The sequence below is a fragment of the Dorea sp. YH-dor226 genome (assembly GCF_039832105.1).
Classification (GTDB): Bacteria; Bacillota; Clostridia; order Lachnospirales; family Lachnospiraceae; genus Dorea_A.
Genome location: NZ_JBDOHS010000018.1, coordinates 1 through 53,529 on the forward strand (window position 1 = coordinate 1; position 53,529 = coordinate 53,529).

Genomic DNA, 53,529 nt, shown 5'->3' on the forward strand with positions numbered 1-53,529 from the left:
CGCCCCATATCTGATGATTTATGTCAATTCAGAAACCATTCTGAATAATGACCGTTTTTTCTCTCCTTATATGAGGAGAGTTATCCACATCATAGAAAAAAATCATTTAACAATTACCTAATTCCCTTCTGATTATCGATCTCTGCCGTTCACATTCTTTCGGATATATGGCAATTCAAGACAAAAGCAGGTCAGATGACCATCCCATACCAGATACGGTTCCAACCTGCTTTTATTCATGCATATTCAATTCTTTTCTTTACGAATTAAGCCTGGTCATCCTCGCTGAAGAAATCGTCGTCGAAATCATCATCAAAATCATCTTCGAAGTCTTCCAGATAATCCGGTGTAAAGAAACAATATACGGCATAAGCAATACCTGCAACTGCTGCAATCGCACCTACAATAGCGAGAATCCAGAGAACGGTCTTTCCGTGCTTATCCTCTTCCTCTCTTTTGCTCATTAATTCACTCAGCTTTGATGCTGCAATAATATCCTCTACCTTACTCATGCTTCCACATCCTTTCTAATGCTCTCCGGCAATTCAATTATTGGTCTTATTATACCATCAACCCGGTCGGATTACTACAATTTTAATCAAAAAAACTATCCTTTTATTCCACTTTTATATCTTCTGCAGTCTGGCAAATGCTGCAAACATCTTCTTGGTTCCGGGGCCGTCAAAGTCAACCGTCACCTCATAATCTCTGCCGCCTTCCACAACTGCCAGGACCGTTCCTTCCCCAAACTTGATATGGCGCACACGGTCTCCCACGCCGTAGTCCAGTTTTCCTCCCTTCGGTGTTCCAAAACTCTGTGTCGGCTTCACTGCTGTAAATGCTTTTGCACGGAAAGCTTCTCTTGCCTGCACATAAGCTGCCTTTTTCACTTCTTCCTCTTTTTCTTTCTGAAATACAGCACCTGTTGACAGAAGTTCCATCGGAACTTCTTTTAAGAAGCGGGACATCTTGTTATACTGTGTCTCTCCGCGCACCATTCTCCGCCTTGCGCAGGTCATTGTCAGTTCTTTTTCAGCTCTTGTGATTCCCACATAACATAAGCGCCGCTCTTCTTCCAGTTCTTCCGGATCATCTGCCGTGATCGTCATATAACTCGGAAACAGTCCGTCTTCCATACCCGCCAGATACACATGCGGAAATTCGAGTCCCTTTGCACTGTGAAGCGTCATCAGCACCACATAATCCGAATCTTCATCCAGACTGTCAATGTCAGCCACAAGCGCCACTTCCTCCAGGAAACCGCTTAAGGTTGCCGGTTCATTCTGATCCTCACACATCTCCTCATAGGCCGCGATCTTACTTCGAAGCTCATCGATGTTCTCAATCCGGCTCTGTGATTCTTCCGGGTCTCCTTCTCCCAGCAGAGACTCTACATATCCGGTCTCTTCGATGATCTCCTGCATCAGATCCGAGATACTAAGATCCTTTGCATCTGCCTTAAAATGCTCGATCAAAGCCACAAACGACTCAAGTTTTGAGACACCTCTTCCGATATTCGGAATCAGATCTGCCCCTTGCAGAGCTTCATAAAATCCCAGTTCCCTGGAAGCTGCATATTCCTGCACCCGGTTGATACTGGTCAGTCCGATTCCACGCTTCGGAACATTGATAATTCTCCGGACAGCCAGATCATCCTTGCCGTTATCCACCGTTTTCAGATAGGACAGCAGATCCTTGATCTCCCGTCTGGCATAGAAGTTGATTCCTCCTACAATCTTATATGGAATGTTGGCCGTCACAAACTTTTCTTCAAACATACGGGACTGCGCATTGGTGCGATACAAAATAGCATGGTCATGATAAGATCCGTCTCCCTGATCCACATGATCCCGGATATCCTCCGCTATGTACTCCGCCTCATCATACGCCGTGTCAAACTGACGAAACTGTATCTTATCCCCTTCCCCGTTATCGGTCCAGAGTGTCTTATCTTTTCTCCCCCGGTTATTACGGATCACTGCATTGGCAGCGTTCAAAATATTGCCGGTGGATCGGTAGTTCTGTTCCAGTTTGATCACCTTTGCATCTTCAAATTCCTGCTCAAAATTGAGAATATTTTTGATATTGGCTCCCCGGAATTTATAGATCGACTGGTCATCATCACCAACCACACACAGGTTCCGGTATCTGGAAGCCAGCAGCTGAATCAGGCGGAACTGTACCGTATTAGTATCCTGATACTCATCTACCATGATATATCGAAAGCGTTCCTGATAATACTCCAGAACATCCTTCTGTGTCTGGAATAACTGAACCGTTTTCACCAGAAGATCATCAAAGTCCAGAGCATTATTGGCCTTCAGCTGTTTTTCGTATTCTTCATACACTTCTGCGATCTTTCGCCTGCTGTAATCCCCTTCCGCCTGCAGGCGAAACTCCTCCGACGTAATCAGCTCTTCTTTGGCATGAGAAATGGCCGCCATCAGAGCCCGTTCTTTATAGATCTTCGTATCTACCTGAAGAAGCTTACATACATCTTTCATCAATATCTTCTGATCGTCTGTATCATAGATCGTAAAATTCGTATCGTACCCAAGAAGGCCGATATGTCTTCTCAGAATCCTCACACACATGGAGTGAAATGTACTGACCCAGATACTTTCAGAACCATATCCTACCAGACGGTCCACTCGTTCCCTCATCTCTCCGGCAGCCTTGTTGGTAAATGTTATTGCAAGAATGTTCCACGGATTGATGCCTCTTTCTTCGATCAGATACGCGATACGGTGTGTCAGTACACGGGTTTTTCCTGATCCCGCTCCCGCAAGTATCAGAAGCGGTCCTTCCGTATGAAGCACCGCCTCTTTCTGCTGTTCATTTAATGTGTCATATATGCTCAATCTTTTTGTTTCCTTTCTGTATCTATACCTTTTCTATTCCTGTTCCCTGTTCTTTTCTGTCATATAACGGTGTTCCTTTGCAATCTCTTCCTGCAGCTCCAGAGATGTCCAGCTTCTGTTGTTCGGTGTGACCATGGCTTTCAGATCCACCTTCACTCCCTCTTTTCGCATCAGGAACAATGCTTTATCCAGCATTTCCTCCGTTGCCGCATTCATGACGAGCATCTCCGTATCAAATCCAGCGCCTTCATAATCAGCAGACACTTCTTTTTCTTCATCCATTCCAACCAATATTCCAATCGGCTTCAGGTACTCCTTCTTTTCCACATGGCGGACTCTATATCCCAGATATCCAAAGATCATAGTGACCTTTTTCCCTTTTTTGGTGCCCTTCAGGTTATAACATAATACTGTCGATTTCATCTCAGATATCCCCTTTTTTTTCGAATGTCTGTTTCCATTATAGTTGCTTTTCACCTGTCGCGCAATATAGATTTTCGGTTCCTGCAGTGAAAAAAGCAGGACTGTTGCAATATCTATGTATTACAACAGTCCCGCTTTTTTCATGCGCTAATCGCATTTCCTGTATACAGATGGTAGTATCTTCCCTTCTCCTCGATCAGTTGTTCATGTGTTCCCCGTTCAATGATTCTTCCCTGCTCCAAAACCATGATACAGTCAGAATTTCGTACAGTTGACAGGCGGTGCGCAATAACGAATGTGGTTCTTCCGTGCATCAGCTTATCCATACCTTCCTGCACGATACGTTCGGTTCTGGTGTCAATAGAACTTGTCGCTTCATCCAGAATCAGTACCGGAGGATCTGCAATTGCCGCACGCGCAATTGCCAGGAGCTGTCTCTGTCCCTGACTTAAGTTAGCCCCGTCTCCTGTCAGCATCGTATCATATCCATTAGGGAGCCTCCGGATAAATCCGTCCGCATTAGCCAGTTTTGCTGCTGCCTCCACCTCTTCATCGGTGGCATCCAGCTTGCCGAACCGGATATTCTCCTTCACGGTTCCGGTGAACAGATGTGTATCCTGCAGTACAATTCCAAGAGATCGTCTCAGATCTCCCTTCTTGATCTTATTGATATTGATTCCGTCATAACGGATCTTTCCATCCTGAATATCATAAAACCGATTGATCAGATTGGTAATCGTCGTCTTTCCGGCTCCGGTGGAACCAACAAAAGCAATCTTCTGTCCCGGCTCTGCATACAGTTTTACATCATGCAGTACGATCTTATCCGGATCGTATCCAAAGTCAACCCCGTTAAAGACTACATCCCCCTTCACTTCCACATAATCTACGCTTCCATCTGCCTGATGTCTGTGTTTCCACGCCCACCTTCCGGTTCTTTCAGGACACTCTGTCAGTTGCCCGTTCACTTCTTTTGCATTGACCAGAGTCACATACCCCTGATCCTCTTCCACTTCTTCATCCATCAGGCGGAAGATTCTGTCCGCACCGGCCATAGCCATGACGATCGAGTTCAGCTGCATGCTGACCTGATTGATCGGCATGCTGAAGCTCTTATTAAAGGTCAGAAAGCTTGCAAGTCCGCCGAGTGTAAAACCTCCGATATGATTCAGCGCAAGTGCCCCTCCGACAATCGCACACACAACATAGCTGATATTTCCGATCTGTGCATTGATCGGCCCCAGAATATTGGCATAAGTATTCGCTCTGTCCGCACTGATATACAACTGATCATTCAGTTCTTCAAAAGCCTTTTTATTCTCTTCTTCATGGCAGAATACTTTAACTACCTTCTGCCCATTCATCATTTCTTCAATGTATCCATTCACAGCTCCCAGATTCTTCTGCTGCTGCAGGAAATATTTTCCGCTTAATCCCGCCGCTTTTTTCGAACAGAACACCATGATACCCACCATACATAGCGTAACTATGGTCAGTGGAATATTCAGGATTAACATACTGACAAACACACTCACAATTGTAATCACACTGCTGATCAGCTGCGGGATACTCTGACTGATCATCTGCCGGATCGTATCAATATCATTCGTATAGACAGACATGATATCACCATGCGCATGTGTATCAAAGTAGCGGATCGGAAGCTTTTCCATATGGGCGAATAATTCATTTCGCAGATTCCGGAGCGTTCCCTGTGTCACATTTACCATAATCCGATTATATGAATAGGTTGCAAGCACACCGATTGCATAGAACGCTGCCACTTTTACAATTGCATGGGCAAGCGGCGAAAAATCCGGATGATCCGTAAGAAGAAATGGAGTAATATATTCATCGATCAGATTTTTGGTAAACATGGTTCCCTGTACATTGGCTATAACACTGAGAATAATCAGGAGCACAACAGATATACACCGGAATTTATAATACTGAAGTACATACTTCATCAAACGTACAAACAATTTCCCAGGATTTTTCACCTGCGATTTCACACCTCGGGGTGTACGATTCATCGGTCCTGCCATAATTACTCACCTTCCTTCTCATCAAAATCTCCACCGCCCCTGGTCTGTGATTCATAGACCTCACGGTAGATCTCATTGTGTTCCAGTAACTCCTCATGTGTTCCGAATCCATTGATTCTGCCTTCTTCCATTACAATAATGCGGTCTGCATACTGAACACTGGAGATTCTCTGCGCAATGATCAGCTTGGTCGTATCCGGGATCTCTTCCCTGAATGCTTTTCGAATCTTTGCATCCGTCGCCGTATCGACTGCACTGGTACTGTCATCCAGGATCAGGATCTTCGGTTTTTTCAAAAGTGCTCTCGCAATACAGAGTCTCTGCTTCTGTCCTCCGGAGACATTGGTTCCTCCCTGCTCGATATGTGTATCATATCCATCCGGGAACCTCCGGATAAATTCATCTGCACAGGCCAGCCTGCAGGCTCTCATACACTCTTCATCCGTTGCATCCTTATCACCCCAGCGAAGATTATCGAGAATACTTCCTGAGAACAGTACATTGTTCTGCAGGACAACGGACACCTGATTGCGAAGTGCTTCCATATCATATTCTCTGACATCTTTTCCTCCCACCAGGACCGCTCCTTTTGTCACATCATATAACCTGCTGATCAGATTCACCAGACTTGTCTTGGCACTTCCGGTTCCACCGATAATTCCGATCGTCTCACCGGAAGAAATTGACAGATTAACATTCTTCAGCACCGGCTCTTCACTGTCTTTTTGATATGCAAAATCCACATCCCTGAATTCAATACTGCCATCAGCAACTTCCATAACCGGATGTTCCGGATTGGTAAGATCGCAAGTCTCATTCAACACCTCTGAGATTCGACGTACGCTTGCAATACTCATGGTGATCATGACAAATACCATGGACATCATCATCAGACTCATCAGAATATTCATACAATATGTAAGCAGACTCATTAATTCTCCGGTCGTCAGTGTAGAAGCTGTGATCATCTTCGCTCCGATCCAGCTGATCAGAAGGATACAGCTGTACACGGTAAACTGCATCAGTGGTGCATTGTATACGAGATTCGTCTCTGCCTTCACAAAGATGCGATAGATATTCTCACTGGCCTTCTGAAACTTCGTAGTCTCCTGTTCTTCCCTGACATAGGCCTTTACCACACGAATGGCTGACACATTTTCCTGTACCGACGCGTTCAGATCATCATATTTTGGAAATGCCTGCTGAAAATACCTGGATGCATTCCACATAATCGTAAATAAGATGGTTCCCAGTACGATGACTGCAATCAGATAGATCATCGCCAGCCTTCTGTTGATCGTAAATGCCATGAACATGGCACAGATCAGACTTGCCGGCGCTCTGGTAAACATACGCAGGATCATCTGATATGCATTCTGGACATTCGTTACATCTGTCGTCAGACGTGTGACCAGACCTGCTGTACTGAATTTATCAATATTCGAAAATGAAAAGGTCTGGATGTGATTAAACATTGCCTCTCTTAGATTTTTTGCCAGACCTGCCGATGCTTTTGCACCGAACTTTCCTCCCATCGCTCCTGCAAATAATCCAACTGTGGCAGCTACGATCATAATCCCGCCGATCCTGTAAATATGACCAAGATCTCCTGCATTTACTCCATCGTCAATGATAGACGCCATAAGATAGGGAATAATCATCTCCATAATTACTTCCAGAATCATAAACATCGGTGTTACTACAGATGCCCTTTTATACTCTTTCACTTCATTTAAAATCGCTCTAATCATCAGGTTCCTCCTTCCCTTCGCCTTTCCCTGTATATTTCTCAACATTATCTGTAATTTTACGGATCACCTCATAAAATACCCGAAGCTCCTCCTCAGATATCCCATCAGTCAGTTCCTCTTCAATATGATCAATCATTTTTTCGATGGTTTCATGGCTTTCGATACCTTTTTCAGTCAGAAGCACCTTTTTCAGTCTTGCATCCGCTGCGACTGACTCACGCCTTACATATCCCTTTTTCTCCATCAGCTGAATCAGATTAGTCACCGTAGATCTTCTCACAGAGAACATCTTCTCTATATCCTTCTGATATACATCTTTCTCTCTGTTGTGATATAGATATCGTATGATCCATCCATGCATCATTGTAACCTCATCCAGTCCTGCCTCCTTTACACGCATCGTCAGATTTCTGGAAAGCTTACGGTCTAATCTGTGAATATCCGGTCCGATTCTTTTATCTTCCAGTTTCATATCTCATCCTCTTTTCTCATCTTTCATCTATTACTCTTCTCAAATTGTTAGTAATCGAATTGTTAGCTTCCAAACATATTCTATCATGATATTATTGTCTGTCAAGTAACATATGATAAAAACGTTCTCTCAATTACAGATCCAAGAAAAAAATCACTTGTCATATAGTTTTAAAAACTATATAATAGTATCATTGAGGTGATTCTATGACAATTGATACAAAAGACTTACTGAACAGCATATTATCCAGCATCTCCCGAATTGAATATGTGAAACCGAATGATATTCCAAATATAGAACTTTATATGGATCAGGTAACTACTTTTATGGAAAAAGAGCTCAGTTCTACCAAACGTTATGAGGAAGATAAGATTCTGACCAAGACCATGATCAACAATTATGCAAAAAATAATCTTCTTCCGCCTCCGGTAAAGAAAAAGTATTCGAAAGAACATGTTCTGGTCATGATATTTATCTATTATTTTAAGAATTTTCTTTCTATAAAAGATATCGAAACCATGCTGGATCCTATTACTAAAAAGTATTTTGATAACGAAAAGGATTTTTCTATCACATCTATCTATGAAGAGGTGTGTGAACTTGAGAAATCCAGAATTCCTGAATTTCAAAAAGAAATTATCCGTTCCTACAATTCTGCGCACAAATGTTTTGAAGATGCTCCGGAGGAAGAACGTGATGAACTTCAGCTCTTTGCATTTATCTGCAATCTGAGTTTTGATATCTATGTAAAAAAACAGATCGTGGAAAAGCTGCTGGACAGTCAGCTTGCATCCTCTGATACGGATAATAACGGCACAAAGAAAAAGAAATAAGGCGATGCCTTATTTCTTTTTTATTTATATACATATTCTATTGTTCATCTTCACTGTTCTTGTTGATTCGTGCGAATACCATGTCATATCCGTCATTTCCATAATTCAGAGAACGATTTACCCTGCTGATGGTTGCTGTCGAAGCACCGGTCTTCTCTGCAATTTCAAGATAAGTCTTATGCTCTCTTAACATCTTTGCTACTTCGAATCTCTGTGATAATGAGAGCAACTCATTAATTGTACAGATATCCTCAAAAAATGTATAACATTCTTCTTTATTTTCCAGACTAAGTATGGCACTAAAAAGATAATCTACTGCCTCAGTCCTGATTTTTTTACTCATACCACTATCTCCTTTTGTAACAAAATCATTACTGTTACATTTTAACACAGTAAATTTGCAAAGTCTATAGTTTTTTGCCATGTTTTACCGAGGCCTTTAATCTTTCCATGGTTACATTGGCAACCAGTTCTTCCGGAAACTCACATTCTTCCAGGGCTTTGTAACAATACTCATAACCGGCAACATCCACATCTACATGTGCATCACTTCCGAGAACGATCATTGCTCCCTGCGCCTTACATTCCCGAAGCATTTCCTGACAGTTTTCCCATGTGTTTTTTCGAAATCCATCCGGGCGAAGCGAAGAATTATTCACTTCCAGAAGTGTACCTGTTTCTTTTGCCTTTTTCACAAGCAGTTTCATATCCACGGGAAGTCTGCCGTCATCCGGATGGCCAATGATGTCAATATAATCAGCCTCCATTGCATTCAGATAAGCCTTCGTAATCTTTTCTTTTGTCTTTTCCCCGCTATAACAGGGCAGATGAATGCTGGCAATGATTAGATCCAGCTCTCCTGAAAGCCTTGCCGGAAGATCCACCTCTCCCTCTTCGTTCAGAATATTCAGCTCTGCTCCCATCAGAAGTTCTACTCCGTACCGCTGTCTCGGCACGATATGCAGATTCTGAAAATAATACAGATGGCAGCTTCCCGGCATACCAGGCGCATGCTCTGTGATCGCCAGCCCTTTCAGTCCTTTCTCAGCCGCTGTCCGCGCCATCTCACAGATCGTACTGTATGCATGACCGCTGACAAGTGTATGTGTATGTGTGTCAATCTCGATGTTCATATTCTGTCCTTCTTCCTATTCCTGCTCAGTTCTAAACCCACGGAAACATTATACAGTATAAATTCTGCTTTTTCTACACATTTTATTCCTGAACGGAGGTGATAAGATTGAAAAAAAAGAATTCCGACATCATTGAAGACTTTGATTATCTTTCCAACGCAGCTTCTTCCCAAGACTGTACCGGACTGATCCCTGCAAACCCGGTCTCTGATGCAGAACTCGAATCCTATGAAGATCTGTATCATTTTCTGCCACCGCGCGGACACGTTTCCACCGTCCATCCGGGAAACAAATACAGCCAGAAGGCAGATCCTTCAGACCTTTCGCACAAACACCGGTAATCACGATATTTTTCTTGACATCCACCCTTATCATGGATACTCTAAATATGGATTATAATTATTGATATGTATGAGAGGTGGAATCCATGAAAAAAATACTAATGATAGCGACCGGAGGCACCATCGCCTCCAAAGAAGGTTCTCTTGGGCTGACACCGGTTGTAACCGGGGAAGAACTGGCTGCCAGCGTACCGGGAATCAGGAATCTGTGCAGTCTGGAAGTTCTCCAGCTGATGAACATCGACAGTACCAATATGCGGCCAAGGCAATGGCTTCAGATCCGTGACTGTATTATGGAGCACTATGACGCATATGATGGATTTGTCATTCTCCATGGTACAGATACCATGGCATATACAGCTGCCGCACTCTCCTATCTGATTCAGGACAGTATAAAACCCATCGTACTGACAGGTTCTCAAAAGCCGATGGCCAATCCCTATACGGACGCCAAGATCAATCTGTACCAGAGCATTCTCTATGCGTCAGACGATGCATCCTGTAATGTCTGCATTGTATTCAACGGAAAAGCTGTGGCAGGAACCCGCGGCCGCAAGCAGCGCACCCACAGTTTTGATGCATTTGAAAGCATGAATTTTCCGGAACTTGCGGTCATCCGTGACAACCGGATTATCCGATATTACTCAGAGACTCTTCCGGCTCCGGAAGATCTTAAGACCTACAGTCAGCTCAATGACCGTGTCTTTGTATTGAAGCTGACGCCTGAAGTCAAGGCTGATATTTTTGAACTGCTGAGCAGTCACTATGATGCAATCATTCTGGAAACTTTTGGAATCGGCGGCATACCGGAATACGATGATTCATTCGAGAAAGCAATCTTTTCCTGGGTAGATTCCGGAAAGACCATTGCCGTCACTACCCAGGTTCCGGAAGAAGGATGCGACCTTGCAGTCTATCAGGTCGGCAAAAAATACAGCGACCATCCCGGCATCCTGCAGGCAGGCGATATGACAACCGAATCCATCGTTGCAAAGCTCATGTGGGTACTTGGACAGACCGATCAGCAGGATATTATCGAACAGCTTTTCTACAAAGAGATCAATCACGACCGGGTATAGTCTCCCTGTTCCACTGCCTGTTCAGCTTTTTCTTTTTATAAAAATAGTACGGGATCAAAAACAGCGCGGTAGCCGCCCATGCCAGTGGATAACTGATGATGATCGTTGAGATATCCTTATGGATCGGCGTCATAATAAGAATCCACGGCAGACGGACACCAATCACTCCGCCTGTAGTAATCAGCATCGGTACCATGACATCTCCGATTCCTCGAAGTGCACCGGTAAATATCTCTACAAATACATAGATAATATAACTTGGTGTAATGCGAATCAGAATGTATACGCCGATGTTGATTACATTTTCATCCGAAGTAAACATCACAAAAAGAGGTCTTGCAAATATAATCAGAATCAGCAGGATCCCTCCGCATATTCCCAGGCTCATTCCCAATGATACACGTACACTCTTATAGACTCTCTGAAGCTTTCCCGCTCCATAATTCTGTCCGGAAAATGTGGTGACCGCAATTCCAAACGCACCGCTTACCGCCCAGAAGATCAGATCCATCTTTCCAAATGCCGCCCAGGCAGCAGTCGTATCCGTTCCCAGTTCATTCACCGCGGTCTGAATGATAATATTCGTCAGTCCATACATACAGGAAAGCATTCCTCCGGGGAGCCCGATGCGAAGCTCCGACCCAAGGGTCGGGCCGTCCAGACGTATTGCGCGAAGTTCCAGCCGAAGCGCATCATAATCTCTCATCAGAGAACGAGTCACCAGACAGGCACTGACACTCTGCGACAGAACTGTTGCAAGCGCTGCTCCCGCAATTCCCATATGAAGCACAACCACAAGAAGAATATCCAGCAGAATGTTGAGCACACAACAGACGATCAGATAATAAAGTGGTTTTTTCGAATCTCCGATTGCCCGCATAATTCCAGACCCCATATTATAGATCAATGTAAATATGATCCCCAGAAAATAGATTCGAAGATACAGGATCGAATCATTCATGATCTCTGACGGTGTCTTCATCACAGTCAGAAGCCATGGAGTCGCAAACCATCCAAGAAATGCAAGAACAAGACTTACAATTATCGAAAATGCATATGCTGTATGCAGTGCCCTGTGAAGTTTTTCTGTATTATTCGAGCCAAAAAACTGCGAAATTACAACCGTTGCACCGGAAGCAAGACCCGAAAAGATCATCACTACCTGATATGTAAGAACAGCCGATGAACCACCGACACTTGCCAGCGCCTCCTTCCCGATGAATCTTCCGACAATGATTGCATCCGCCGTATTATACAGCTGCTGAAACAAAGTTCCCACAACGATCGGAAAGAAAAAGATCAGCAATTGCTTCCAGATGATTCCTTCCGTGATCGGATTATTCACATTTATATTTTTTTGTTCTTCTTTTTTTGCAGCAGTATTCCCCAACATACCACACACATCCCCCAATCTATAGACATCTTCTTTTTCCATTGTAACATAGGTCTTATTTCTTTTTCATCATATTCCTCGTATCTTTTTCACCATATTTCTTTCCGGGAATATAATATACCGTTAAGTGTAATACAGATCAAAGCTGTCACTCTGGTCTGTACAGAAACATATCAAGGAGGACCTTATGAAAAAGAAAATGCTGTCCATACTTCTGACGACCGCTCTGCTGCTGGGAATACTCACTGCCTGCACTTCCACCGATACAGCAAAAGAAACTTCCGGATCCGGTTCGGAAAAAAAGACTGCCTCTGATTTCTCACAGGAATTAAAAGAGGTGACTTTAAACGAAGTAGCACACTCCATCTTTTATGCCCCGATGTATGTAGCGATTGAAGAAGGGTACTTTGAAGAAGAAGGAATCGAATTAACACTCGTGACCGGCTTTGGTGCAGATAAGACAATGACTGCTGTACTTTCCGGAAGCGCAGATATTGGCTTCATGGGCTCCGAAGCGTCCATCTATACCTACAACGAAGGTGCCCGCGACTATGTCGTCAACTTTGCACAGTTGACACAGCGCGCCGGAAACTTCCTGGTCGCAAGAGAAGAAATGCCTGATTTTACATGGGAAGACCTGAAAGGAAAATATGTACTGGGAGGGCGGAAAGGCGGGATGCCTGAAATGGTATTTGAATATATCTTAAAACAGAATGATATTGATCCTTCCACAGATCTTGAGATTGACCAGAGTATTGATTTTGGCTCAACTGCCGCTGCATTTTCTGAAGGAAAAGCAGATTTTACCGTTGAATTTGAGCCTGGTGCAACCAACCTGGAAAAAGAAGGAAAAGGCTATGTCGTTGCCTCTCTTGGAACTGACAGCGGTTATGTTCCATATACCGCGTTTTCTGCCAAAAAAAGCTATATCGAAAATAATCCTGACATCATCCAGGGATTCACCAATGCAATTCAAAAAGGAATGGATTATGTCCAGACACATACGCCGGAAGAGATCGGAGCCGTCATTGCTCCCCAGTTCAAAGAGACAGATCTTGACACGATCACCACAATCATTACCCGATACTACGATCAGGATACCTGGAAAGAGAATCTGATCTTCCGGGAAGAGAGTTTTGATCTTCTGCAGGATATCCTGGAAGAGGCCGGAGAGCTTACCACACGTGCACCTTATGAAGATCTTGTAACTACAGAATATGCAGAAAAAGCAGCCAGATAATTCTCCAAAGAAGGGATTGTTGCAAAATACCTTTGTATCATTTTGATATTATGCAATTTTCACAAGAAAAGCTGAGGTAAGCGACTCAGCGTCGAAGCGTTCTTGTAAAAATTGCATATAACAGAATGAAAACAAAAGATTTGTAACAATCCCTTTTATGAATCCAACTGCCTGATAATATAATTTTTCACTTCATCTTTCGGTATATCCAGAGCTGTCGCCAGCTCGCCATACAGAAAACGTTCTGCCATACTCAGATATTTTTCATCAATATTAATTGACTTTTTCCCTGATGACAGTCTCTTTAGCTTTCGCTGGTATGATGTTTTTATGATTGCGACCCACTCTCTGCATTGATTTTTCATCAACGCCTCCCGGTACAGCTCTTCTCTTTTTTTCTCATTTTCAACCCACAAGGTATCAATACCGGGCATTTCATCGATCAGCTTCCGGGCTTCTTCACCTGTCAGCACTGCCCGAACCTGCCGTCTCACATTGTCTACCGGTGTATATAATGTTCCTCCCACATCATACAACGGTCGTAAAGTATAATACTCTTTTCCCTTATCTGAACAGCTCATATTAAGCGGTCCAATATTCATTACCTCACAGACACCTTCTTTATAATGCGCAACATAATCACCTATCTTGAACATATTTACCTCCTGTCTGTTCCTCGTTTTCCCAGTCAGTCAATCCGATCTCTTTTTTCAGAGATCAGACAACCTAACAACCTACATATTTCATTATATCACGCTGATTTTTTTGATGTAAGGAAAATTTATACCTATATATGAAATTTTTTATACATTTCTTCATGAAACTCTTTTTTTCTGAATATAATCAACCCAGTCAGAAATAAAAGGCTGCATCCCACACAGATAACGGCTGGCGTCCGAAAGGTAATGACCTGAAATGCCAGAAGTACAAAAGGAACCAATATAGAATATACCGATGCCATCACATAATATATCATGTACTCTCTCGGCGAATGTGAATAGATTCTGGATATGATGAGCATGGAGAACTGTATTAATATGCAGATACTCGGGACTGCAAAATCAACAGACCATCCCCTCCATCCGGTCGCCCTGTCCCAGAGGATACAGCCAACCGTGACGATCAAAAGCTGCCAGGTTGCATTTTTCAGAAGATTATAACGCTTCAGATATCCTACCGCCATCGTAATCCACATACTGAGACTTCCCGCTGCCACAAATCTTGACCAGTATCTTCCGGGTGACAGGATCACATTTGCCATAATACTGATGATGACTGCCGCGATACAGCAATAAGAAAATATCTGAAAAAACTTTCGGCCTTCATAATTCGGCCTCACTTTTTCCGGGAATTCCGGTTCAGTCATATGTACAGCAATTCCCAGATCTTCCAGAATCCGGTAGAAATTACGCTGTATGTTAGAACTGTCATAGCGCGAGGTAAAGCCAAACGACAGAACATCCCCGAACGAACATACACACAGTTCCGTGCGATTAGTACTGGTATACACTCCAAACCGTTCAATATACGGAGTATACGCATCAGGCATCTTCACCGCACCCATATTGGAAAGAACTGCTGTCACTTCTTTTTCTGCCATTTTGGCCCCGGCACGGATACACCGGTTTTTCAATTCCAGAGGAGCCCATTTCAGAATCTTATGTTTTTCATAGGCAATCAGCTCATTCATACGTCCAGCCATATTCTCTTTTGACAGATTCTCTTTAAAATATTCTCTGACCGTATTCAATACATCCTCAAATGAGTCCTGTTTTGTACCAAACTGATATCCCGGCTCGATATAACTGAAAAAATTCAGCATAGAATCTGATGGAAAGATTTTTCTCAGATTGACCGGAACCATCAATATGACCGGCCTTTTTTCCTGAATTCTGCTCATTTCTTCATGTATCGCACTGATAAACGCTGCCGTAAGAAGGACGGACACGGATACCCCTTTTTCCCGCGAAACATCAAGAAGTTCTTTTACCGACACATGGCTTTCCTTCACCTGCAGAGGCTCATACTCTCCCCTTCTCTTTCTTATCTGATATGCATGATTTTTCTTTTTCTTTCGTCTCTGGAGATCCGGATTATAATACCTGCTGAAGCTGTCATCTTCCTGATCTTTGACCGTCAGGTACGCATCTGTAAGTTCTGCCTTTTCCAGCCCCTCCTCTTTATGAATCAGATACAGATAATTTTTTACCAGTTCCCGCAGAAACTCTGTTGCACCGGTCCCATCCGTCAATGCGTGAAACACTTCAAAATTAATCCGCTTTTCATAATATGTCACTTCAAAAAGCAGGGTTTTCTTATCACGCACATACAGACAGCTGCACGGCTCCTTATATTCTTCCCGTACGACCGGTCTTAATTCACTTTTCTCCAGATAATGCCAGAACAGCCCTTTGCGCATTACAGACAAAAAAACCGGATACTTCTCAATCGTCTGATTCAGCGCCTCCTGAAGGACTTTTCCATCCACTTTCTCTTTTAGTACGCAATAAAATCGAAAAACACGTGTATCTTTTGGGCTGCTGGCTGCTGAAAACAGCTTTGCCGCATTATCCAGGCTTCGCCAGTACGCCCGTCTCTGTTGAAACAATGTTTTAGTCCTCCCCTAAAAACTGATTGATGATCTGAAAGCTTTCTTTTACATGATAATAACGGATTCCCAATGCAAAATATCCGTGAAGAGCGTCCGGAATCCGATGGATCTCCACATCATTTCCTGCTTCTTTCAGCCTTCTTCCGTATTCCTCCCCTTCGTCTCTGAGTGGATCATATTCTGCGGTCAGAATCAGTGTTCTCGGCTGGTTCCTGTAATCTGTCTCTAACAAAGGCGCAAAATATTTATTTTCTTTATCCCCTTCATCCGAAGCATAGAAATTGAGATAATCCCGCATTTTTCCAGCTGTAAGAAGATAATCACTCCCACACTTCTTTACCGACTCATACGGAGAATTCTCACTGTAATCGTTGTTTAGCGCAGGATAGATCAATATCTGACGCTGTGGGAAAAAATCTCCCTTATCCCTTGCCATCAATGATACCGCCGCCGCCAGATTCCCTCCGGCACTGTCTCCGATCAATGTAATCTTATCCGGATCCATATTCAGGAGAAAATGATTCCTGTAGATTTCTTTTGCCGCAACATAGCAATCATTCAGCCCCGTTGGAAATGGATGCTCCGGAGCCAGCCTGTAACCAACAGACACCACTATATGATTGGTTGCTGCTGCCATTCTCGCACAGATACGTTCATAATTATCTATGCTTTCCGTAACCCATCCGCCTCCGTGAAAGAACAACAGTACCGGAAGCTTTCCGGACACGGCTTCATCCGGGAGATAAAGGCGTACCGGCACCTCATAATCTCCATTGTATATCTTGTAATCGATCGTTTTATGAAAGATCTTCAGTGGGTCAATGGCCTTGAGATTCGCCAGGTGTCTGGATGCTTCCACTTCGATTCCGTCAAAAGAAAGCGCCTTCAATACCTTCCGCATTGATTTATTAATTGCCATATCACTCTCCTGCCATTTACCGAATATATCCTTCTTCATATGCCATTGCTTTGCTGTATGCATAGAGTTCCGCAAACGTTGCCTCCTTATAAGGAGCAACATAGAATATTCCTGCAATGCCGCATGTAATCACACTGAGAAGATCCCAGCCGATAAAGGACAATGACAGTATAAATGTCTCCATCTTCTGGCCGTTCATCATTCTCTTACTGATTGCAAACACTTCTTTATGATCCATTCCCGGATTCTCAGCCAGAATATACGGAACCATCAGATATTCATAATATTTTATGATTCCCGGAACGATCAGAAGGAGCGACCAGAGTATCGTATACAGTTCTCTTAAAAACATGGTTAACACTACATTCCCATAGTTTCCGGATTTAAAACCATCCAGAACTACCCCGACAGATGGTGTTCCTTTCTTATTTAATACAAAGAAACGTTTTCCGCCCATTTCGATTACCGTTCCCACAAAGATGGCAAGCAGGATACCGACTATCGTTCCCGCAATCAGCACGCCACCGGTCAGAAGACCGAAAAACGGCACCTGAAACGAGAGATATTCTCCGGTCATTCCACTTCCTTCACTGTAATAACTGTAATTCTGAGATACTCTTCCTCCTGCATTTCCTGAATTCAGAAGCGTTGTTACGATTGACATAATAAAAGCAACTCCCACACACGGCAGATAATTCCTCTTAAAGGCAATCTTACCATTCATTTTTAAACGTTCTCGTGTCCACATATTCTTTTCCCCCATTCCTGTAATTTACAATCTCTTCTCCTGTTCCTGAATTCTTTCGTTCAGATCATTCAGATAGACCCATCGATCCATCTTTTCTTCCAGAGCCGTTTCTTTCTCTTCCTTTTTCTGAACAAGTTCATTCAGTTTCGCAGAATTTGTCGCGTTTTCGGCAATTTTCTGATCCAGGCATTCAATCTCATCTTCCAGAGCTGCAATCTCGTCATCGATCACTTCAAATTCTTTTTGCTCCTTATATGAAAACTTAAGCTTTGTTGAAGGCTGTTTCCATGCCTTCTTTGCCGCAGAATCCGTTTTTTCTGATTTCCCCTGCGGCTTCTCTGAGATTTCTTCTGGTTTTTCCAGTTCCTTTCGTATCAGATAATCAGAATATCCACCCTCAGACTGACGGATTGTTCCGTTACCTTCAAACGAAAAAATCCGGGTTACGGTTCGATCCAGAAAATATCGGTCATGAGATACGATGATGATGATTCCGTCAAAATGATCCAGATAATCTTCCAGAATCGTCAGCGTCTGAATATCCAGATCATTCGTCGGCTCATCCAGTATCAGCACATTCGGCGCCTCCATCAGAACACGCATCAGATATAATCTTCTTCTTTCTCCTCCCGACAGCTTCTCAATCTTCGACCACTGCATCGCTCCGTCAAACAGGAAACGTTCCAGCATCTGTGAAGCGGTAATTCTGCCCTCGGAAGTTGCAATATACTCTCCCGCTTCTTTCACATAATCGATCGCTTTCATGGATGTATCCATGTATTCATTTTCCTGAGAAAAATATCCGATCCGAATCGTCTGTCCGATCTCAACCCGTCCGGTATCCGGCGGAACAATTCCGTTGATGATCCGAAGAAGTGTTGACTTCCCGCATCCATTCGGTCCGATAATACCAATTCTGTCATCTCGCAAAAATATGTAATTAAAATCCTCAATCAGTTTTTTCTGATCGTAAGATTTGGATATATTCTGAAGCTCAATTGTCTTATTTCCCATTCTGGATGATACAGAATCCAGCACAACTCTTTTTTCTTCCTGAATATCCTTCATCTCCTGCATCGCTCTGATCCGGTCAATATGTGCCTTTTGTTTCGTGCTTCTGGCTCTTGCTCCCCGGCTCAGCCATTCCAGTTCTGTCCGCAGCAGGCTCTTTCTCTTACGTTCCGTTGCCAGTGCGATATTCTGCCGTTCTTCTTTCAGACGTACGAATTCCGAATAATTTCCCGGATAACTGTATAATTTCCCCTGATCCACTTCCAGAATCCTGTTGGAAACACGATCCAGAAAATATCGGTCATGTGTTACCATGAGAATCGCTCCCCGAAACTGAATGAGATACTCCTCCAGCCACTCTGACATCGCATTGTCCAGGTGGTTTGTAGGCTCATCCAGCACCAGAATATCTGCAGGTGTAAGAAGTGCGTTCACAAGAGCAATCCTTTTTTTCTGTCCTCCGGACAGATGCTCCACATGTTCATCATAATCTGTAAAGCCCAGTTGATTCAGCATGGATTTCGCATCTGCTTCGATCGTCCAACGATTCATTTCATCTATATTTCCCTCAACTGCAGCTCTCAGGACCGTTGTACCCTCTTCAAATACAGGAGTCTGCGGAAGATAACAGATCTTTACCTGGCTCCCCATGCTGATCTTTCCGGAATCACAGGGTTCTATACCGGCTGTCACCTTAAGAAGCGTTGATTTTCCCATCCCATTGATTCCGATGACCCCGATTTTTTCATTCTCATTAATGCTGAAATCCACATCATCAAGCAGCACTCTGTCTGTATACGACTTGGTAATATGTTCCATTGTAAGTAAATTCATAATCCATGTTCCTTATCTCTTTGCTTCTGCATTGTTTTCATCGCGGGTGAATATACCCGGATAATAATATTATATTTACTTTTCTCTACACCTGCAATATCAGAATTCTTACTTTATTATGAACACAGCTACCATACCCAGGCATAAAAATGGTCCCAGTGAAAAGATGGTATTTCGACCGGCTCGTTTTACAATCAGCAGATACAGACAATACGCACCTGCACTGAATATTGCCGGAACTACGGAAGCAAGAATTTTTTCCGCTCCCAGAAAGCATCCGCCGGCCGCCATCAGCTTCACATCCCCTCCTCCAAATGCTCCGGGATACAATGTTGTGATCAGAAGCATCGGGAAACTGACACAAACTCCTCCGACAAGTCGTGAAAAAAGTGTAACATTATTCATCACCGGAATTGCCAGTATGGAAAGTATCAGAATTGCAGCAATCCATTCATCATCGATTCTCTGATATCTCAGATCTGTATAGGAAACCCATAACAGGACTGCAATAAATGCTATATGAAACACGATCTCCATATTCTGTCGCAATCCATCCATCATCCTTTCTACTTATGATCACAGGCGGGTGTTCATATATTCTTTTCGTATCTCCTCAGGGACCAGCATGCCACCGGTCGCCCACACGATATGAACGGCATGTTCCATCTGTGCTTCCAGTCCATGCTTCTTCAGATAATCTCTTGTTGCTTCCGCCTTTTCCAACCGGACCGGACCTTCAAATGCAGCACAGGAACTGGGCTCTATAAAGATATCTTCTGTGTTTACCAGTGCTCGCATATATTCATACAGCCACCGGTCATCCAATGTAAATTCTCCGCTCAGTATCGGTTCCATTACTTTCCCGACAAAACCGGATGGACGGCCTACCGCCAGTCCGTCTGCATGCGTCTGTCCCGTCAGGCCAACATCCTGCACGCAGATCCGGCTGTGAAGTCCTGTTGCCATCCCCAACACCATACAGGGTGCCTGCGTCGGCTCAACAAAAAACACGTGAACATTATCACCCCATATCTCCTTCAATCCATAAGTAATTCCTCCCGGGGCCCCACCGACACCACATGGGATATATACGAATAACGGATGCATTTCATCAATCCGGATCTTCTTTTCATCAAGCTGCCGCTTCAGACGTCTTGCGGCTACTGCATACCCCATAAACAGATTTTTGGAATTCTCATCATCCACAAAGTAACTTTTCAGATCCATATCAGATTCTTTTCTTCCATTCTTCACTGCCTCACTATAATCCGAATCATATTCTATCACCGTCACACCGTGCCTTCTGAGCATATCCTTCTTCCATTGTTTTGCATCAGAGGACATGTGCACGATTACCTGATATCCGACGGCTGCACTGGCAATTCCGATACTCAGTCCAAGATTACCGGTAGAACCGACCTGGATCTTATACTGCCGGAAGAATTGCCTGCACTCTTCATCTGCAAGTCTGGAATAATCATCCTGCTGTGTAATAAGTCCCTCCTCCATTGCCAGATCTTCGGTATGCTTCAGAACCTCATAGATTCCACCTCTTGCCTTGACAGATCCTGCAACTGCCAGATGACTGTCCTTTTTTAACAGTAATGTCCCTCTGACTGTTCCTTCGTTCGCCTGATTCAGATACGCCTGCATTCGGGATATCTGCACAAGTTCAGATTCAATCAGCCCCTCTTTTTCCTTTGTTTCCGGGAAACATTTCATAATAAACGGGGCAAAACGATTCAGTCTGGCTTCAGCATCATCAATCTCTTCGCCTGTGACGCCCAGATTATTCATCGCTTCTTTCCATGGCTTTTTCTCCGGGTTCACCCATGTAATTTCTTTTGCATCTGCAATATCCTGTACAATCGAATCATTCATATACTTTTTCTCCATGATCTTCTTCTCCTTCCTCCTGCATTTTCAGAAAAAAGAAGGACTGCCGCAAAATGTAGATACAACTATATTTTGCGACAATCCGCCGTTCATACATACATCTCCTGATATTATTATATTTTACAGGAATATATATTTCAATATAAATAAAATTGCGAGAACATACATCAATACACTGATCTTCTTATCTTTTGCTTTTCCGGTGATCAGATTTAAAACAACATAAGCGATAACGCCCATGGATATACCTTCTGATATACTGTAGAAGAATGGCATTGCAATGATACAGATGTAGCATGGAAGTGCCTCTGCAATATCTCCAAAATCAATGTTGGAAACATTTGTCAGCATATAAAATCCTACAACGATCAGTGCCGGTGCAGTTGCAAATGATGGGATTGCAAGGAATATTGGTGACAGGAACAAAGCCAGTCCGAAAAGAATCGCTGTCGTTATTGCTGTAAGACCGGTTCTTCCTCCTTCTGTTACACCTGACGCACTCTCTACATAAGTAGTAGTTGTCGTAGTTCCAAATACAGCTCCTGCAGTCGTTGCAATGGCATCCGCAAGAAGCGCACCTTTGATATGTGGAAGTCTTCCCTCTTCATCCAGCATGTCTGCCTTAGAAGATACGCCAATCAATGTTCCGATCGTATCGAACATATCAACAAATAAGAAAGCAAAGATAACCACTATAAAATTAAGAGAAAATACTCCTGAAAAATCCAGTTTCGCAAATACAGGAGCAATGCTCGGAATTGCCAGACCGTTGCTGAAGTCCGGAAGCAGACTATAGAATCCAAGTTCCGGATTCGGAACATAGATTCCTGCAAACTGACAGATGATTCCAAGTGCCCATGTAATCAAAATACCCCATAAGATATTACCCTTGATGTTTTTGATTACAAGAATACCTGTGATCACAACACCGATTACAGCCAGTAACACCGTAATTCCCACGTTATTAAACGCAGCTTCCACTCCATTCACAGAATTGTATCCTTCTAACGAGAACAACTCCACCAGTGTTGCACCGCCAATTACAATATTCGCGTTCTGAAGACCGATAAATGCAATGAACAGACCTATTCCCACGCTGACTGCTGCCTTCAGATTCTTCGGGATTGCATTAAAGATTGCTTCACGAACATTGGTCAGAGACAGAATAATAAACACAATACCTTCCACAAACACAGCCGTTAAAGCAACTTCCCACTTATACCCCATTCCGAGAACGACTGTATAAGCAAAATACGCATTCAGACCCATTCCCGGTGCCAGCGCAAACGGGTAATTCGCCAGCAAAGCCATCATCAGTGTACCGACCAATGATGCAAGCGCCGTTGCTGTAAATACTGCTCCCTGATCCATTCCTGCTGCAGCAAGAATACTTGGATTGACGGCCAGTATATAGGCCATTGTCATGAACGTTGTGATTCCGGCAAGAACTTCTGTTTTAACATCTGTACCGTTCTCACTGAGTTTGAAAAACTTTTCTAACATGTGATTTCCTCCTTCATGTCACTCATTATATATTCGATAACAATCTCATTCTAACAAAACAGACCCGTAAAGTAAACGGGTCTGTTTAGAAAATCACTGTATTTCTCTGATCTTTTTCCGAAGTGCAAGTACCTGATTTGGCGCAACAGATAACTCATCGATTCCCATCTGAATAAATTGTTCCGTTAATTCCAGATCTGCTGCAAGATCTCCACATATGCCAATCTTCTTTCCTTCCAAATGAACATTATTGGTAATGATACGAATCATCTTCAAAAGTGCCGGATGATGTGGATCATACCATTTTTCCAGCCTTGCATTTGTGCGGTCCATTCCAAGCGTAAGCTGTGACAGATCATTCGTGCCGATACTGAAAAAATCCACTTCTCTTGCAAGCTCACCACTGATCATAACCGCTGCCGGCGTTTCAATCATAACGCCTACAAATATCTCTTCGTTAAACGGTATCTTTTCATCTTTTAATTCTTTTTTTACTCTCTCCAGTATCCGCTTTGCGCGTACCACCTCGTCAAGTGAAGTGATCATCGGAAACATCAGCAGGACATTGCCGTATGCCGATGCACGAAGAACTGCACGAAGCTGTGTCTTAAATATCTCTTCTTTATCAAGCGACACACGGATTCCACGGTAACCGATCGCCGGATTTGCTTCTACTCCAAGATCCAGACACTCTGCCGTCTTATCTCCTCCGAGATCCGCAGTTCGGATTACAAGCTTTTTGGTTCCCATCGCTTCTGCCGCCAGCTTATATGTCTGAAACTGCTGCTCTTCTGTAGGCAGCTTGTTACCGTTTTCCATATACAGGAATTCACTCCTGAACAGTCCAATGCCTCCGGCATCACAGCGAAGGACATTCTCGATATCTTCCCTTGTTCCGATATTGGCATAGACATCTATTTTCTGTCCGCTCTGCGTAATATTTTCTTTTCCTTTCAGACGTTCCAGGTTGACTACCTGTGTATGGTTTTCATCCTGTCTCTGTTTCATCTTGGTGATCGTTGTATAATCCGGTTCAATATATACTTTTCCATCAAATCCATCAATGATGATCGTCTTGCCTTCATATTCTTTCTTCAGAGACTCTCCTAACCCGATGACCGCCGGAATTCCTTTCGTTCTGGCCAGAACTGCTGTATGTGAATTAATGGTTCCGTAACGTGTCACAAACCCGAGAACCTTTGTCTTATCCAGCTGAACAGCTTCACTTGGATACAGTTCTCCCGCAGCAAGTACAAACGGCTCATCCATCAGCATCCGGTCTTTCCATGCTCTCGACAGGATACGAAGGACTCTGGTCACTACATCCTTGACATCTGCCTCATGCCCCTGCACATAACTTTTATCATTCTTGATCGCATATGTGATATAATTTTCTGCTACATTCTTAAGTGCATATTCTGCATTCAGTTTCTGTTCTACAATAATTGCCGTTACCTGACTGATAAAATCCTGATCCTCCAGTATCATCTGCTGCATCTCAAAAATAGTTGCATTCGCCTCACCGACTTCCTGCGTCGCAGAATCATAGAGATCCTTCAGATCCTGAATTGCTCTCATTCTGGCTTTCTGGAAACGCATCACTTCTTTTTCTACATCTTTTACATAAATACGACGTATCTCTTTTGTATCTCTTTTATAGAAGCTGATCTTTCCGATCGCAATTCCTTCCGATATCTTTTTCCCCGTCAATGTTATCATAATTCATACCCTTTTCTTCATATGGATAATAATACTTTACACTTTTGCCAGGATTTCGTCAAGTAGAATAGATTTTTGTATGAAAATACAAATTTTTATGCAAATGCATTGACTTATTTATCAATATATGCTAATCTCAAAAAGTATAATCTATAGATTAATCTAATAGATTTCACTTTTTAATTAATTTTTATGGAGGTATTAGAATGAGAGGTACAGTAAAATGGTTTAACAACCAAAAAGGATATGGCTTTATCTCTGACGCAGAAGGTCACGATGTATTTGTACACTACTCAGGTCTGAACATGGAAGGGTTTAAAACTCTTGAAGAAGGCCAGGAAGTAGAATACGACGTAACCGAAGGCGCAAAAGGCCCGCAGGCAGTTAATGTAACGAAACTCTAATCAATTGCTAATCTGAGTTTAGATGTACCTTTTATATATATAAAGCATATGCTCTGTTTTTGATTTAGATATCTAAAAGTAATACATGATAAATAGGATTAAAAAAGACCGGGTAACATCTGTTATCTGGTCTTTTTATTTATTCTATGCTTTTCTGGTCACATTCAGCTGCATATTAATTCCAAAAGGATTCAGGACAATCGCTGTTGTTTCTTTGGACAGCAGCTTCGGCACATTCGCTGCCTCCACCGTTCCCACCGTATACTTTTCTTTTTTATTCACATTCTGAAACTTCATAAATTCCTGCATATCTGTAAATACAGGCTGCAATACCTGTCCGTCATCTTTTTTCAGAACCGGCATCTTTTTTTCCGGATTCATTGCTACCAGAAACTTTCCTTCCCTATAATGTGCCATCATCTCTTCTTCCAGCTCTCTGATCTCCGGATTTGGAACATTCATTCCTTTTCCTCTGACCTGCTGCATGAGATAGATGGCAGTCAACAACAGTTCCGGATTCTCAACAACGTTTTCCTTCGGAATTTTTTCAGAAGGTTCAGGTCTGCGGACAAGTTCAGACAGCTGGACTGAAGTCTGACTTTTTGTTCCTCTTCCAACCTTCAGGCAATTCACTCCCATCGGAAACAGACTGGTATAAAACGGCAGGAAAAAACGATTCTCAACCTTTAATATACGAACCGGATTCTTTTCGCTGATCAGTTTTTTTGCCTCTTTTTTTGCATCCTCTTCCGTATAATACAAAAACACTTCATCGTCATATGTCTCTGAATCGCAGGATACATACGGCATCCTTGTACAGTCAGACATTAATACATATAATTCCTTTGCTTTTCTGAGTTTATCCAAAGCTGCTTTTTTTTCTGTGTCCATCCTGTAATCTCCCTCTCTTCCTTCTGGCATTGCACACTAATGAAATTATTATACCTCATACTTTTGATAAAGTACACCATAATTCCATAAAAGAGAGTCTCTTATCGCTGATTCACCCTACTGCTTTTTCCGCTTTCCGCAAACAGCCACTGAGATTACTCCGACTCCTGCAAGACCGATCATCAGGAAGATAACCACTCCCATTCCACCGGTTGAAGGCAGGCTGAATCCTTTATGGTTTTCTACTGCAACTGTAACAATTCCTGCATCTTCATCCAGCTTACTTACATAATCCCCTGTTTTAGTTGTTATATTTTTTCCGTCTATCTTAACGCTTAATGCTCCATTTGCTTTTCCGCCCGTCTCATCTGCGATCAGTTCCACTTTGATCGGATTGGCAAGTAGTGTATATCCTTCCGGAGAAAATATCTCAGTCAGATAATATGTACCTGCATCAAGTGTGCCAAATGAAATATTTCCTTCCTCATCCGATGTTCCACTTTCCACAAGGGACAATCCTTCCGGATCATTTGTCAGCTGAAAGACTGCACCGGAAAGAGCTTTTGTTTCCTCATCATTTGTAAACTTAACAACATGAATCCCAAAGGAGTATACCGTAACATCTGCTCCTTTCGCTGTTGTTGATTCTCCCGATCTGTGATTGTAGTCCAGAAAAACACTGTTCTTATTACCTGTTTTACCCATGACTGCTTCTGCTGTTACTTTGGCATCATAATTTACCGTAACTGCTTCTGTACGATGTGCTCTGATAAACTCCTTGGAAAAGGAAATGCTAAGATCCGCTTCCTCTCCTGTTTTTGGGGAAGCCGTAACAGAGTAAGTACCGGAACTTTCCTGTATCTGTACTCCTCCCACCTCTACCGTAACCGGATGTTCTTTTGACTTCTGAATGTCCAGACCAGCACTCATAATATCACGGATAGTAAATGTTACTTCATTGTTGAAGTATTCATCCGGATAGTCCGGAACCGCTGTTCTCACTACATACTGTACATAATCTCCAAATCCTGCTGTTCCATCTTCTTCTTCAGCAAGGCTCTTTTCAATTCCGACCTGTGCGTTTTTAGGTTCTGCCTCTACATCATAAACCCATTCACGTCCCGGCATGTCTGTTTGCACATAATTATTCGTCGATGGAATTGCGATCAGGAACGGACTTCCCGCAACATACCCTTCCGGTGCCGAAGTCTCCATAACCAGATAATATCCCAGCGGAAGATCTGAGAACAGACAGCTTCCATCTTCTCCTGTTACACCACTTGCTTCCGGCTGTATATCTGCACTGATTGCAGCTGCTTTTAATTCCAGGGCAAGACTTTCGATCTCTACAGAAGAATAATTACCGAGATCATCTGCTGTCACTCCGCTTAAAACATCTGCAAATGCAGCTGCTTTTTCATAGGCAGCATAATCTCCCGGCTGTTCTGCCGGTGTCAGTTCCATCACTCTGTATACGGAAAATCCCGCTCCGGCGAGAGGAATGTCTGCAGAAGGCCCATGCTTTTTTATTGTCAAAGTTCCTGTTGTTCTCCCCGTGATCAGCATGTCATCCTGTCTTTCAATTGCTGCTTTTGCTGTCATATGAGGCATCCACAGTATACTTCCCAGGCAAATCGCTCCTGACAGTGCAAATGCTGTTAATCTTGTTGCTTTTTTGATTGTTTTTTTCATAAAAACCTTCCTTTCTTAATGTAAATATTTATTTATGAAATCTCTTCTATGAGATATTTCATCTTCCGGTCTATGTTTCTTCTGTCTCTGAGCTGCGTCTGTGCCTTACTACAGCTGCCGTAAGCAGGGCAAAAGTACTGATTCCCAGATACATTTCTGTCTCTGATGCATCTGCGGTCTTTACATCCTGCTTTTTTTCATTCGGTACTGCTTTTGGTTCAGCAATCACTTCATACAGAGGACCTTCTATTCCTTCGTCAGTTTCTTCAAAATAAGGGATCGTAACCAGGAATGGATCTACGATTCCATACGAATTCTCGTTCGGAACCATCACCAGATAGATTCCTTCCTCCAGATCTTCAAACACTGCTACACCTTGTGAATCTGTTGTCGTTTCACAATTCTGTAAACGTTCTGTCTGACTTATGGCTTTTTTTGCCGCATCTGCAACCTCTTCTCTGTCCCCGGGATCATTTACTGTCAGCGATTCGGGTTCAAAAACAGGAAGTCCATCTGCTCCGGTTCTTCCTATCCGATAAAGCAGTACCTTCAGATCTGCTCTACAGGAATCTTCATACTCTAAATCCCGAAATTCAATCCGGACACTTCCCTTCGAGGCTTCCGCCGTTATGCAGGAAATCCCCACACATCCAACACAAGCCAGAACAGTCAGAACCGGCTTTTTCCATCTCTTCTTTTTCTTCATACATTTCCTCCTTCTTTTTCTTCCCGGCTTTTTATTCAGCCAATACAGCAGGATCAACATCCAGACCAGTATCAGTACCGTCAGTACGATCCATACCTGTTTTTTCAACTGTTCGACAATATCTTTCAGGTTCCATTTTTCTTTCTCCTGAGGTATCGCTGTTCTCCTTCCGTGAACATATAATCTATGCGTATTAATTCCATAAGGTGTGCAGGTGATCAGCGTTGTGATATCTTCTCCTGACCGAATGTCCAATCCATCTGTATCCTCCGGCAGTACAACTTCTGTCTGATATACTTCATAAGCCAGAGTTTCTCCCAGCACATGCAGGTAAAAAATGTCTCCTGTCTCCATTCTGTCAAGCTTCGAAAACATTTCTTTCAGCGGAAGTCCTCTGTGTGCCAGAATGCAGGTATGTGTACTCTTTCCTCCTGCAGGAACTGATGATCCTTCCAGATGTCCGGCCCCCTTCTGAAGCACCGCTTCCTCTGTTCCGTGATATACCGGAAGGCGGATCTGAAGCTTCGGTATTTCAAGAACTGCCATCTCAGACTCTTTTCCTATATTCAAAATTGCCTGGTACATATCTGATATTTGTTGGGATTTCCAGAAAGCATCTTCAAATCCGGAACTTTCTTCATACAGCCATTCGTTATATTTTTCTGCCTTTTGAAGTTCTTCTGCCCTCCTGTCATCCTGCAGTCTGTCGGCTGCAGTTTCATAAGCGGCAATAACCGTTCCCTGAATCTGCTCATTATAAAGACGTGAAATAAATGGATAATCCATAATTCCGATACAGATAAAAAAACATACAACAACGAACACCGACATTCGTTTACTATCCATGCTTTTTCCTCAATATTTTTTTCATAATCTGGTAATTTCTGCAGAAACTGCAAAAAGATAATTGATATTACAGAATGTAATATCGAGTTGTTGCTATCATAGCATATTCTGTTCAGGAAATCAATCCTGTTTTTAAAGGGACTGTGCAAAAATATTTTTTACAACAGTCCCTTTCTATGGCTTATGATTTATTGCCTGTTATTGATTTGCTCTGTAAGCTTCGTCTGCAGTATATACATCAAAGCCGCTTCCTTTCAGAATGTCGATCACTCTCGCCGGATCATCACTCTTAAGAACTGCTGCCGCATCACTTCCGTTAGCAAATGCATACATATATTCTATGTTCACTTCACCTTCCACAATCTGATGCATTGCCTTACTGAGCGATCCTGTCGCATGAGGAACACGCAGTGCCACTACATCGGTAAGCATTGCCGTAATTCCATCTTCTTTTAATGCTGCACGTCCTTTATGAGGATCGGACACGATCATACGAAGCATTCCATAATCGGAAGTGTCTGCAAGGCTCAGTGCAACGATATTCACATCATTTCTTGCCAGAACTTCCAGCACTTCCTCCAGACGTCCTTCTCTGTTTTCCAGGAAAACTGATAACTGTTGAACTGTATTACTCATACCCATACTATTTCCTCCCTCTTACAAACCACGATTATCAATTACACGTTTTGCTTTTCCTTCGCTTCTCTGAATCGTCTTTGGCTCTACCAGTTTTACTCTCACTGATACACCCAGTGCCTGTTTCAGAACAGCTGCAACTCTGTTTTTCAATTCATCCAGTTTACGGATCTCATCAGAGAAATATTTTTCATCTACTTCTACCATAACAGTAAGAACATCCAGATTATTCTCTCTGTCCACGATCATCATATAGTGTGGTGCGACACCGCCACCCATAGATAACAATGCTGTCTCAACCTGTGTCGGGAATACATTCACACCACGGATAACCTTCATATCATCTGTACGGCCTTTGAATTTCTGAATTCTCGGAAGTGTTCTTCCACATTCACATGGAGAATGATCGATGCTGGTCAGATCCTTTGTTCTGTATCTGAGTAACGGCATACCTTCTTTGGCAAGAGTAGTAAATACCAGTTCTCCGGTCTCTCCGTCTGCACATGCACTCTGATCAGCAGGATTCAGCACTTCCGGATAGAAGTAATCTTCATATACATGAAGTCCTTTATGATGGATACATTCTAACGCAACACCCGGTCCTGTAATCTCACACAATCCATAGATATCAAAGCAGTTTACATTCAGGAGTTCCTCAATCTTCAGACGCATCTCTTCCGTCCATGGCTCTGCTCCATTGATACCTGCTTTTAACTGAAGGCGATCCACAATTCCTGCTTCATTTGCTGCTTCTGCGAGATACAATGCATAAGAAGGCGTACACGCAAATGCGGTTGCCCCAAAGTCTTCCATACACATCAGCTGTCTCTTGGTATTGCCTGCAGACATAGGAATTGCCATAGCTCCAAGTGCTCTTGCTCCCAGATCCAGTCCCATACCACCTGTAAAGAGACCATATCCATAACAGACATGGATTCTGTCAGCCGAAGTAAGACCTGCCATCGTAAGACCTCTTGCCACACATTCTCCCCACACATCAACGTCTTTCTGTGTATAGGATGCAAGCGTCAGTTTACCGGTCGTTCCTGATGTACCCTGTACTCTGGCGATCTTTTCCTGCGGAACTGCCAGAAGACCAAATGGATAATTCTCTCTTAAGTCTTCCTTGGTTGTAAACGGAAGCTTATTGATATCCTCAATTCCCTTGATATCTCCGGGCTCAATTCCCATCGCATCCATCTTGTTCCGATAAAATGCAACATTGTCATATACATTCTTGACCTGTTTCACAAGTCTTTCGCTTTGAAGTGCGCGCATCTCATCTCTGCTCATACACTCGATTTTGGGGTCTCTGATTCTTTCTTTCCAGTTTTCCAGTGTTACTCTTGCCATTTTTTTACTCCTATCCTTCGTTTTATTCTTTCCCCGACCTCCTGCGGAGAACGATCTTTACAGATCCTTTTCCTCAACAATCTTGACATTCGCTTCGCTCAGGATTGTTGTAGCTTTCTCATAATCATCGGTACAAAATACCATAACCGGTGCCTTTTCTTCACGGATGACAAATGAATAGATATAATTGACATTAATCTTTCCGTCTGCCAGAATTGCCAGCATCTGATTCAGATTGCCTTTTTTATCTTCCAGTTCTACTCCCATTACTTCATGAATTCTTACAACAAATCCACGTTCCGTCAGATAGTTTTTAGCCTCATCCGGTTTATCGACTACCAGACGAAGAATTCCAAATTCCGGAGTATCAAAAGTTGCAACTGCACGAATGTTCACATGTGCTTCCGTAAGCCTGGAAGTAACATCCATAAGACTGCCCGGTTTGTTTTCCACAAATACTGATAATTGCCTGATCACTTTTTCTTCCTCCTTATAATTGATATCCTACGTCAAACGCCTTTTTGTTGATCTCGATCGTCTTCGGCGGTACCGTTCTTTCAATCACGTCATACCATTGTTCCTTTGAAAAATCCATATGCTGTGCCGCGATTCCAAGCACGATCAGATTGAACACTCTTGGATTGCCAAGCTTTTTGGATTCTTCCGTTGCATTTACAGTATATACTTTATGATCCTTTTCCAGAGTCTCTATAATATTTTCCGGATATTCTGCAGCACCGATCACAACCGGCATCGGATCGATTCTCCAGTCATTGATGATCAGTACTCCGTCTTTTTTCAGAAAATGAGCATATCGAAGTGCTTCCAGTCTCTCAAAAGCAATAATCACATCTGCCTGTCCTTCTTCTACAATCGGCTCTGCCACATTTTCTCCATAACGGACGAATGTTACAACACTTCCTCCCCGCTGTGCCATACCATGTACTTCGGAAAGCTTAACATCATAACCGCCGGCAATGGCAAGCCCACCCAGGATTCTGCTGGTAAGCAGCGTTCCCTGACCGCCGACTCCAACAATCATTATATTCTTTGTTGCCATTATCTGTCACCTTCCTTTACTAATTCGATCGCATCAAACTTACATAAGTTTGCACACAGTCCACAACCGGTACACATTGTATCATCAATGAAGATCGTTCCATCCGCTTTCTTTGTCATGGCCGGACAGCCCGGTTTCATACACATACCACATTTTTTACATTTATCCGGATGTGCGGTATACAATGGTTTCTTTGCCTTACTTAACAGTACGCAAGGTGTTTTCGTGATGATGACAGACACTTCGTCTCTGGCAACCTCTTCCTTTACGACTTTTTCCAGAGTCTGGATATCAAACGCATTCACTTCAATGACATGCTTCACTCCGATTGCACGACAGAGTTTCGGAATATCAATCGCATAAGTCGGATCTCCCTGAAGCGTCTTTCCTGTTGCTGCATGATCCTGATGACCGGTCATTCCGGTAGTAGAATTATCCAGGATCAATACTGTACCAGTTGCCTGATTGTACATCATATTCATCAGAGAATTCACTCCGGTATGTAAGAATGTAGAATCACCGATCACAGCTACCCAGTTCTTGATATAATCTTTTCCTTTTGCCTTTTCCATTCCATGCAGACTGGAAATACTTGCTCCCATGCAGATCGTAGTATCCACAACACTCAGTGGTGCAACCGCCCCCAGTGTATAGCATCCGATGTCTCCTGCCGCATGCAGCTTTAACTTGTTCAGCACATAATACACACTTCTGTGCGGACAGCCCGGACAGAGGATCGGCGGTCTTCCCGGTGCCTGCGCAGGCGCGGCAATCTCAAGTTTCTGTCCCAGAATTGCCGTACGGATCATATTGGCACTATATTCTCCCTGAACTGTAAATATCTCTTTTCCGACAGCCTTGATTCCCCAGGATTTTACCTGTTCCTCAATCACAGGATCCAGCTCTTCTACGATATATAACGTTTCAACCTTAGATGCAAAATCTTCAATCAGCTTTCTCGGCAGAGGATTTACCATACCAAGCTTCAATACAGAAGCTTCCGGCATTGCTTCTTTTACATATTGATACGGGATACCACTGGTGATCACACCAATCTTCGTATCGTTCATCTCCACCCGGTTGACCGGAAGTGTATTTGCTGCTTCCGCAAGCTCCAGATTGCGTTTTTCGATCTCAACGTGACGAAGCTTTGCGTTTCCCGGCATCATAACTGTCTTGCGAATATCTTTCACATATGGTTTATCTTCAATCTCTTTTCGTTCATTCAGTTCCACAACTCCCTGTGAATGTGCCAGTCTGGTCGTTGTACGGAATACAAACGGGCGATCGAACTGCTCACTTAAGTCAAATGCAAACTTCATGAATTCCTTTGCCTCTGAACTGTCAGACGGTTCCAGTACCGGAAGCTGTGCCGCTCTTGCAACCATTCGGGTATCCTGCTCATTCTGGGAGCTGTAAAGTCCCGGGTCGTCTGCAACCACGATAACAAGTCCTCCGTTGACTCCCATATAGGAAACCGTGTACGCCGGATCAGCTGCCACATTAAATCCCACATGTTTCATACAGGACATGGCACGCACTCCTGCAACAGATGCACCGATCGCCACTTCGGTTGCCACTTTCTCATTCGGAGACCATTCACAATATAGGTCATCTTTATATTTCACCAGATTTTCACTGATCTCGGTACTCGGTGTTCCCGGATAAGCCGCAGATACTTTCACACCTGCTTCATAAGCTCCACGGGCAATTGCTTCATTCCCGAGCATAATAACTTTTTCTGACATTTTATAATCCATCCTTTCGTAAATCTGTAACTCTTTTTGCTTTTCCTTCAAATCTCTGGAGTGAATAAGGAGCAACCAGTTTGATCTGTGTTGCAAGACCAAGCTGCGCTTTCAGTCCCTTCTTAATCTTCTGTTCCAGATCACTCAGTTTGGAATAGCTGTCGAGCAGTCTGTCATCTACCAGTTCAACCGTGATTGTCATAACATCCAGACGATTCTTTCTCTCTACCAGGATCTCATAATGCGGTCCGATCTCCGGAATCTGAAGCAATACCTCTTCGATCTGTGTCGGGAATACATTGACACCGCGGATAACCAGCATATCATCTGCACGTCCGGACAGATTTTCCATACGCACCGTTGTTCTTCCACACTTACACGGTTCGTAAAACAATCTTGTCAGATCGCCGGTTCTGTAGCGTACCAGCGGAAGTGCCTCTTTTCCGAGACAGGTAATTACAAGTTCTCCAAGTTCTCCCGGAGGAAGAATTTCTTCTGTCTCCGGATCAATAATCTCAGGTATGAACCAGTCTTCATTGATATGCATTCCACATAACTGTTCACATTCCCCGGATACACCCGGTCCGCACAGCTCACTCATTCCGTAATTCTGTGTGCATAAGAACTGGTCGCCCCATACCTTGTGCATCTCATCACGCATCGGCTCTGTCATACCTTCTCCACCGAACAGACCGATGTGAACCTTCAGATCTTTCGCAGGATCCATTCCTCTTGCACGGATCTCTTCTCCCAGATGCAGTGCATAAGATGGTGTTGCGACGAGCAGCGTGGTTCCGATATCCTGCATGAACATGATCTGCTTTTTTGTATTGCCGGAAGACATCGGAATTACAGATGCACCGATCTTCTCCAGACCCCCATGCAGTCCCAGTGCTCCTGTAAATGTTCCGTATCCGAACGCGATCTGTGCCACATCCTCTTCCGTAGCACCGCCCATACAGGCAATACGTGCCACATTATTCAGCCACATGTCCAGATCGTTTCTGGTATAGCCTACCACCGTCGGCTTTCCGGTTGTTCCGGAGCTTGCATGAAAACGTACCAGTTCTTTTTTGTCTACTGCAAACAGCCCCATCGGATAATTATCTCTGAAATCCTTTTTGTATGTAAACGGCAGCCTGCGCAGATCGTCCAGACTTTGAATATCGTCCGGCTTTACGCCTGCCTCATCCATCTTCTTGCGGTATGGTTCCACCCTCTCATAGATATAATGTACCGTCTTTTTCAATTTCTCCAACTGAATCTTCTCAATCTCAGCTCTCGGCAGAGTCTCTTCCTTTGCCCAAATCATGTGATTTCCTCCTTCATAATTAAGGGGAAATGCTTCCCCAAAAAGTCCATGTAAATAGGCCCGGATCCATCCAGGCCCGTCTTTTAACAGTATACCATAACACTTTGCTGATTTAAAGCATTAATTTACTATAAAACATTCTCTTTTCCTATAGATTTTATGCATGCTTTTTACAACTGCATTCTTCAAGCGTCACTTTTATAATTGCCACTGTTTTTTCCAGCTTCGGATTTTTCTCAAATTCATCAAATTCTCGCCCGGTCTGATGCTTCATAATTACAGCCAGAGCTTTTGATTTTTCCTGCGGATCTTCGACTATCTCTGCTCTCCCTTTACCGATAATACTGCCGTAAAGATAGCTGTACTGACAGGCAGTAGCTCCCGAAACCAGTTCATGTCCACAGTCCAGTTCTATTCCTGCCCGCGGATTTTTCTGTATCAGATCTATCTTTTTTCCTTCTTTTGCGCCGTGAAAATAAAGGATATATGTGTCATTTTCCATACAATAACCATAATTTACAGGCACAATATACACGCCATCCTCGTCCTGCAATCCAAGCCTGCAGACTTTACAGGTATCAAATATATGCTGTATCTCTTTCTGATCCGTTACTTCTCTGTCTTTTCTTCTCATGCTCTTCTCCTCCTGTTTTTCTTTATTTTACCATTCGTAATATCAAACTATCCTTTAAATACAAATACCGGCATCGGAGGATCATTTCTCCGGTTATAGTACTCATTGGCGATCACCGTATACTCTCTTGACGGAAGCTCCTTCAGAAATCGAAGTATTGCCTCTTTCTCTTCATATCCGGTATCTCCTCCGCTATAGATACAAAGACTCATCATTCCGCCTTTTTTCAGAATTTCAAGTCCTTTTTTTATTGCTGGCACGCTGGTCCTGGCTTTCGTTGCAATCTGATGATCTCCTCCGGGAAGATATCCGAAGTTAAAGCAGATTACATCTGCAGAATCATCACTGGCATATCGATCCATATGCTCATGACCATCCTTTACCAGTTCTGCCGTTTCCAGGCAATGATGCATTTCCAGCAGCTCTCTGGTAGCGCATATTGCTTCTTCCTGAATGTCCATTGCCAGCACATGCCCCTTCTCTCCGGCAAGTTCACATAAGAATAAAGTATCATTTCCTTTTCCCATGGTAGCGTCAATATAAAAACCTTCCCGCACCGCCTGTGACCGGATGACCTCATGGCACCAGAACGTGATCTGCGATTGCTTCATCATGCTTCTCCTCTCCGTTTATTATAAAAAAACATCAACACCGCCATGGCAAGAATGATTCCATATCCCAGCCAGCTGAGAGCATCCGGTATCTGTCCGAACACAAAAAAACCCAATATCGAAGAGAAGATAATCTGGGAATAGTCAAATACCGATATCTCCCTCGCCGGTGCATAACAGTAGGCTGCCGTAATGGAAAACTGTCCTCCCGCAGCAGAAAGCCCTGCCAGGAGAAGAACCGCAATCTGCATTCCCGTCATAGGATGGTAATGAAAGATCAGATAAGGCAGTACCGAAAGGCAGGAAAATGCAGAGAAAAAAAACACAATAAATGGTCCCTTTTCTCCCAGCTCACCAAGTTTTCTTACCATCGTATAGGCCGCGCCTGCACAGATTCCGCCCAGAAGACCTATGAGTGACGGAACCAGATCCATGTTCGTTATAGTAGGCTTGATTACAAATAAACTTCCCACAAAAGCTCCGATTACGATCAGCGCCTGATTCCATGTTACTTTTTCTTTTAGGATCAGATAACTGAAAATAACCGCAAAAAACGGGGACATCTTGTTCAGCATCGAAGCGTCTGCAAGTACCAGATGATCCACCGCATAAAAGTTGCACAAGATTCCGATGGTTCCAAAGATCGATCTCAAAAGCAGGCAGATCATGTTTTCTCTCTCACATCGAAATGATGCTTTTTCCCTCACCAGAATGATAGCGGCAAAAACTGCTGCCACCAGATTCCGGAAAAAGCTTTTCTGTACAGACGGCAGGTCGCCTGCCATGCGTACAAACATGTTCATGAGCGCAAAACAAAATGCCGATATGACGATATAAAAGATACCTTTGTATTGTTTTTTCAGTTTCATATTTTCTGTACCCTCTTTTCTATATCACCATTCCCAGTGTTCCCGCGACAATCAGCGCGAGACCTGTCGCTGACTTTCTGGTAAGTTTCTCTCCGAACACCACATAGGCAAATCCAATAGAAACCAGAATGCTCAGCTTGTCAATCGGAAGCACAACGCTGACCGGACCGTCCTGAAGCGCACGGTAATAACACAGCCAGGACATTCCGGTTGCAATCCCCGACAATACGATAAAGAGCCAGCTCTTCTTTGTGATTTCTTTGATCTGTTTCTGCTTTCCACCTGCCAGAACGATCATCCATGCCATGATCAGTACAACGATCGTCCGGATTGCCGTTCCCAGATTGGATTCAATTCCGACAATTCCAATCTTACTCAGAATTGCCGTCAGAGAGGCAAATATTGCTGACAATGCCGCATAGATCAATGCACTTCTTGCATTCTTTGAATTTTCTTTGGAGGTATCCTTTTTTTCAATCATCAGATGCGTTCCTGCTGCAATCAGTATCACACAGACAGCCTTCAGCATATTCATAGGTTCTCCCAGAAAAAGAACTCCCAGAAGAATAGTCAGCACTACGCTGGACTTGTCGATCGGAACCACTTTATTGATATCACCGATCTGCAATGCATGAAAATAACAGATCCAGGAAGCGCCCGTCGTCACACCGGAGACACACAGAAACACCATTGTTTTCGCCGATACATCCTGTATCGATCCCTGTGATCCCACAAGAAAAACCATCAGCCACGAAAAGATCAGCACAACGACCGTTCGAAGCGCTGTCAGCAGATGTGAGTCCGTATCCTGCACTCCGATTTTCACAAGAATTGCCGTTATTCCTGCAAAAAAAGATGATCCTACCGCAAACAATAACCACATATTCATTCCTCCTCATTCTTTAAAAATCGAAAAGCGATAACTGGTTCGAAGCCGGAAGGTCTGCCAGAATCCCCAGCTCCACCATATAATCAATGACTGTTTTGCTCGCCTTGGTTCTCTGACGGAAGTCATCAAGAGACAGATATTTTCCATCTTTTGAGGCCTCCTGAACTGCTTCGGCCGCCTTTTCTCCCATACCGTCAATACTCGAAAGCGGCGGCATCAATTTTCCGTCTACGATCAGGAACTTCGTTGCCTGCGCCCTGTAGATATCCAACGGCTCGAACTCATAACCTCTGGCATACATCTCCTGTACGATATGCATGTCTTTCATGGTATCCTGTTCTTTCTTGCTGAGTGTCGCAGATCTCCGGTTATAATCATCGATATAATACTGCAGTTTTTCTTTTCCCTGACACATGATCTCATAGGAAAATGCATCTGCACGTATTCCAAAATAAGCCCCATAATATGCCAGCGGATAATTGATCTTACAATAAGCAATTCGATAAGCCATCATGACATATGCCGCCGCATGCGCTTTCGGGAACATGTATTTGATCTTTTCACAGGACCAGATATACCAGTCCGGCACACCATGCTCTGTCATATCCTTCTTAAATTCCGGCCATTCTTTACATTTCCCCTTTGCCACAGCTCCTTTACGGACGCGTTCCATGATAGTAAAGGATTCTTCGCTGTCCATCCCTTTATTGATCAGATATGTCATAATATCATCTCGTGTACAGATAGCTGTGGAAATCGTTGCTTTTCCACTCTTGATCAGTTCCTGTGCATTGTTCAGCCACACATCCGTTCCATGGGACAATCCCGAGATACGGATCAGATCTGAGATAGTCTGCGGTTTGGTATCCACCACCATCTGGATAACAAAGTCCGTACCAAACTCCGGAATGCCAAGACATCCGACCGGACACCCTCCGATATCATCAGGAGTGATCCCCAGTACTTCCGTCCCATGAAACAAAGCCATAACATCCTTATCATCCAGTGGAATCTTTGTTGCATCAAAACGGTTATCTGTCTCATTATATTCATTATCCATTTCCGGCGAACTGATATACTCTTCCAGTGTTTTGATCATCGTCGGATCATCATGTCCCAGAATATCAAGCTTTAACAGGTTATGGTCGATGGAATGATAATCAAAGTGAGTAGTGATAATATCAGTTGTTGTATCATTGGCAGGGTGCTGCACCGGTGTAAAGGAATTGATCTCCTCGCCCAGCGGAAGTACAATGATACCTCCCGGATGCTGTCCCGTACTCCTTCGGATTCCGGTACATCCAAGAACGATACGGTCAATCTCACATTTTCTCTTTCTCTGCCCACGTTCTTCAAAATAATTCTTTACATATCCAAAAGCCGTCTTATCAGCCAGTGTTCCGACCGTTCCGGCCCGGAATGTCTGTCCGGCTCCGAAGATGACTTCCGTATACTTGTGCGCGTTACTTTGATAATCACCTGAAAAGTTAAGGTCGATATCCGGCTCCTTATTCCCCTTGAATCCCAGGAACGTCTCGAAGGGGATGTCAAATCCATCCTTGGTAAGCTTTTCGCCGCATACCGGACACACCTTATCCGGCATGTCCCATCCGCATCCGCCTGCAAATGCCTTTACCTCTTCCGAATCAAAGTCACTGTAATGGCATTTTTTACAGTAATAATGCGGGCTTAGCGGATTAACCTCCGTGATTCCTGCCATTGTGGCAACAAAAGAAGACCCGACAGATCCTCTGGATCCTACCAGGTATCCATCTTCTACAGATTTCCACACCAGTTTCTGTGCAATGATATACATCACGGCAAATCCGTTGGATATAATGGAATTCAGCTCCCTTTCCAGTCGTTCTGTAACCACTTCAGGCAGATTTTCTCCATACATGGAATGTGCTTTATTATAACAGATCTCTCTTAACATCTTATCTGAATCCGGGATGACCGGCGGACATTTATCCGGACGGACCGGTGTGATCTTCTCAATCATATCTGCAATCTTGTTGGGATTATCGATTACAATCTCCTTTGCTTTTGCAGACCCAAGATATTCAAACTCTTCCAGCATTTCATCCGTTGTACGCAGATACAGCGGTGCCTGCTCGTCTGCGTCACTGAATCCTTTTCCGGCCATAATAATGCGCCGGTACACCTCATCTTCCGGATCCATGAAATGTACGTCGCAGGTTCCTACCACAGGTTTGTTGAACTTTTCACCCAGTTGAATAATCTTACGGTTAATCTCTTTGAGATCTTCTTCATTTTGTACTTTTGTGATCTTCTCACTGGCAATCATGAAACGGTTATTGCCAAGCGGTTGTATCTCCAGATAATCATAAAAATTAACGATCCTTGCAATTCTTTCTTCTGATTTATCATTCAGAATTGCCTGGTAAAGCTCTCCCGCCTCACAGGCGCTTCCGACCAGCAGACCTTCCCGATATTTTGACAGCTCACTTTTCGGAATTCTTGGCCTTCTGGCATAGTAATCCAGATGAGATTTGGAGATCAGCGTATACAGATTCACACGTCCCACCTCATTCTGCGCAAGAATGATCACGTGATACGACGGAAGCTTTTTTACTGCATCCGCATTGTGTGCTCCAAACTGGTTCAGTTTCGTCAGATCATTGATGCCGCGCTCTCGCAGCATTTCCACAAATTTGACAAAAATCTCTGCGGTCGCACCCGCATCGTCTACAGCACGATGATGATTTTCCAGAGAAATATGTAATGCGTTTGCAACGACATTCAGCTTATATTTTGACAATGTAGGAAGCAGGATCCTGGCCAGTGCTACCGTATCCACGGAAGTAAAATCCGGCTGAATGTCCTGATACCTGCAGTTCTGCTCAATGAAGCTTACGTCGAAGGAAGCATTGTGTGCTACCAGTACCGCATCTCCCACAAACGCAAGGAACTGCGGAAGAATCGTCTCGATATCCGGCGCATCCATCACCATCTGATCTGTAATACTGGTCAGCTGTGTAATCTGAAACGGAATCGGAACCTTCGGATTCACAAACGTGCTGAACTTCTCGGTAATCTGGCCCTGTTCCACTTTTACCGCTCCGATCTCTATGATCTTGTCCTTGATCGGGCTGAATCCGGTCGTTTCCAGGTCAAATACCACATAAGTTCCTTCCAGCGACTGTCCTTTTTCATTCACAGCCACATCCGTAAGATCATCTACCAGATAACCTTCCACCCCATAGATCACCTTGAACGGATCATCTTTATCCAGATTCTCCACATAATGATTGGCATCCGTAAATGCCTGTACCACACCATGGTCGGTAATCGCAAGTGCTTTGTGTCCCCAGTCATGCGCACGTTTTAACAATGCCCCTACATCTGAGACGCCATCCATATCACTCATCTTGGTATGACAGTGGAGTTCCACACGCTTTTCCGGTGAGGTATCTACTCTGGCTACTGTAAAATCATTGATCTTTTTGATTCCCACAACTGATCCGATCGTCAGTTCCGCATCAAATCTGTCAATCGTTGTAACTCCTTTGATCTTCAGAAAAGCGCCTGGTTTGATGTCACCAAGTATGTCTGCAAGCTGATCATTTCTCACAAACATCTTTACCATGATCGTATCCGTAAAATCTGTCACAGCAAACATAATAATCGTTTTTTCATTGCGGATCTCACGCGTATCAAAACTGATGACCTTACCGCGGATCACGATCTCACCCATCTCACCGACAACATTTTTAAGTTCGATCGTTTCATCATCAAAATCACGTCCGTAGATCAGATTCGGATCATCGGAAGCTTTTCTGGAATAAGAATATCCCTCCTTCTTCCCAAATCCGCCAAACCCTTTTCCGGAACCGCCGGATGCACCGGAAGAGACGCTGACAACTGCCTTCTGATCTTTCTGCTTCTTTTCTGATTTTTCTTCTTTTTCTCTGCGTTTCTGTTCCTTTTCTTCACGAACCACTGCCGATTGTTCCAGAATCGCATCTACTTCCTGCCGAAGCTTTATCTCGTTATACTTCAGCTTGCTCTCTTTTGGTTTTTCATACAGGACTCTCACTTCAATCGGACGCTGAAATCTGTCCCGGAACACTTCCGTCAGATAGGAAGACAGATCGTCTTTCTTTCCCTGAGCCACAATAGAATCTATCAGTTTCAGGCAGAGAATATTCCCGTCTGTAAATTCATACTCTGCGCTCTGAAGCATACTTCTTTCGACCACACTTTTCTGATCCAGCTCCAGAAGCAGACTGTCATAATACTCATCCATCAGATTTTCCGGTGTATACTGTTCCGACAACTCATACTGTTCCTGAATGGATATCTGTACACGGCTCTTTCCAAACAGCTGTTCCTTCAGCATACGCTCTGTCTCATAGATCTGTTTCTTCTGAATCAGATGCCTGCTGTACAGATACACTTTAATATAATCACGGTTGGAATTTGTGGTAACCTTTGTCACTTCAACTCCTTCAAGCATCAGTCGATTCTCATCATTCAGTTGTAATGTCGGAAATACTTCAAAGAATGGTTTACTCATTCCAGTGCAACAACTCCTGTCTCAATGTTTCTAATAACTGATCTTCTTTTACCTTTTTTACAATTTCGCCTTTTTTTATCAGCAGTCCTTCTCCGATTCCGCCTGCAATTCCGATGTCCGCTTCCTTTGCCTCACCCGGGCCGTTCACCACGCATCCCATAACTGCAACCTTTATATCCAGAGGAATGTCCTGCACCATCTCTTCTACCTGATTGGCAAGACCGATCAGATCGATCTTTGTACGTCCGCAGGTAGGACAGGATACCACTTCTATTCCACCTTTGCGAAGTCCCAGTGTCCGAAGGATCAGCTTTGCAGATTTGATCTCTTCTGCCGGATCGCCCGTCAGGGATACACGAATCGTATCACCGATTCCCTGATTCAGGATCAGTCCGAGACCGATGGATGACTTAATGTTACCTGCAAGCAGTGTTCCGGATTCTGTAATTCCGACATGAAGCGGATATGGACATTCTTCTGCGATCAATTCATGTGCCTTCACACACATCATGACATCGGATGACTTGATACTTACAACCAGATTATCGTATCCCATACGCTCGATCATCCGTACCTTATCCATGGCACTCTCCACCAGACCTTCAGCTGTCACACCACCATATTTTTCAACCAGAACTTTTTCCAGTGAACCGCTGTTTACACCTACACGGATCGGGACTCCATATTCTTTTGCTTTCTCTACGACGGCCCTTACCCGGCTCTCATCTCCGATATTACCCGGATTGATCCTGATCTTATCTGCTCCATTTTCAATTGCCGCAATTGCCAGCCGGTAATCAAAATGAATATCTGCCACCAGAGGAATATGAATCTTTTCTTTGATTCTCCTGATGCTTTTTGCCGCTTCCTCTGTAGGAACCGCGCAGCGAATGATCTCACATCCGGCTTTCTCAAGAGACAGAATCTGTGCAATAGTCGCTTCTGCATCTTCTGTTCTGGTATTTGTCATAGACTGAATCGCAATCGGCGCACCGCCGCCGATCCATACATTTCCAATCTGCACCCTTTTTGTCGCGCTTCTTTTCATCATATCACACCTTTTCCTTTCAGCAGTGAAATACCCCTCCGGCAGCCACCTGATCAACCGGGTGGACACAGAGGGGTGTATTACTTTTACTCTTTTATGAATATCATCTGATCACCGAATTCTCGCTCCGTCAATATCAGTTGATCCTGCTCTACACTATAATCAAACGTAGTTACTATCGGACTGACTGCATTTTTCAGTGTTTCCTCTGTATATTGTCCGTCTGACTGCTCTGCAATCTCCCTGAGCGCTTCTTCATCTTCTTTAATGGTAATCGTCTTTTCATTCATATCCAGGGTATACTCCATTACAACATCTATGCTGTCTTCCTCACCGATCTCCGGAAGATTCACAACAACAGAACCATCCCTTTCAATTGTAAGATTCATATTGCCGTCTTCATCTGCCCATCTTCCTTCCAGTGGATTACCGGTAAACATCTTTGTCAAAAGAAATATCGCGATCACTATGACCAGGACAGATGAGACCGTCGTAACGATCATCCATATTTTACTTCTTTTAGCCTCATCATTTTTTGCAATTATCATCTATCCGTTTCCTTTCTTTCTATTCTTTTTCAAGAAGAATCTCTTCACCATAAATTATATGAACTTTTCCGATCAGTGTCAACGGCTCAAAAGATGTTTCATATCTGTCACTCATCCAGCTCTACAAGCAGATAATAACCTCTCTGCGTTTTTTCTATTTTCTGTATCTTCCCTTTGCGGGATCTGATTCTCTGTCTGGTCCTGTAAATTCCGGACATTGCGACAGATGGTTCCACCAGATAAGTATACTGTCCCGTCACGGCACTTCTTTCACTGATCACTACTTCCTGTCCTTCTTCCACAAGTCCTTCTCTTTCCATTTTAAATCGTTCAATTCTCATCTGAATGCACTCCTTTTTCCAGTCTGATAACATGTGCTCACACTTCTGTTCCAATCCGCGACTCATACGCAACACTTTGTTGATATTTGACACTTTTTATGTTGTATAACGCAACAATTGGTAAAATATACCAAACAAACGAGGAGGTAACAGCTATGTCATTTGCAGAGAAATTAAAAAGATTGCGTCTTGAAAATGAAATGACTCAGGAATATGTTGCAAAACGCCTGAATGTAGCACGTTCCACAATCGCGGGCTATGAGACAAAGAACCGCCAGCCCTCTCACGAAAAGCTGACGGCAATTGCCAATCTCTTTCATGTCTCTGTAGACTATCTTCTCGATGATGAATTCATCCAGATCACGCCGTCTCAGAACAGCACACTGTCTGATGAAGAGAGCGCTTTATTATCCAGATACCATCGCCTGTCTCCACGTTCCAGAAAAGATCTGCTGGAATATTCGAGTCTTCTGGAATTGCGTGACAACAAATCACACTCATGATTATTCTTTTACAAATCTGTGGTATATATAGTCATTGGCCTCTTTCTCCTGACTGTCATCCAGAGGTGTTAACTCTACAGGTCCATACTTTCTTTCAAGTGCTTTCCGGATCAGATAATCACTGATCTGTGGATTTTTCGGAAGCAGAGGACCATGAAGGTATGTTCCGATTACATTTTTATATACCACTCCTTCATATCCGCTTTTCCCGTCATTCCCGGAACCATATAAAACCTTTCCAAACGGCTGATTATCGTTCAGGTACGTTCTGCCTCCATGATTCTCGAATCCCACTACCGGCATATCCACCAGTTGGCTTTTGAGCACAATGTTATCAATCAGGCGTCCTTCTTCCTGCTCGGTATAGATATCCACCAGATTCAATCCCTCTATCATACCGGCATCTGTTTTATAATACTTCCCGAGCAGCTGATATCCTCCGCAAACTGCGATTACAACACCGTTATCTTCCACATATTCCCTGAACTGTTCTCTTATTTCCAGAAGATTTTTGCAGACGATCGCCTGCTCACGGTCAGAACCGCCTCCCAGAAGTACAATATCCAGTTTTGAAAAATCTATCACATCTCCGGTGTTAAATTCTATCGTCTCAGCATCAATCCCTCTCCAGATACAGCGCTGCATCAGGCAGGCAATATTTCCACGGTCTCCATAAAGATTCAGAAGATCCGGATAAAGATGTCCGATTGTAATCTTCATGTCCTTTTTTTCCATTAATACGTTCCCTCCAGTCTCTTTAATACATTACGAGTACTGAACAGTGCCGTATAATTCACCAGCACATACAGATTGCCGCAGCCATTTTCCACTCTTTCACAGATTGCTTTTTCCACATCTGCCTCCAGCATGGACGGAATATCCACATATTTCATACGAAGACGCATATCCTGACAACGGATTCCGCTGACCGTGATGGAATTCACATTTGCCCCTTTAAACCGATCAAAATCAACATCCCAGAGCCAGGACACGTCTGTTCCGTCCTGGGCATTATCGTTGATCACAATAATAACGTCTTTCAGTGTCTCATCCTGCATAACCGCAGAAATATTCTGATTGAATCCTGCCGGATTTTTTGCCAGGTTCAATACTACCTTCGTATCCTTCAAGCGAAACTGTTCCATACGTCCGTTTTCCGGATTAAACCCGGACAGCATGTCCTGAAAATGTGTCAGAGACAATCCGCCGGTTCTTCCTGCCGCATATGCCGCAAGAATATTATATACATTATAGAATCCTTTGTAATTCGCTTCAAATCTTCGGCCTTCCACCCGAAATGCAAGATGATCGCTGAGCTCTATTGCGGAAGCATCATACTGAATCTCCGGCCTCTTAAAATCACAGTTTGTGCAGACATAATCACCCAGCTGGCTGTAATGATAAAAATGATATTCAAGCTGTGCTCCGCATTTTTTACAGAACCTTCCTTCCCTGATCTCATGGGAATCCTTATCATCCAGCACTTTTTCACTGATTCCGTAGGTAATATACGGATTACCACTGTCCATGGCAAGATATGCAAACAACGCATCATCTCCGTTGACGATCACTTTCATCTCAGGTGCACTCTGCATCACTTCCTTCAGGATATTCATTGTAATATCAATCTCGCCATAACGATCAAGCTGATCCCGGAACAGATTGGTAAGCACCATATAATCCGGTTTAAAATGCGGAAATACTCTTCTCGTAGAGGCCTCATCAATCTCAATGCAGGCATAATCCGCGTCTAAATTACCTCCCGGACCGGCACTCAGTGCAAAAGCAGCTGCCACTCCATTGAGCATGTTCGAACCGGTATGGTTGCAGACCACCCGATAGCCTTCTTTTTCCAGTGCAGCACACAACATATTATTAGTCGTGGTCTTTCCATTGGTACCGCATACGATAAAAATATCCTTTTTTACCTGACCGGCCAGTTCTTTCAAGATGTTCGGATCGATCTTAAGTGCAATCTTTCCGGCCCATGTCACACCCTGACGGTGAAAGATATGGACACTGGCTTTTTCACTGATCTTTGCCGCCCATACGGCCAGCATTCTACGTAATCTCATATAGCAACTATCCTTTTATTAATTCTGTAACTTTTTCCGGATCCGGCATAGAGCGAATTGCGCCCTTCTTCATAGTGATCAGAGCAGCTCCTGCATTCGCATAAGTCAGGATATCTCCCAGAACCTCCTCTGTCATGCCTTCCAGTCCATGTGTAAGCACACCATGAATTGCGCAACCGCAGAATGTATCGCCGGCGCCGGTCGTTTCAATCGCTTTTACCTGGAATCCGTCACGTTCTACCCGCATATCCTTATAATATGCACGGCTTCCTTCCTTTCCCATCGTCAGGAAGATCAACGGAATCTGATATTTTTCCTGCAGATAGTGAATTCCGTCATCATAATCTTCCATTCCGGATATAAACTGAATCTCATTATCAGAGATCTTCAACACATCACAATACCGGAAACCGTATTCCATCTGTTTCTTTGCTTCCTCCAGAGAATCCCAGAGCGGCGGACGTAAGTTAGGGTCAAACGTAATCAGACAACCTGCCTCTTTCGCAACATCCAGTGCTTTTTTCGTTGCAGTTCTCACCGGCTCATCCGTCATTGAGAGCGTTCCAAAGTGGAAGATCCTGGACTGACGGATCATATCATAGTCCACCTCTTCTTCAGACAGCATCATATCTGCTCCCGGCTTACGGTAAAAGGAGAATTCTCTGTCCCCATCCGGAAATGTATGTACAAACGCCAGTGTTGTATGGATATCCTGATCAAGGATCAGCCCCTTTGTTTCGATTCCCAGTTCCTCAATCGTATCTTTCAGAAGCCGTCCGAACTGATCTTCTCCTACTTTTCCGATAAAAGCAGTCTTTCTTCCAAGCTTGTTCAACATTGCAAGAACGTTACACGGTGCTCCTCCCGGACAAGCCTCAAACATATTGTTGCCCTGTTCACTCTGTCCGTTCATAGTAAAGTCGATCAACATCTCACCCAATGCGGTAACATCATATAATTTTTCCATATTGATTACTCCTTATACACGTATTTTCATTATTATATCATATTTCTTCTGTATACCTAGCATTCTTCGGCAATCTTATAGATTAATTTTTCCGTATCTTCCCATCCGATACATGGATCCGTGATCGACTGTCCATATACCATATTCGCGCAGATATTCTGTCTGCCTTCTACCAGATAACTCTCAACCATGACACCTTTGATCAGTTTCTTCAGATCCGGATTATATCTGCGTGTATGCAGCACCTCACTTACAATACGGATCTGCTCCTTATACTTTTTATCAGAGTTTGAATGGTTCGCATCTATAATTGCAGCCGGATTCTTCAGATCCTTTTTCTGATACAGTTCATATAATCTTGCACACTCTTCATAATGATAGTTTGGAATACATTTTCCGTACTTATCTACTCCGCCACGGAGAATGACATGTGCCAGCTCATTTCCGGATGTCGTAACATCTGTCGCACGATAGATAAAGCGATGGCCCATCTGTGCCGCAACAACAGAATTCAGCATTACAGACAGATCTCCGCTCGTCGGATTTTTCATACCGACCGGAATGTCCATCCCGCTCGCAGTCAGCCTGTGCTGCTGATTTTCTACCGAACGGGCACCGATTGCTTCATAGGAAAGAATATCATCCAGATAACTTCTGTTTTCCGGATACAGCATCTCGTCTGCTGCCGTCAGTCCGGTCTCTTCCATAGCACGAATATGCATCTTACGAATCGCAAGAATTCCAGCGTACAGATCCGGTGCCTTATCCGGATCCGGCTGATGAAGCATACCTTTATATCCTTCACCGGTTGTCCGGGGCTTGTTGGTGTAGATTCTCGGGATCAGAACCAGTTTATCCTTTACCTTCTCATTCACTCCCGCCAAACGGTTCACATATTCACATACCGAATCTTCATTATCTGCAGAACATGGGCCAATGATTACAACAAATTTGTCTGATTTGCCGGTAAAGATATCCCTGATCTCAGCATCTCTTCTGTTTTTGAGTTCTTTCAGTTTATCCGATAACGGATACTCCCGTTTCAATTCTGCAGGTGACGGGAGTTCTTTATTAATTCTCATTGACATAATTCTTCACTCCATCCTGATTATTTATCCAAGTAATTGCACGCCTCCAAGAAGTACATAAGATATAAACCACATGATCACTGTTGCCATACAGATTCCGATTATGACTGCAGGAAAAGCTTTTTTAAACTTGATTCCCAGAAGTGCAGCAATCAGAGACCCTGTCCATGCACCTGTTCCCGGCAGCGGAATCCCTACAAAAAGTACCAGACCCCAGAATTCATATTTTTCAATCTTGTCACTTTTACTCATGGCTTTTGTTTCCAGACGATCAACCATCGGTTTCAATATTTTTGTTCCCTTCATCCACCGAAAGATCGGTGTAATCAAAAGAAGAATGAAAGGAACCGGAATAATATTCCCTATAATACACAGTGGAATTGCCGTACTGACCGGCACGCCAAGAATCGGCCCTGCAACCAGCAGTGCCCCTCTGAGTTCCAGTATCGGGATCATGGATATCAGAAACACAATTGCCTCTTTACTGATACTTCCACTCAATGCATTGATAATCCCCTGTACTAAACTTTCAGTCATAAAATACTCCTTTATTTCTTCATATATTCTCTGAAAAATACAAACAATGCTTCCATCTCTTCTCTTGTTCCGATCGTGATACGCATATACTGCTCTATTCTTTCACTTCCCCAGAACCGAACGTAGATATCATGCTTCTTTAAAGCTTCAAACATTTCTTTTGCATCATACTGCGGATGCATGGCAAAGATAAAATTTGACTTTGAATCCAGACAGTGAAATCCCAGTTTTTTCAACTCTTCTTTCGCCCACTCTCTGGTCTCTACAATTTTACGTATCCCATTTTCAAAGTATTCCTTATCCTTCACCGCTTCCACTCCGCATACCAGAGAAGTCTGATTCATCGTATAAGAATTAAATGAATACTTTGCATCATTCAGATATCGGATCAATGTCGGATTACTGATCGCATACCCGATTCGCATTCCGGCCATGGATCTTGCTTTTGAAAACGTCTGAACTACGATCAGGTTGTCATACTTATCGATCAGTTCAATCGCAGAGCGCCCTGCAAAATCCACGTATGCTTCATCCACAATCACGATCGCATCCCGGTTATGCGCGATAATATCCTCCACAACATCCAGCTCTTCATAGATTCCGGTCGGAGCATTCGGATTTGGAAAGATGACTCCGCCATTCTCTTTATAATAATCTTCCTTTATCAGCCGGAAATTCTCATCCAGTTTCTGACATTCATACGGTATTCTGTACAGATCCGCCCATACTTTATAGAAAGAGTATGTAATATCCGGAAACAGGATTGGTTTTTCGGAATTAAAAAATGTCAGAAAACACATGGACAGCACATCATCCGAGCCAACTCCTACAAATACCTGATCCGGATTCACCTGATAGAATCCGGCAAGCTCTTCCACAAGCGGTGCGGCTGTCGGATCCGGGTACAGCCGGAGTCGGTCGGTATTCATCTCTTCCAGTGCCTTTGTAACTCCCGGTGCCGGCGGATAGGGATTCTCATTGGTATTCAGTTTTATCACTTTGTGCTGCGGCTGTTCCCCCGGCACATAAGGTTCTACTTTTCGAATATTTTTTTCGTATGCTTTCATCGGTCTCTCCTAGAAATATTCTTTTGCCAGTTCCTTAAACTTCGGAAGTGAATTCACGATCGTATCATGTGATACACAGTATGCAAGTCGTACATATCCCGGGCAGGCAAATGAACTTCCCGGCACGATCAGTATATTATATTTTTTGGCAGCCTGGCAGAATTCTTTTTCATCCGGTATCGGAGATTTCACAAAAAGATAGAACGCCCCCTGTGGCTTGATACATTCAAATCCACAGTCTTTCAGGCCGTTATAAAGATCTTCTCTGTTTCTGTCATAGAAAGAGAGATCTGTTTTTTCATTCAGACACTTTGCAACTACTTTCTGCTGAAGTGTAGGCGCATTAACGAATCCAAGGATTCTCGTTGCAACATTTGCTGCAGACAGGACATCGGCACTGTCTGTTACCTCATCCGGGATTACCAGATATCCGATACGTTCTCCCGGAAGAGACAGAGACTTGCTGTAAGAATATCCAACGATCGTATTTGCATAATACTTGGTAAGATATGGTACCTCTACTCCGTCATAAGCAAGCTCACGATAAGGTTCATCAGAGATCAGGAAGATATCTGTTCCATATTCTTTCTGCTTCGCCTCCATAATAGCTGCCATCTTTTTAATCGTATCCTCCGAATACACAACACCTGTCGGATTATTCGGAGTATTTACAATCACAGCTTTAGTCTTCGGTGTGATCTTCTGCTCAAATTCATCGAGCTTTGGCTGAAAATCAACCGTATTCGGAGAGATCTCTACAAGCACGCCATCATAATTGTTAGTATAAGAACGATATTCTCCAAAATAAGGTGCAAATGCGATTACTTCATCTCCCGGATTGATCAGTGACTTCAAAATGACATTCAGTCCTCCTGCGGCTCCGACTGTCATTACAATATTTTTTCCTTCAAAGGATGTTCCGAATCGCTCATTCAAAGACGCTGCCACAGCCTCTCTGACATCTGCATAACCACAGTTGCTGTTTGTATATCCATGAAGAACTACAGGATCTGTCTCATCCAGTAATTCAAGAATGGCTTTCTTCACTGCTTCCGGTGCCGGAACATTCGGGTTTCCCAGACTGAAATCATACACATTTTCTGCGCCGTAGATTTTTGCAAGTCGATTGCCTTCCTCAAACATCGCACGGATGGCTGAACTGTTTGCTACCATATTTTTCATTTTTTCTGCTATCATTGTCTTTTCCTCCTTCGTATTCCTTACACAGATTCAATCTCTGTAACATATCCTTTTTCTACCATAAATGCCGGACGATAGGATAACTTTGCTTTTCTGAGTCCCTCAGAACCTGTATCTTCTTCCCGGTTAATATATCGATAATTCATACATTCGTGCTCTACGAACTGCTGGTTGATCATTGGATATGCTCCCTGCACGTCAGCAAAAGCCTTCTCTATGTGAACCACAAAAGTATCCTTACAGATCGGCTCCCCGATCGTAAAAGCAACAACCTCATCGTCGATTCTGAGGACGCCTCCTGTAAGCTCAAGCTCTTCCAGCAGTCTGAGTGAATTCAGCGTGACACACATCTCACTTCGTTTTTCCGAATCCTCTTCACAGCCATTTTCCTCACGCCATTTCAAAGCCATCTGAAAACAGTCTTCCACATTATCTCTGGTCATCTTTTCATAGCTCCAGCGTCCCTCATAAGTAGCTTTAAACTTATTAATATGATTTCTTTTTCCGTGAAGCTTTTTTCCGGACAACGTTGCAAGCTTTTCTGATTCATAGACGTAATCTGCATCATCCCGCACATATTCAATTTGGAATCTTCCGGGATACCACTCCTCCAGCTGCGCATAATACTCCGGAGTAACATTATACATCTGGAACGGCACATTTCTCTGTGCACTGTACTGCATCAGTACTTCCAGCGCTTTCTTCACATTCTCCGGCTCACCTGCCGGAAATGCAAATGCCAGATGCTCTTCATCTTCACTTTTAAATACAAGCGCCTGTTCCACAATTGCCCATGTGACCGGATACTTCCTGGACCACAGAAAAACATTGGCAAATGTTCTCTCACAGCTTCTGCTGGTATGATTTGTAAAATAACGGGTAATGATCTCCTTATCCTCCAGCTGCGCACGTTTAAATTGTACTTCTTCCATATTTTACCTTCTTTTATTTATCTTTTTCTCTGCATGTTTTTTAGTATAGCATATGAGAAACCTGACTACAAGAACCAGAATTACGACAATTCCAAGGATGTGTATAGGTGTCAATGATTGGTAACACTTCACCCCCAAGATAATGTCAAGGGAAAGGTGGAGATTCTCGAAGAGAATACTACCTGACCTTGACATTATCCTTCATGATATACTGGTTCAC

At 43.5% G+C, this 53,529-nt stretch carries 49 protein-coding genes; 6 read left to right on the forward strand and 43 right to left on the reverse strand.

Features of this window, described 5'->3' with window-relative positions; translation table 11 throughout:
• Positions 1-266: 266 nt before the first annotated feature.
• From ABE547_RS12590 to ABE547_RS12615, 6 genes are all read right to left on the reverse strand, one after another.
• Positions 267-512, reverse strand: coding sequence for a DUF4366 domain-containing protein (locus ABE547_RS12590; RefSeq protein WP_347379112.1), 246 nt, complete (start codon positions 510-512; stop codon positions 267-269).
• Between the two features lie 114 nt (positions 513-626).
• The gene (gene pcrA / locus ABE547_RS12595) at positions 627-2,861 is read right to left on the reverse strand and encodes a DNA helicase PcrA (protein ID WP_347379113.1); all 2,235 of its coding nucleotides are present in this window, start codon (positions 2,859-2,861) and stop codon (positions 627-629) included.
• Positions 2,862-2,894: 33 nt separating this feature from the next.
• Positions 2,895-3,284, reverse strand: a complete 390-nt coding sequence (locus tag ABE547_RS12600) for a DUF3783 domain-containing protein (RefSeq protein WP_347379114.1) — start codon at positions 3,282-3,284, stop codon at positions 2,895-2,897.
• A 140-nt stretch (positions 3,285-3,424) separates the two neighbouring features.
• Positions 3,425-5,329, reverse strand: coding sequence for an ABC transporter ATP-binding protein (locus ABE547_RS12605; RefSeq protein ID WP_347379115.1), 1,905 nt, complete (start codon positions 5,327-5,329; stop codon positions 3,425-3,427).
• 2 nt (positions 5,330-5,331) lie between these two features.
• Complete coding sequence (locus ABE547_RS12610; RefSeq protein WP_347379116.1) at positions 5,332-7,080, reverse strand: ABC transporter ATP-binding protein; 1,749 nt, start codon at positions 7,078-7,080, stop codon at positions 5,332-5,334.
• Positions 7,073-7,552, reverse strand: a complete 480-nt coding sequence (locus ABE547_RS12615) for a MarR family transcriptional regulator (protein WP_347379117.1) — start codon at positions 7,550-7,552, stop codon at positions 7,073-7,075. The genes ABE547_RS12610 and ABE547_RS12615 overlap by 8 nt, the downstream gene beginning before the upstream one ends.
• Before the next feature lie 206 nt (positions 7,553-7,758).
• Between ABE547_RS12615 and ABE547_RS12620 the strand changes: the two genes are divergently transcribed.
• Positions 7,759-8,385: a DUF1836 domain-containing protein gene (locus tag ABE547_RS12620; RefSeq protein WP_347379118.1), complete on the forward strand. Its 627-nt coding sequence runs from the start codon at positions 7,759-7,761 to the stop codon at positions 8,383-8,385.
• A gap of 37 nt (positions 8,386-8,422) precedes the next feature.
• Here ABE547_RS12620 and ABE547_RS12625 read toward each other — a convergent pair whose 3' ends face one another.
• Together ABE547_RS12625 and ABE547_RS12630 are read right to left on the reverse strand one after the other, a co-directional pair.
• A complete protein-coding gene (locus tag ABE547_RS12625) occupies positions 8,423-8,728 on the reverse strand; it encodes a YerC/YecD family TrpR-related protein (protein WP_235250553.1) in 306 nt (101 codons plus the stop codon).
• Positions 8,729-8,792: 64 nt separating this feature from the next.
• Positions 8,793-9,518: a phosphatase gene (locus ABE547_RS12630; protein ID WP_347379119.1), complete on the reverse strand. Its 726-nt coding sequence runs from the start codon at positions 9,516-9,518 to the stop codon at positions 8,793-8,795.
• Positions 9,519-9,616: 98 nt separating this feature from the next.
• Between ABE547_RS12630 and ABE547_RS12635 the strand changes: the two genes are divergently transcribed.
• Positions 9,617-9,859 (forward strand): hypothetical protein, encoded by a 243-nt coding sequence (locus ABE547_RS12635; protein WP_347379120.1) that lies wholly within the window; start codon positions 9,617-9,619, stop codon positions 9,857-9,859.
• Between the two features lie 86 nt (positions 9,860-9,945).
• Positions 9,946-10,938 carry an asparaginase gene (locus tag ABE547_RS12640; RefSeq protein WP_235250557.1) on the forward strand — a complete coding sequence of 331 codons (993 nt, stop codon included), beginning with the start codon at positions 9,946-9,948 and terminating at the stop codon, positions 10,936-10,938.
• Here the strand turns inward: ABE547_RS12640 and ABE547_RS12645 are convergent.
• Positions 10,919-12,331 (reverse strand): MATE family efflux transporter, encoded by a 1,413-nt coding sequence (locus ABE547_RS12645; RefSeq protein ID WP_347379121.1) that lies wholly within the window; start codon positions 12,329-12,331, stop codon positions 10,919-10,921. The genes ABE547_RS12640 and ABE547_RS12645 overlap by 20 nt on opposite strands.
• Positions 12,332-12,518: 187 nt before the next feature.
• On the opposite strand from ABE547_RS12645, the gene ABE547_RS12650 reads away from it, so the two are divergent.
• On the forward strand, positions 12,519-13,571 hold the full coding sequence (locus tag ABE547_RS12650) for an ABC transporter substrate-binding protein (RefSeq protein ID WP_347379122.1): 1,053 nt from the start codon (positions 12,519-12,521) through the stop codon (positions 13,569-13,571).
• 155 nt (positions 13,572-13,726) lie between these two features.
• On the opposite strand, the gene ABE547_RS12655 is transcribed toward ABE547_RS12650, so the two are convergent.
• The 9 genes from ABE547_RS12655 to ptsP form a co-directional block, all read right to left on the reverse strand.
• Entirely contained in the window at positions 13,727-14,227 is a 501-nt protein-coding gene (locus tag ABE547_RS12655) for a CarD family transcriptional regulator (protein ID WP_347379123.1), read from the reverse strand.
• 131 nt (positions 14,228-14,358) lie between these two features.
• The gene (locus ABE547_RS12660; RefSeq protein ID WP_347379124.1) at positions 14,359-16,179 is read right to left on the reverse strand and encodes a DUF6320 domain-containing protein; all 1,821 of its coding nucleotides are present in this window, start codon (positions 16,177-16,179) and stop codon (positions 14,359-14,361) included.
• A gap of 4 nt (positions 16,180-16,183) precedes the next feature.
• Positions 16,184-17,101: an alpha/beta hydrolase gene (locus tag ABE547_RS12665; RefSeq protein ID WP_347379125.1), complete on the reverse strand. Its 918-nt coding sequence runs from the start codon at positions 17,099-17,101 to the stop codon at positions 16,184-16,186.
• Between the two features lie 16 nt (positions 17,102-17,117).
• Positions 17,118-17,849, reverse strand: coding sequence for a DUF975 family protein (locus tag ABE547_RS12670; RefSeq protein ID WP_347379126.1), 732 nt, complete (start codon positions 17,847-17,849; stop codon positions 17,118-17,120).
• A gap of 24 nt (positions 17,850-17,873) precedes the next feature.
• Positions 17,874-19,694, reverse strand: coding sequence for an ABC-F family ATP-binding cassette domain-containing protein (locus ABE547_RS12675; protein WP_347379127.1), 1,821 nt, complete (start codon positions 19,692-19,694; stop codon positions 17,874-17,876).
• Between the two features lie 108 nt (positions 19,695-19,802).
• A complete protein-coding gene (locus ABE547_RS12680; protein ID WP_347379128.1) occupies positions 19,803-20,243 on the reverse strand; it encodes an A24 family peptidase in 441 nt (146 codons plus the stop codon).
• 27 nt (positions 20,244-20,270) lie between these two features.
• A complete protein-coding gene (gene dsdA / locus ABE547_RS12685) occupies positions 20,271-21,590 on the reverse strand; it encodes a D-serine ammonia-lyase (protein ID WP_347379129.1) in 1,320 nt (439 codons plus the stop codon).
• Between the two features lie 120 nt (positions 21,591-21,710).
• On the reverse strand, positions 21,711-23,093 hold the full coding sequence (locus ABE547_RS12690) for an NCS2 family permease (RefSeq protein WP_347379130.1): 1,383 nt from the start codon (positions 23,091-23,093) through the stop codon (positions 21,711-21,713).
• 93 nt (positions 23,094-23,186) lie between these two features.
• Positions 23,187-24,812: a phosphoenolpyruvate--protein phosphotransferase gene (gene ptsP, locus ABE547_RS12695; protein WP_347379131.1), complete on the reverse strand. Its 1,626-nt coding sequence runs from the start codon at positions 24,810-24,812 to the stop codon at positions 23,187-23,189.
• A gap of 206 nt (positions 24,813-25,018) precedes the next feature.
• Between ptsP and ABE547_RS12700 the strand changes: the two genes are divergently transcribed.
• On the forward strand, positions 25,019-25,216 hold the full coding sequence (locus tag ABE547_RS12700) for a cold shock domain-containing protein (protein ID WP_347379132.1): 198 nt from the start codon (positions 25,019-25,021) through the stop codon (positions 25,214-25,216).
• 144 nt (positions 25,217-25,360) lie between these two features.
• On the opposite strand, the gene ABE547_RS12705 is transcribed toward ABE547_RS12700, so the two are convergent.
• The 17 genes from ABE547_RS12705 to ABE547_RS12785 form a co-directional block, all read right to left on the reverse strand.
• Complete coding sequence (locus tag ABE547_RS12705) at positions 25,361-26,107, reverse strand: SseB family protein (protein ID WP_347379133.1); 747 nt, start codon at positions 26,105-26,107, stop codon at positions 25,361-25,363.
• 117 nt (positions 26,108-26,224) lie between these two features.
• Positions 26,225-27,799, reverse strand: coding sequence for a SpaH/EbpB family LPXTG-anchored major pilin (locus tag ABE547_RS12710; protein ID WP_347379134.1), 1,575 nt, complete (start codon positions 27,797-27,799; stop codon positions 26,225-26,227).
• 70 nt (positions 27,800-27,869) lie between these two features.
• Entirely contained in the window at positions 27,870-29,351 is a 1,482-nt protein-coding gene (locus ABE547_RS12715; RefSeq protein ID WP_347379135.1) for a class C sortase, read from the reverse strand.
• 198 nt (positions 29,352-29,549) lie between these two features.
• Complete coding sequence (locus ABE547_RS12720) at positions 29,550-29,993, reverse strand: amino acid-binding protein (protein WP_347379136.1); 444 nt, start codon at positions 29,991-29,993, stop codon at positions 29,550-29,552.
• A 15-nt stretch (positions 29,994-30,008) separates the two neighbouring features.
• Positions 30,009-31,340 carry a phenylacetate--CoA ligase gene (locus tag ABE547_RS12725; RefSeq protein ID WP_347379137.1) on the reverse strand — a complete coding sequence of 444 codons (1,332 nt, stop codon included), beginning with the start codon at positions 31,338-31,340 and terminating at the stop codon, positions 30,009-30,011.
• 57 nt (positions 31,341-31,397) lie between these two features.
• Complete coding sequence (locus ABE547_RS12730) at positions 31,398-31,817, reverse strand: ACT domain-containing protein (protein WP_347379138.1); 420 nt, start codon at positions 31,815-31,817, stop codon at positions 31,398-31,400.
• A gap of 13 nt (positions 31,818-31,830) precedes the next feature.
• Complete coding sequence (locus tag ABE547_RS12735) at positions 31,831-32,400, reverse strand: indolepyruvate oxidoreductase subunit beta (RefSeq protein WP_347379139.1); 570 nt, start codon at positions 32,398-32,400, stop codon at positions 31,831-31,833.
• A complete protein-coding gene (iorA, locus tag ABE547_RS12740; protein WP_347379140.1) occupies positions 32,400-34,148 on the reverse strand; it encodes an indolepyruvate ferredoxin oxidoreductase subunit alpha in 1,749 nt (582 codons plus the stop codon). Before iorA ends, ABE547_RS12735 begins: the two co-directional genes overlap by 1 nt.
• A gap of 1 nt (position 34,149) precedes the next feature.
• Positions 34,150-35,460, reverse strand: coding sequence for a phenylacetate--CoA ligase (locus tag ABE547_RS12745; RefSeq protein WP_347379141.1), 1,311 nt, complete (start codon positions 35,458-35,460; stop codon positions 34,150-34,152).
• Positions 35,461-35,617: 157 nt separating this feature from the next.
• Positions 35,618-36,094 carry a pyridoxamine 5'-phosphate oxidase family protein gene (locus ABE547_RS12750; protein ID WP_347379142.1) on the reverse strand — a complete coding sequence of 159 codons (477 nt, stop codon included), beginning with the start codon at positions 36,092-36,094 and terminating at the stop codon, positions 35,618-35,620.
• Between the two features lie 47 nt (positions 36,095-36,141).
• Positions 36,142-36,705 (reverse strand): class I SAM-dependent methyltransferase, encoded by a 564-nt coding sequence (locus tag ABE547_RS12755; protein WP_347379157.1) that lies wholly within the window; start codon positions 36,703-36,705, stop codon positions 36,142-36,144.
• On the reverse strand, positions 36,705-37,574 hold the full coding sequence (locus ABE547_RS12760) for a DMT family transporter (protein ID WP_347379143.1): 870 nt from the start codon (positions 37,572-37,574) through the stop codon (positions 36,705-36,707). The genes ABE547_RS12755 and ABE547_RS12760 overlap by 1 nt, the downstream gene beginning before the upstream one ends.
• A gap of 19 nt (positions 37,575-37,593) precedes the next feature.
• Positions 37,594-38,457, reverse strand: coding sequence for an EamA family transporter (locus tag ABE547_RS12765; RefSeq protein WP_347379144.1), 864 nt, complete (start codon positions 38,455-38,457; stop codon positions 37,594-37,596).
• 19 nt (positions 38,458-38,476) lie between these two features.
• A complete protein-coding gene (locus ABE547_RS12770; RefSeq protein WP_347379145.1) occupies positions 38,477-43,003 on the reverse strand; it encodes a PolC-type DNA polymerase III in 4,527 nt (1,508 codons plus the stop codon).
• Positions 42,996-44,054, reverse strand: coding sequence for a flavodoxin-dependent (E)-4-hydroxy-3-methylbut-2-enyl-diphosphate synthase (gene ispG, locus ABE547_RS12775; RefSeq protein WP_347379146.1), 1,059 nt, complete (start codon positions 44,052-44,054; stop codon positions 42,996-42,998). Before ispG ends, ABE547_RS12770 begins: the two co-directional genes overlap by 8 nt.
• Positions 44,055-44,137: 83 nt before the next feature.
• A complete protein-coding gene (locus ABE547_RS12780) occupies positions 44,138-44,599 on the reverse strand; it encodes a hypothetical protein (RefSeq protein ID WP_347379147.1) in 462 nt (153 codons plus the stop codon).
• A gap of 107 nt (positions 44,600-44,706) precedes the next feature.
• A complete protein-coding gene (locus tag ABE547_RS12785; RefSeq protein ID WP_347379148.1) occupies positions 44,707-44,940 on the reverse strand; it encodes a hypothetical protein in 234 nt (77 codons plus the stop codon).
• A gap of 155 nt (positions 44,941-45,095) precedes the next feature.
• On the opposite strand from ABE547_RS12785, the gene ABE547_RS12790 reads away from it, so the two are divergent.
• Positions 45,096-45,443 (forward strand): helix-turn-helix transcriptional regulator, encoded by a 348-nt coding sequence (locus ABE547_RS12790; protein ID WP_347379149.1) that lies wholly within the window; start codon positions 45,096-45,098, stop codon positions 45,441-45,443.
• Here ABE547_RS12790 and ABE547_RS12795 read toward each other — a convergent pair whose 3' ends face one another.
• Genes ABE547_RS12795 through ABE547_RS12830 form a run of 8 tightly spaced genes read right to left on the reverse strand, consistent with a single transcriptional unit; the run spans position 45,444 to position 53,309 of the window.
• A complete protein-coding gene (locus ABE547_RS12795; protein WP_347379158.1) occupies positions 45,444-46,163 on the reverse strand; it encodes a glutamine amidotransferase in 720 nt (239 codons plus the stop codon).
• A gap of 14 nt (positions 46,164-46,177) precedes the next feature.
• A complete protein-coding gene (locus ABE547_RS12800) occupies positions 46,178-47,518 on the reverse strand; it encodes a Mur ligase family protein (RefSeq protein ID WP_347379150.1) in 1,341 nt (446 codons plus the stop codon).
• Positions 47,519-47,525: 7 nt separating this feature from the next.
• A complete protein-coding gene (locus ABE547_RS12805) occupies positions 47,526-48,485 on the reverse strand; it encodes a carbohydrate kinase (RefSeq protein ID WP_347379151.1) in 960 nt (319 codons plus the stop codon).
• 56 nt (positions 48,486-48,541) lie between these two features.
• A complete protein-coding gene (locus tag ABE547_RS12810) occupies positions 48,542-49,573 on the reverse strand; it encodes a 3-deoxy-7-phosphoheptulonate synthase (RefSeq protein ID WP_347379152.1) in 1,032 nt (343 codons plus the stop codon).
• Positions 49,574-49,597: 24 nt separating this feature from the next.
• Entirely contained in the window at positions 49,598-50,110 is a 513-nt protein-coding gene (locus tag ABE547_RS12815) for a small multi-drug export protein (RefSeq protein WP_347379153.1), read from the reverse strand.
• Between the two features lie 11 nt (positions 50,111-50,121).
• Positions 50,122-51,177, reverse strand: a complete 1,056-nt coding sequence (hisC, locus tag ABE547_RS12820; RefSeq protein WP_347379154.1) for a histidinol-phosphate transaminase — start codon at positions 51,175-51,177, stop codon at positions 50,122-50,124.
• Between the two features lie 9 nt (positions 51,178-51,186).
• On the reverse strand, positions 51,187-52,374 hold the full coding sequence (locus tag ABE547_RS12825) for a pyridoxal phosphate-dependent aminotransferase (protein ID WP_347379155.1): 1,188 nt from the start codon (positions 52,372-52,374) through the stop codon (positions 51,187-51,189).
• 23 nt (positions 52,375-52,397) lie between these two features.
• Positions 52,398-53,309, reverse strand: a complete 912-nt coding sequence (locus ABE547_RS12830) for a phosphatidylglycerol lysyltransferase domain-containing protein (protein ID WP_347379156.1) — start codon at positions 53,307-53,309, stop codon at positions 52,398-52,400.
• Between the last annotated feature and the right edge of the window lie 220 nt (positions 53,310-53,529).

What these genes read in the sequence shown, in the direction of transcription:
- hisC (WP_347379154.1), bottom strand. Translation starts at nt 51,177, where the DNA reads ATGAAAGCATACGAAAAAAATATTCGAAAAGTAGAACCTTATGTGCCG.
- ABE547_RS12745 (WP_347379141.1), bottom strand. Translation starts at nt 35,460, where the DNA reads ATGATTTGGGCAAAGGAAGAGACTCTGCCGAGAGCTGAGATTGAGAAG.
- ABE547_RS12710 (WP_347379134.1), bottom strand. Translation starts at nt 27,799, where the DNA reads ATGAAAAAAACAATCAAAAAAGCAACAAGATTAACAGCATTTGCACTG.
- ispG (WP_347379146.1), bottom strand. Translation starts at nt 44,054, where the DNA reads ATGATGAAAAGAAGCGCGACAAAAAGGGTGCAGATTGGAAATGTATGG.
- ABE547_RS12655 (WP_347379123.1), bottom strand. Translation starts at nt 14,227, where the DNA reads ATGTTCAAGATAGGTGATTATGTTGCGCATTATAAAGAAGGTGTCTGT.
- iorA (WP_347379140.1), bottom strand. Translation starts at nt 34,148, where the DNA reads ATGTCAGAAAAAGTTATTATGCTCGGGAATGAAGCAATTGCCCGTGGA.
- ABE547_RS12810 (WP_347379152.1), bottom strand. Translation starts at nt 49,573, where the DNA reads ATGTCAATGAGAATTAATAAAGAACTCCCGTCACCTGCAGAATTGAAA.
- ABE547_RS12625 (WP_235250553.1), bottom strand. Translation starts at nt 8,728, where the DNA reads ATGAGTAAAAAAATCAGGACTGAGGCAGTAGATTATCTTTTTAGTGCC.
- ABE547_RS12650 (WP_347379122.1), top strand. Translation starts at nt 12,519, where the DNA reads ATGAAAAAGAAAATGCTGTCCATACTTCTGACGACCGCTCTGCTGCTG.
- ABE547_RS12830 (WP_347379156.1), bottom strand. Translation starts at nt 53,309, where the DNA reads ATGGAAGAAGTACAATTTAAACGTGCGCAGCTGGAGGATAAGGAGATC.
- ABE547_RS12705 (WP_347379133.1), bottom strand. Translation starts at nt 26,107, where the DNA reads ATGGACACAGAAAAAAAAGCAGCTTTGGATAAACTCAGAAAAGCAAAG.
- ABE547_RS12590 (WP_347379112.1), bottom strand. Translation starts at nt 512, where the DNA reads ATGAGTAAGGTAGAGGATATTATTGCAGCATCAAAGCTGAGTGAATTA.
- ABE547_RS12780 (WP_347379147.1), bottom strand. Translation starts at nt 44,599, where the DNA reads ATGATAATTGCAAAAAATGATGAGGCTAAAAGAAGTAAAATATGGATG.
- ptsP (WP_347379131.1), bottom strand. Translation starts at nt 24,812, where the DNA reads ATGATAACATTGACGGGGAAAAAGATATCGGAAGGAATTGCGATCGGA.
- ABE547_RS12665 (WP_347379125.1), bottom strand. Translation starts at nt 17,101, where the DNA reads ATGGCAATTAATAAATCAATGCGGAAGGTATTGAAGGCGCTTTCTTTT.
- ABE547_RS12600 (WP_347379114.1), bottom strand. Translation starts at nt 3,284, where the DNA reads ATGAAATCGACAGTATTATGTTATAACCTGAAGGGCACCAAAAAAGGG.
- ABE547_RS12645 (WP_347379121.1), bottom strand. Translation starts at nt 12,331, where the DNA reads ATGTTGGGGAATACTGCTGCAAAAAAAGAAGAACAAAAAAATATAAAT.
- ABE547_RS12815 (WP_347379153.1), bottom strand. Translation starts at nt 50,110, where the DNA reads ATGACTGAAAGTTTAGTACAGGGGATTATCAATGCATTGAGTGGAAGT.
- ABE547_RS12610 (WP_347379116.1), bottom strand. Translation starts at nt 7,080, where the DNA reads ATGATTAGAGCGATTTTAAATGAAGTGAAAGAGTATAAAAGGGCATCT.
- ABE547_RS12770 (WP_347379145.1), bottom strand. Translation starts at nt 43,003, where the DNA reads ATGAGTAAACCATTCTTTGAAGTATTTCCGACATTACAACTGAATGAT.
- ABE547_RS12640 (WP_235250557.1), top strand. Translation starts at nt 9,946, where the DNA reads ATGAAAAAAATACTAATGATAGCGACCGGAGGCACCATCGCCTCCAAA.
- ABE547_RS12690 (WP_347379130.1), bottom strand. Translation starts at nt 23,093, where the DNA reads ATGTTAGAAAAGTTTTTCAAACTCAGTGAGAACGGTACAGATGTTAAA.
- ABE547_RS12760 (WP_347379143.1), bottom strand. Translation starts at nt 37,574, where the DNA reads ATGAAACTGAAAAAACAATACAAAGGTATCTTTTATATCGTCATATCG.
- ABE547_RS12800 (WP_347379150.1), bottom strand. Translation starts at nt 47,518, where the DNA reads ATGAGATTACGTAGAATGCTGGCCGTATGGGCGGCAAAGATCAGTGAA.
- ABE547_RS12825 (WP_347379155.1), bottom strand. Translation starts at nt 52,374, where the DNA reads ATGATAGCAGAAAAAATGAAAAATATGGTAGCAAACAGTTCAGCCATC.
- dsdA (WP_347379129.1), bottom strand. Translation starts at nt 21,590, where the DNA reads ATGGAGAAAAAGTATATGAATGATTCGATTGTACAGGATATTGCAGAT.
- ABE547_RS12750 (WP_347379142.1), bottom strand. Translation starts at nt 36,094, where the DNA reads ATGAGAAGAAAAGACAGAGAAGTAACGGATCAGAAAGAGATACAGCAT.
- ABE547_RS12615 (WP_347379117.1), bottom strand. Translation starts at nt 7,552, where the DNA reads ATGAAACTGGAAGATAAAAGAATCGGACCGGATATTCACAGATTAGAC.
- ABE547_RS12755 (WP_347379157.1), bottom strand. Translation starts at nt 36,705, where the DNA reads ATGAAGCAATCGCAGATCACGTTCTGGTGCCATGAGGTCATCCGGTCA.
- ABE547_RS12605 (WP_347379115.1), bottom strand. Translation starts at nt 5,329, where the DNA reads ATGGCAGGACCGATGAATCGTACACCCCGAGGTGTGAAATCGCAGGTG.
- ABE547_RS12700 (WP_347379132.1), top strand. Translation starts at nt 25,019, where the DNA reads ATGAGAGGTACAGTAAAATGGTTTAACAACCAAAAAGGATATGGCTTT.
- ABE547_RS12785 (WP_347379148.1), bottom strand. Translation starts at nt 44,940, where the DNA reads ATGAGAATTGAACGATTTAAAATGGAAAGAGAAGGACTTGTGGAAGAA.
- ABE547_RS12765 (WP_347379144.1), bottom strand. Translation starts at nt 38,457, where the DNA reads ATGTGGTTATTGTTTGCGGTAGGATCATCTTTTTTTGCAGGAATAACG.
- ABE547_RS12720 (WP_347379136.1), bottom strand. Translation starts at nt 29,993, where the DNA reads ATGGGTATGAGTAATACAGTTCAACAGTTATCAGTTTTCCTGGAAAAC.
- ABE547_RS12805 (WP_347379151.1), bottom strand. Translation starts at nt 48,485, where the DNA reads ATGGAAAAATTATATGATGTTACCGCATTGGGTGAGATGTTGATCGAC.
- ABE547_RS12790 (WP_347379149.1), top strand. Translation starts at nt 45,096, where the DNA reads ATGTCATTTGCAGAGAAATTAAAAAGATTGCGTCTTGAAAATGAAATG.
- ABE547_RS12670 (WP_347379126.1), bottom strand. Translation starts at nt 17,849, where the DNA reads ATGTGGACACGAGAACGTTTAAAAATGAATGGTAAGATTGCCTTTAAG.
- ABE547_RS12630 (WP_347379119.1), bottom strand. Translation starts at nt 9,518, where the DNA reads ATGAACATCGAGATTGACACACATACACATACACTTGTCAGCGGTCAT.
- ABE547_RS12675 (WP_347379127.1), bottom strand. Translation starts at nt 19,694, where the DNA reads ATGAATTTACTTACAATGGAACATATTACCAAGTCGTATACAGACAGA.
- ABE547_RS12725 (WP_347379137.1), bottom strand. Translation starts at nt 31,340, where the DNA reads ATGGCAAGAGTAACACTGGAAAACTGGAAAGAAAGAATCAGAGACCCC.
- ABE547_RS12620 (WP_347379118.1), top strand. Translation starts at nt 7,759, where the DNA reads ATGACAATTGATACAAAAGACTTACTGAACAGCATATTATCCAGCATC.
- ABE547_RS12795 (WP_347379158.1), bottom strand. Translation starts at nt 46,163, where the DNA reads ATGAAGATTACAATCGGACATCTTTATCCGGATCTTCTGAATCTTTAT.
- ABE547_RS12735 (WP_347379139.1), bottom strand. Translation starts at nt 32,400, where the DNA reads ATGGCAACAAAGAATATAATGATTGTTGGAGTCGGCGGTCAGGGAACG.
- ABE547_RS12715 (WP_347379135.1), bottom strand. Translation starts at nt 29,351, where the DNA reads ATGGATAGTAAACGAATGTCGGTGTTCGTTGTTGTATGTTTTTTTATC.